Below are 52,262 nucleotides of genomic sequence, written 5' to 3' on the forward strand. Positions count from 1 at the left end.
TTTTAAAACAAGAATATTAGCAAAAATAGCAGCACTTACATTGGTTCAATATATTAACAAATTTATATTTGACAGACCAATTAATAATATTAAAAATCAAATAATTTAATTTCACCCAACGGGTTATATTAACTATGATTCTATATGTTACATATTTTTCGCATAACTATTGTATAACACAATCGATGTTTTTTTTGCGTGAGGGATAGAAGCTGGCTACCGAAGTAGCGCGTATAGCCCGACAGCAATAAAAAAAGGGGCGACTAAGCGATTGCATAGTCAGCCCCTTTTTTTATTGGTGGCACGCCCAGATTATTATTTACTAAATTATATAGGGCTTGTTTATTTTATGATTTCGGCAACGGAGCTCCAACTGCAATATCACAGCGATGTCCGGGTTTTCCGTGTGCAGGATTCATTCCGTCTGCGGTTGCGACTTCGGTGCTTAATAAAGCCGGAACTGCATTGTTTGCGGGTGGCGTTACGGTGAAGTTTTGAGTTGTGGTGCCGCTTTGCGCTGTATTTGTAGTGGCAACAGGTTGTGTTGGTGCCGCAGAATTTAAAGGTGCTCCAACGGGAATATCACATCTGTGTCCGGGTTGGCCGTGCGATGGATTCATTCCTTTCGCGACTTTTACGGGCGCTGCAACTGTAGTAGTTACAACTTGTTGCTGACCTGTATTTACTTGTACTGGCTGCGCAGTTTGAGTTGTTGTTTGTGCTTGTTGTGTTGGAGCGGAATTTAAAGGCGCGCCAACTGCAATATCACAACGATGTCCGGGTTGTCCATGCGCAGGATTTATGCCTTGCGTTGCTCCCATTACAGTATTAGGATTTCCAGCCGGAACCTGAACTACAGATTGCGTTTTTGTGGTGTCTTTTGCTAATCCTAATTTTACCAATTCAGATGTTGGTGTGCTTTCCTGCGGTTCTAGTTCTTTCTTGCAAGAAACAAATAGTAAGGAGGTAACAATTAGTGAACTTATGAGTATTTTTGGATTCATGATGTATTTATTTAGAGCCCTCAAATATACTGGTTTTTGTAAAGTTTTCCACCATATAAGTGATATAAGATAATTTAAGTTTTGCTTTGTAATAATCTCGCAAAGGCGCAGAGGCGCAAAGTTTTATTTTCTTTGAGACTTGGCTTAACTTAAATTTTAAGTTTTTTAAATTTTTGCTTTGAGAATTTCGCGCAAAGGCGCTAAGTTTTAAAATCGGCAAGGGAAAAAACTTTGCGACTCTGCGTCTTTGCGCGATTAAAACGAATCTCAATAAAAAACTCTGCACCTTTGAGCCTATGTACGTATATCCCTTTGCTCCTTTCAAAAGATTTTTTGCTAACTTTAAATCCAAAAGAAAACCTCTCATGAAAAAATCAATTCTACTATTATTATTCGTTGCTACTTTTGCCAACGCACAAAAATCTGAAAAAGACAAAGTAAATCAAACTCTCGATATGTGGCATAAGGCTGCCGGCGATGTGAAATTTGACGCCTATTTTGATTTAATTGCCGAAGATGGAATTTTTATAGGAACTGATGCAACCGAAAACTGGAATAAAAAAGACTTTAAAGTTTGGGCAAAACCATTTTTTGATAAAGGAAAAACCTGGAATTTTACGGCTCTTGAACGCCATATTTTTTTTGATAAATCCGGAAAAATTGCGTGGTTTGATGAATTGCTCAATACACAAATGAAAATTTGTCGTGGTTCTGGTGTTTTGCTGAAAGTTGGGAAGGAATGGAAAATTCAGCATTATGTTTTATCAATGACAATACCTAATGACGAGGTGGACGCTGTTACAAAATTAAAAGCTCCAATTGAAGATGTTTTGATTTCGAAGCTTCAGAAAAAATAAACAATTTTGAACTTTGTTTTTATAATCCTAACTTTTCTAGCGTTTTACAGCATGAGTTATCAAATTAATTATAATACAATCGACAATTTTACTCCTGTTTTAGAAGTTCAAAATAAGATAGTCTCAAAAAAAGAGATTGAATTTTACAAAATTGACTAAAATAAAAGCATAGCCTCTATTTTACCAGCCCTGAAAATCAAAATCTTTATTTTTTTTTAACTTTGACCCCAAAAAAAATAGGGTTCAATAAAGTATCTGAAAAATGAAAATAGAAAAACGCTGGGTCATTTCCTTTATTATTATAAGTATTGTTTGTGTCACCGGTGCATTTTGGCCTACGGTTACCACAAATAGTTATGTATTATCAGAATTTGGGACAATAGATCATATTGTTCCTGCGGATGTTGCATGGATGTTAACTTCTTGTTGTCTTGTTTTAATTATGACTCCCGGATTATCATTTTTCTACGGAGGAATGGTGGGCAGAAAAAATGTTATATCTACGATGCTGCAAAGTTTTATTTGTTTAGGTGTTGTAACGCTTTTATGGGTTGTGGTTGGTTTTAGTCTGGCTTTTGGTGATCCTGTCGGATTTGGTTCAGGGGAACACTTTTATAGTTTCTTTGGCAATCCAACAACTTTTGCCTTTATGGATTATGTAGGGGTTTTGCCTCATAAAAAATTAGCCAGTACGATTCCGTTTATGTTATTTGCTTTGTTCCAAATGAAATTTGCAATTATTGCTCCGGCAATTATTACAGGTTCATTTGCAGAACGCGTTCGCTTTATATCGTATTTACTTTTTATAAGCTTGTTTACCATTTTTATTTATGCGCCTTTGTGCCATTCGGTTTGGTATCCTACGGGAGTTTTAGGAAGTTATTTTGGCGTGAAAGATTTTGCCGGAGGAACTGTAGTACATATGAGTTCTGGATTTGCAGCGTTGGCAGGAGTTCTGGTTTTAGGAAAAAGAAAAAACAGCGATCATATCCCAACTAATATTCCGTTTGTATTATTAGGAACTGGAATGTTATGGTTTGGATGGTTTGGTTTCAACGCGGGTTCGGCCCTTGCTGCCAACGGAACTGCTGCAATGGCTTTTGCTACAACAACAACATCATCTGCCGCTGCAATGTTAACCTGGGTTTTCTTTGACCGAATGAACGGAAGAAAAGTTTCGGCTCTTGGTGCTTGTATCGGGGCTGTTGTAGGTTTGGTTGCCATAACACCAGCTGCGGGATTTGTATCGGTTCCTGAAAGTATGTTTTTCGGCTTTGTTACTGCTTTGGTTTCTAACTCGGTTGTCAATTGTCGTTTCTCTAAAAGATTTGATGATACGCTCGACGTTTTTGCCTGTCACGGCGTTGGTGGAATTATGGGAATGATCCTGACAGCAATCTTTGCTCATGGTGAAGATGCAAGTTTATTACACGGTGGATGGAATGTATTTGCACACCACATGATGGCGCTGGTTTTGGTTTCGATATTTACTTTCTTCGGAGCTTATTTCTTGTTTAAAGTAACGAACTTTATTATTCCGCTTCGTGTTTCTGAAGAAAATGAACATATTGGACTGGATTTATCACAACACGATGAAACTCTTGATCCAAAATTAAAAACAATAACTGAGCCGCATTACGGGTAAAAAAGTTTGCCACGAATTACACAAATTTTCACTAATTTTTTTGATTAATCGTAAATATGAATGTGTAGTCCCTACGGGACACCTCTGGCGTGGTAACTATTATTTTCTACCAATATTTAACTCCTAACGGAGTATATCTCGTAGAGATTAAATATTGGTAAAAAAACGACTGTAAGTTTGTCCTGTAGGGACTACACTAATTAGACAATTTTAATTAAAAAATCATTTTAATCTGTGAAATCTGTGGCAAAAAAAACAGCCAGGAATTTCGATATTTTGTCCACAATGCATACAAAAATGAATTCGCGAAAATTAGTGTAATTCGTGGCAAAAAAGAACATCCATCATTAAAATTCGTGGCAAAAAACTTTAAAACCCAATTGCGCTATTTTCATTCGTTTATATTCCTTAATTTTGCTGAAAATTTTTGTAAAAGTGGGAAGTAAAAATAAACTAAAAAGATTCAGAGAAAACGAAACATTTGAAAACGTTTTTCAACCAACCAGAGAAGAAGTTGTAGGCGATTTAATGCCTTTAAAAGGTAAATGGAACTCTGATTTCTTTAAAAACGATAATCCATTAGTTTTAGAATTAGGATGTGGAAAAGGTGAATATTCTGTTGGATTAGCAGAAAGATACCCTGACAAAAATTTTATTGGTATTGATATTAAAGGTGCTCGTTTCTGGAGAGGTGCTAAAACCGCTGTTGAAAACGGACTTCATAATGTTGCTTTTATTCGTACTCAAATCGAATTGATCGACCATATTTTTAATGAAAATGAAGTGGATGAAATCTGGATTACTTTTCCGGATCCGCAAATTAAATATAAAAGAACAAAGCACAGAATGACAAACTCTGAGTTTTTGAAATTGTATAAAAAAATCCTTAAAAAAGACGGCGTAGTAAACCTTAAAACCGATAGTGAATTCATGCACGGTTACACTCTTGGATTACTTCATGGTGAAGGACACGAGGTTTTATACGCCAACCATAATGTGTATACAAACGAAGGAAGTCCTGAGGAAGTTACTGCTTTTCAGACTTTTTACGAGAAACAATATTTAGAGATTAACAAGGCAATTACGTATATTCGCTTTAAAATTAAAGACTAATTTGTTTTAAGAACGATTTTCAAACCCATTAAATAACTGAATGGCATTACTTACCCCATTACTTTCAGGTTTTATTGCCGCTTTCATTGGGATTATTCCGCCTGGTTTAATCAATATGACAGCTGCGAAAGTGAATCTAAAAGAGGGAAAAAAGAACGCTCTTTGGTTTGTTGCCGGTGCTGTTGTAGTAATCTTTTTTCAGGTTTCTTTAGCGGTTTTATTCGCACAAGTAATTGATAATCGTCCTGATGTTGTCACTTTATTACGTGAAGTTGGTTTTGCTATTTTTTCGATTTTAACGATTTATTTTTTGTTTATCGCTAAAGAACCAAAAGCCAAAAAATCGAAGATTAAAAAGAGCAGTAAAAAAAGCCGTTTCTTTTTAGGAATGCTACTTTCTGGTTTGAACTTTTTCCCTATTCCGTATTATGTTGTTGTGAGCGTTACGCTTGCTTCTTATCATCTTTTTGCATTCGAAAACAATATTATTTTCACTTTTGTATTTGGATCTGTTTTGGGTTCATTTGCTGCTTTGTACAGTTATATTGGTTTCTTTGGAAGAATTGAAAAGAAAACCGATTACATCATGCGAAATATGAATACAATTATAGGAAGTATTACGGGTTTAATTGCTATTGCAACTCTTTTTAATATTCTGAATTACTACTTTGGGTAAATATTATGCCACAGATTAAAAAGATTTTTCTTTTGTCTTTAAGCTTCTCGCAGATTTCGCAGATCTAAAAGATTTTATTTTAATTTTAATCTGTAAAATCTGCGTGAAACCAATTTTAAGGAATCATTTTAATCCGTGAAATCTGTGGCAAAAAAAATCAATTCTATGGCTGAAGATAATTTTTTTGAACGTGTTTATGCGATCGCCAGACAAATTCCGTACGGAAAAGTAACTTCATATGGCGCAATTGCGAAAGCTCTAGGAACGGCCCGATCTGCACGAATGGTGGGTTGGGCAATGAATGCCTGTCATAATATGGAAGATGTTCCCGCCCACAGAGTTGTAAACAGAAAAGGTCTTTTGACCGGAAAACACCATTTTGACGGAACGAATTTAATGCAGCAACTTCTGGAAAGCGAAGGGATTGTGATAGAAAACAATCAAATTATAGATTTAGACAAACATTTTTGGACACCGGAAATTGAACTTTAATTTTTTTTTTACCATATAAGTTATATAAGTTCATTTAAAATATTGTCTTGATTTACTTTGTCATTTAATCGCGCAAAGTCGCTAAGTTTTTTAAGTTTTTCTTTGCGACTCTGCGACTTTGCGCGATTAATAAAAAAATAACTTTGCGAACTTTGCGAGAAATTTATGCGCAATGCTTGATATGAAATTATATCACTTATATGTTTCAAAAAAATTAAATCAGGCAAATTACAAAGCTCGTTTTATCTTCATCGGTTTGGTAGCTTAAATAACCGCCGTGTGCTTCGATGATGTTTTTAGAAAGCGTTAATCCAATTCCGGCGCCGTCTTTTCTGGTAGTGAAAAAGGGCAAAAATACTTTATCTCTAATCTCCTGATCGATTCCTTTTCCGTTGTCTGAAATGGTGATAAAAAAGCGATTATTTTCGGTATAACTGGATAAGAACATTTTCTTTTCAGCCTTTTCTTTTAAGGCATAAATACTATTTGTAATTAAGTTAATAATCACTTGTTCCATTTGGTTTTTGTCAATCAAAATAGATCTTGAACTATTAATTTCGTTTATTAATTCGATATTTTCTGCTTTTAAAATTGGACTCATGATTCGCATGCAGTCTTCAAAAAGTGCATTTATTGGTGTCATTTTTTTAGTTGGCGTTGGCAACATGGCTAATTTTCGGTAGTTTTCTACAAAAACCTGTAAATGGTCGCTCCTATTTATTATGGTCGAAATACTGCTTTTTATGTCCTCAAAATCATCTTCTTCTAATTGTTCCTGATCGACAATCTGAAGTAAATTCTGCGAAAGCGCACGAATTGGAGTTAACGAATTCATTAATTCATGCGAAATAATTTTCATCAAATTAATCCACGCTTCTTTTTCTTTTTTCTCAATAACGCGCTGAATACTATCTAATAAAATGATAAAATATTCTTTGTCATACGTTTTTGTATAAGATGTCTGCAACATAAAAGTCTGCAAATCCTGCTCTTCAATCTTTATCGAAATCGCCGATTTTAATTCGGCAAATCCAACATTCTCAATTTCATCGCAAAGTGATGGTAAATAATTTTTAAGGTAATTCCAATGACTTACTTTTGGGACTTTGAACAACTTTGAAAAACAATCGTTCATTAAAAAAATCTTCCAATCCTCATTTTCCTTTTCAAGAATTAAAGTTCCTGTATCAATATTATTTAGAATGGATTGATAAATAAGTTCTTTTGAAGTTTGTTCTTGTTGCTGAACTTTTAATTTGTTGTATAAAAGATATAAGGTTTTAAAATTTTCTTTTTTATGTTCTTCCGGAAAATTGGTTGAAAAGTCATTTTGTAAAATCGAAAGTAACGTTTTATCATAAAATAAAAGTTGGTTTCTAAAAAATAAATACATTTCAATCAACATTACAATTGCAAATAAACCAACTAAAATAGCATTGTAATAAAACGTTTTATATATCAGAATAATGCAAAATAAAAAGAGCAGCATGACAAACAGAACCCTTATAAATAAGGCATTATAGAATTTCCAATTTTTCATTATTTTATTTTTTTATTGCCACAGATTAAAATGATTAATGATTCTTAAAATTTGTTTCCCGCAGATTTTAAAAAGATTTAAGCAGATAAAATTAGATTAAAGTAAATCTATTTGATCTTGTAATTTTGGGCAAATTATTTCTTTTATTGCCACAGATTAAAAGAATTAAAATGATTCTTTACTTGGTGAGTTCTCTCGCAGATTATGCAGATTTGGCGGATTAATTAAAATCCATTTTATCTGCGAGATCTGCAAAATCTGCGAGAGACTATTTTTTTTAAATCATTTTAATCTTTTATCCCGATAGCTATCGGGAGTGGCAAAACTTATTTTTTAATTTTTTAAATCGTATTTCTCGATTCTTCTGTACAAAGCAGCTCTCGACAATCCTAATTCCTCAGCTGTTTTGCTAATGTTTCCATTATGTTTAAATAATGCTTTTTCGATGGCATTTTTTTCCATTTCCGATAAAGGATTTTCATCGTTTTCCTGAATATCTTCAAAATCCAGAATATCTAAATTGGTTACAGAAATTGTATTATTATCGGATAAAATTAAAGCGCGCTCAATTTTATTTTCGAGTTCACGAATGTTTCCTTTCCACGGATATTTTTCTAAATACGGTGCGACATTATCTTCAAAATGCCAATTTTCCTGATTGTATTTTTCGGCAATTTTTTCCAGAATAAAATGCGCCATTGGTACAATATCATCTTTTCGTTCGCGTAATGATGGCAAATGAATTTCCATTGTATTTATTCTGTACAATAAATCTTCACGGAACGTTTTGTTTTTAACCTCAGCTTTTATATCGCTATTTGTTGCCGCAATAATACGAACATTTAAAGGTCTTGCTTTACTTTCGCCCAAACGCGTAACTGTTTTAGTTTGCAAAACATGTAACAATTTCGATTGTAAATGAAGTGGAATATTCCCAATTTCGTCCAGAAAAATGGTTCCGTTTTGTGCCATTTCAAATCTTCCGGATGTATCTGTTTTGGCATCTGTAAAAGCACCTTTGGCATAACCAAAAAGTTCGCTTTCGAATAAATTATCACTTAACGAACCCAAATCAACATGAACAAAAGGTTGTTCTTTACGTGCTGAATTTTGATATATAAACTCTGCAAAAACATATTTACCGGTTCCGTTTTCGCCCAGAATCAAAACATTAGCATCTGTTTTAGCTACTTTTTCAGCCATTAAATAGGCTTGTTTTATTTTAAGGGAACTTCCAACAAAATAACTATTTTCTATTTTTTCGGTTACAACTTTTTTGCTATTCTTTCTGCTTTCGGCGACAGCCTTATCAATTGTTTCCAGTAATTTTTCGTTGTTCCAGGGTTTTAAAACATAATCAAAAGCACCAATTTTTATTCCTTCAACTGCGGTATCAATTTTACCAAAAGCGGTCATTAAAATCACAACCGTTTGCGGTGAAAGTGTTTTTATTTCTTTCAGCCAATGAATTCCTTCCCGCCCATCTTCAAAACCAATTCTATAATTCATGTCTAACAAAACCACATTTATTTCATTTTCATTTAAAATAGAAATAATTTTTTTAGGACTATTTGCCGTAAAAATGGTTTCAAAATGTTTTTTGAGAATCATTTTTGCCGAAAAAAGAATCTCTTCCTGATCGTCAACGATTAATATTTGGGCTTGTTTTCTTCGCATGTTTTATTTTTTTGTTCGATATCGAACGGTCAACTGTTCATTATCGAACAGTTCTTTTTGAACAGTTTTTAAAGCTTCTTTAAAATCAACCCTTTACAAATAATACTTTTTATGGCACAATATTTACCTATTGATTATCAGTAAATTATTAAAGAAATGGACAAAGTAATTCCTCGTAAAAATAGAAAATTTAGATATCTCACAATAACAATTGGAGTTTTTTTAGTTTTGGCAGCAATCGTTTTTTTCTCGTTTAACACTAAAAGAAGTTTAAATGTAAAAGGAGATGAACTAAGTATTCAAAAAATTGAAAAAGCCTTTTTTGAGGATTTTGTTGTTTTTCAGGCAAAAGTTGAACCTTTGAATGTAATTCTTGTAAATGTTACTGAAGGTGGATCTGTAAAAGAAATTTTTGTAGAAAATGGAGCAATGGTTACAAAAGGTCAATCTTTAGCACGTTTGTATAACCCGAATACTGAACTTAATTACCTGACTCAGGAAACGGCAATTATTGAACAAATTAATAATTTGAATACTGGAAAACTAAATATTAGAAATCAGGAATTAAGTCTGAACAAGGATTTGGTTTTGATCGAACATGATTATAATGATGCCAAAAGATTGTACGATATGAACGCGAGATTATTTGAGAAAGAGGTAATTTCTAAAAATGACTGGAATACGTTTAAGGAAAGTTTACGTTTTCAAGAAGAACGCAAAAGAACGATTCAGCAAAGTATTCAGAAGGAAAAACAAACAAATCAACTTCAGATTTTTCAAATTAATCGTTCGATTCAAACTATGGAAAAAAGTTTGGATATTTTAAGAAACAACAAAAAGAATTTCCTGATTACAGCTCCGGAATCCGGACGTTTAACTTCATTTCAACCTATTTTAGGAAAAACTTTTCAGGCGGGAGAAAGCATCGGGAAAATAGATTCTAAACAAGGTTATAAACTTACTGCCGAAGTGGATGAATTTTATCTGGAAAAAGTTAGAGAAGGCTTAAAAGGTCAGGTTGAATTTCAAGGAAAAAATCTTGAAGTTTTAGTTACAAAAGTAATTCCGGAAGTTAAAAGCGGGCATTTTATAGTAGAATTGGCTTTTGTATCTAAGGAAAACATTGTCTTGCAAGACGGACTTAGCTTTGGTGTGAAACTGATTTTATCGGAGAAAAACAAAACTCTTGTCATTCAAAAAGGAAGTTTTAATCAGGAAACAGCAGGAAAATGGATCTTTGTTGTAAAGGGAAATAAAGCTGAAAGAAGAAATATAAAATTAGGACGTGAAAACCCATCATATTATGAAGTTCTTGAAGGTTTAAAAAAAGGCGAATCTGTGATTATTTCTTCTTATTCTGATTATAAGGATGTTGAGGAATTGGCAATTAGTTATCAGTAACCGTTTTCAGTCGCAGTCGCACTTTACAGTTTGAAAAGTTCGCCACGAATTACACGAATTTTCACTAATTTTTTATTTGAGGAGCGTGAAAATTAAAAATTCAATTCGTGAAAATTCGTGTAATTCGTGGCAAAAAATAAAAGTTTCAATCATCAATCAAAAAATACAATCAATAATAAACTAAACATTTTAAAACTATGATAACAATTCAAAATTTAACCAAAGTTTTTAGAACCGAAGAAGTAGAAACTTCAGCTTTAAGCGGGATTTCTTTAGAAATTAAAAAAGGTGATTTCCTGACAATTATGGGACCTTCGGGTTGCGGGAAATCGACTTTGTTGAATATTATTGGTCTTTTGGACAGTGCCGATGGCGGAAGTTATAAATTACTAGATCAGGAAATGATTGTTTTAAAGGAGAAAGGAAGAGCGATTGTTCGTAAAGAAAACATTGGTTTTATATTCCAGAATTTTAACTTAATCGATGAGCTTTCGGTTTATGATAATATCGAATTGCCTTTGCTTTATAATAATGTAAAAGCATCGGACAGGAAACAGAAAATCGAAGCACTTGCCGAGAAACTTAACATCTCACATCGTTTGAAACATTATCCGCAACAGCTTTCAGGCGGACAACAACAAAGAGTTGCGGTTGCAAGAGCATTAGTAAATGATCCTAAAATTATTCTTGCTGATGAACCTACGGGGAATTTAGATAGTAAAAATGGTAATGAAGTAATGGAACTTTTAACTGATTTACATGCTAAAGGAGCTACTATTTTGATGGTTACACATTCTGATTATGACGCTTCGTTTTCGCAAAGAACGATTCATATGAAAGATGGTGTTATATTTTCTGAAAGATTAAATCAGAGAAATGTTGATGTTTTTATGGACGCTAAATAATTCAAAAATGATAAAATTTATTGTAACAGCAATTTTAATCCTGGCAGGATTTGTTTGCAAAATATTGGCAATTATCTAAAACTAAAAAGCAACCATAATAACTAAAAATATACAACATGATTTTTAACTGGTTTAAAATATTCATCTATCATTTAAAGCAAAACAAATTGTTTTCGTTTTTAAATGTTCTGGGATTAAGCATAGGAATTGCGGGCGTGATTTTCGCCATTTTATATTGGAATAACGAAAACTCGTACGATCAATGGAATCCTGAAAAAGAAAACGTTTATCAGATTTTAAATAAATTTGGAGACAATGCCGAAATATGGAACTCAAGTCCTGTACCTTTTGGCTTAACCTGCAAAGCAACTATTCCTGAAATTGAATCTATTACTTTTTACACTGGATGGTACAGTGAAGATGTAATAAAACATAAAAATCAAAAATGGATTGGCAAAAAAATCATAGTCGCAGATTTCGACTTTTTTGATTCTTTTCCGTTCCCAATTCTAAAAGGAGCCAAAAAAGACATCTTAAAAGAAAAAAACAGTGTTGCTATTTCTGATGAAACTGCAAAATTAATTTTTAAAAACGAAGATCCGATTGGTAAAATTATTACAAAGGACAATAAACCTTATGTCGTAAAATCGGTTTATAAAAACATGAGACCTTCTTCTGTAGAACCTGAGTATGTTTTTGGAGGTTTGATCAGCGAGGAAGACATTAAACAATGGGGCAACTTCAGTTACACCTTAATGATTAAAACAAAAAAAGGGGTCAATAAGGAGACGGTTTTAAAAAAGATGCAACACGTGAATTTTGTCAATAGAATTGTAAAGGAAGCTAAAAAGGAAGGAGTAACACCAGAACAATTTATCAAAGAAAATGGCAACATTATAGTTATTATGGACCAAATAGCTACAGCACGTTTACATGGCACAAAATCTCCTAATGGCGCAAATTTCCCTGAAGGAAGGGGTGATTTACAACTGCTTTATATTATGGTAGGCTTGTCTGTTTTGATTCTTATTTTGTCTTTAGTAAACTATATTAATCTCGCAACTGCTTCGGCAATAAAACGTGCCAAAGAAGTAGGCGTTCGCAAAATTGTTGGCGCTAGTAAAAAGCAAATCATCGCTCAGTTTATATTTGAAACTGCTATTATTGTTGTTCTTGCTATTTTATTTGCTTTGGCAATAGTAGAACTTTCTTTGCCTTACTACAATAACTTCCTAAAGAAATCTTTAACGATGAATGGTGGTGAGTTTTACCTGCAGCTCATTTTTATATTTGGATTAGTAATCATTTTTGCAGGTATTTTTCCGGCTATTTATATCTCAAATTTCGAAACCTTAAAAGTTTTAAAAGGCAATTTCTCAAGAAGCAAAAGCGGTATCTGGATTAGAAATTCTATGTTAATTTTTCAATTTGGTATTGCCGCTTTTTTTATCATTGGTGCTTTAATCGTAAACTCTCAGGTTTCTTATATGATGAATAAAGATCTTGGTTTTAGCGGAGATCAGGTAATTCGCGTTCCGTTTAGATATAGTGATCAATCTAAAAAAGGTAAAAAATACCTGACTGCAAAACAGGAGATTCTTAAATTTTCGGGCGTTCAAAATGTATCTACATTTGCTGGTTCATTTGGAAACGGCAGCACTTCGAGCTCAGGTCTTACATACAATGGCGTTTTTGTGCAGCCCAGAAATATCGAAATGGATTATGGCTTTCTGGATATGATGAAAATTAAGATTGTTAAAGGCCGTGACTTATCTCCAAAATATGCTTCGGACACCATCGATAACTGGCTAGTAAACGAAACTCTTGCTAAAAAGATAGGACTCAAAAACCCCATAAACACCGTACTAACCTCTGGGTGGGGAAATGAAAAAGGAATTATGAAATTTAAAATCGTTGGAGTTGTAAAAGACTTTCACATTACAGGACTTCAAAACGAAGTTCCTCCAATGATCTTTATAAGTATGAAAACTTTAAAATGGAATAATTTTGAGAACGTTTATATAAAAGTTTCACCTAACAATCTAACTGAAACTTTGGCAAAATTAAAAACCTATTGGGAGAAAAACATAAATCCTGATTATCCTTTTGATTATGAATTTGTAAACAAGGGATTTGCCAAAACTTATGAAGAACAGGTAAAACAGAAAGATTTATTTTTTATCCTGAATCTTGTAGTCATTATTATTGCAGTTTTTGGATTATTCGCTTTAGCATCCTTCTCAATGGAAAGAAGATTAAAAGAAATCGCGATCAGAAAAACATTGGGCGCAGAAACGGATATTTTACTTAAAGAATTATCAAAACAATATGTTGGTTTTTGCTTAATAGGATTTGTAATTGGTATTATTCCTGCATACATTTTATTGCAGAAATGGCTGGAAGATTTTGCCTTTAGAATCAATGTTTCTGTTATACCTTTTGGTATTGCGCTTGTTTCTTTATTGGTTTTAACCTTAATAATAGTTTTGGCAAAAGCCTATCAGGTAACCAAAATAGACATTCTAAAATATTTAAAATACGAATAAGCTTGTAGACCATTTTTTTAGTAAACCCGCCAGATTAATTTATTTGGCGGGTTTATTTTATTTAATATTTTAAAATACCAAACCCAACAGATTTTAAAAACCTGTCTGTTTTAATTCAAGATGTCTTTATTTCACAACTACTGAATCTGAATAAAGTAATTTATCTAATTGCGGATCTCTGTCATATACATCAAGATAAAAACCAATTTCTCCGTTTTCATTTACCCAGGCTGTAAAATAGCCAATATAGATTGGAATTTTATTTTTCAGCATGCAGGTCGTTTCTTTTTCTCCGCTCATCGCCTGATCTATTTTATCTGTTGACCAATCCGGATTGTCTTTTAAAATAGCAAGAGCCAAGCCTTTTGCTTCTTTTACATTAATACAGCCATGGCTAAAAATACGCTGTTCAAAATCAAACAAACTTTTTGCCGGTGTATCATGCAAGTAGATATCATTGGGATTAGGAAAAATAAATTTAACTAAACCTAAAGAGTTTTTAGGTCCCGGTTTTTGTCTGACATTTCCTCCGTTCCATTCCATATCGTGATCTGCGAGATAATTTTTATCTTCTGCCATTTTCAGTTTAAGCTCGTTTTTGATGATACTCTGCGGAACATACCAATACGGGCTAAAAACAATTCGGTCTATATTACCGCTAAAAATTACCGTTTCGGTCATTCTGGTGCCTACAAAAACATCAGATACAAGTTCATATTTCCCATTTTTAACATACGCCAGTTTAAATGATGGGATATTCACCATCACATATTCACTTGCTTGTGTCAGTTGAGTTGGTATCCATCTGCAACGTTCCATGTTTAGCATTATCGTTTTAATTCGATTGCTTATTGGCTCATTCATCTGGTCGATGTGTTCTTTTGTTAAAGTATAATTGAGCTTCAGACCATATCTGTTTTTATACTTTAAAATTCCAGCCATCATCTCCTCGTCATAGATATTATTTTTAGAGTCTTGTGCGAGATCTCCATCAATAAACAATCTTTCTCTAATTTGTTTTACGGCAACGCCACTATCAAAAGGTTTTAGTTCTTTATAATTTGCATCAATATCTATCTTTTTCCATTGATTATTTTTCTCAATAGTTCGATATTTTTTCAGCATTGATTTGAGTTTATAATATTGTCCGTATAAAAGATTTTCGTCTTTATTTAATCGGTCCGGATCCACCATTAGGGAATCTAATATTTTATCATACGAAATAGTTTTGGCAGGTAAAAACCAGCCAATTTTTTTTAAGGTTGCGGCATCAACGCCAGAATAAACGTTGCTCGCATAAAACACATACATATTAGACAATAGAAGTTCTGTGTCAATTTGAGGCAGATCGACAGATACATTTTCATTAAAAACATCATCGACTAAATCCATATAAGGCATAGTTGCCTTAACACCCTGATCATTGATTAAGCGTACTTTATGATATAAAAGTGATCCAAATTCGCTAACCCGTTTATCATCGTACCAAATCGAATTGTATTCCTTTTTTTTATAAAGATCTAAAACGTCGTTCTGGTATTTTTTTAGTTTAGGATATTTTTTATAAAATTCATCAATTGATTTTACATCAACCGTAACTTTAGAGACATCTATTTTAGAAGTAAAAATGTTCTCAGATTCTGTTATATTATTTTTTATTTTAATTTCTTTAGAAGAAGATTCAAAAGAAAACATCAAAAAACTAATAGCAATTATTACAGATAAAGAAGTGAAATTTCGCATATCTTTCAGATTTAAATTTTAGAAATAAGTTTGTTCTAAAAAATACCGAAAACCCATAATTCACCCAAAAACAAGCTTTCACGTATTTTTCAAAACATTAGAAATCATTTGATTTGGGTACTCAAATATAGCCAAGATTATTGATATTTTGGGTATGCTATTTTAAAATTTATATTAAAATTCGTATAATTTAACTCCAAATAAGTTTTTAAAGTATAATCAGAAATAAAATTGTGATTGTGATTTTAGAATCTGAAAGTAAAACCAGCCCATCAGAATCATTTTGACCAATTCCCATATCAATAAATACAATTTAAAAGGGTTTGAATCCGAACATAATCTGTTATCTTTGCAGTCTGAAATCAGTTTAAATAAACACAATGCTTAATTTGGTTTCTTTCAATAGAAAACAGTAGATTAAAATGAAATTAGATAGAAAAGAAATTCTTAAAGCTCTAGAGACAATTACTATAGCTGGCGAAGGAAAAAATATGGTTGAAAGTGGTGCCGTTGCCAATGTAATTACTTTTGGTGATGAAGTTGTTGTCGATTTACTTTTGCACACACCTGCAATGCACATTAAAAAAAGAGCCGAAGATGATATCAAAAAAACAATTCTTGAATTGGTATCGCCAGATGCAAAAATAAAAGTAAACATTAAGGTTGAAGCCAAAGAAAATCCAAACGAAATAAAAGGAAAGGCGATTCCCGGGATCAAAAATATTATTGCCGTTGCTTCTGGTAAAGGTGGAGTTGGAAAATCTACGGTTACTGCAAATCTTGCCGTAACGCTTGCAAAAATGGGTTTTAATGTTGGTGTTCTTGATGCAGATATTTACGGGCCTTCAATGCCTATTATGTTTGATGTTGAAAACGAAAAACCAATTTCGATTACCGTCGATGGAAAATCAAAAATGAAACCGGTTGAAAGTTATGATATTAAAATACTTTCTATTGGTTTTTTCACCGCACCTAGTCAGGCTGTAATCTGGAGAGGTCCAATGGCTGCAAAAGCGTTGAACCAAATGATTTTTGATGCAGATTGGGGTGAATTAGATTTTATGCTAATTGATTTACCTCCGGGAACTGGAGATATTCACCTATCGATCATGCAATCATTACCAATTACCGGAGCTGTTGTTGTAAGTACACCTCAGGCTGTGGCTCTTGCCGATGCTAAAAAAGGAGTTGCTATGTTTATGCAGGACAACATCAATGTTCCTGTTTTGGGAATTATAGAAAATATGGCGTACTTTACTCCAGAAGAATTACCTGATAATAAATACTATATCTTTGGACAAGAAGGTGCTAAAAACCTTGCCGAAGACTTAAATGTTCCGTTTTTAGGAGAAGTTCCTATTGTACAATCAATTCGTGAAGCTGGTGACTTTGGTCGTCCGGCAGCGATGCAGACTGCTTCAGCAATCGAGGCTGTTTTTGAAGAAATAACCCGAAACGTTGTTCAGGAAACCGTAAACAGAAACGATAATTTGCCTGCAACAGAAGCCATTAAAATTACAACTATGGCAGGTTGTTCAGCAGTAAAAAAATAATTACATAATTGAGATAATTAGATAATTAGATAATGCCGGCTTTTGAGAATTTAAAATTTTCTAATTCACACATTTTCTAATTATCTAATTCTTTAATTGACACATTAAATATTATGACAACAGAAGAATTAACAAACAATGTATTATTGGCTCTGGAAGAAATCAGACCTTTTTTAAATTCTGACGGTGGAGATATTACACTAATTTCTATAGACGATGACAAACATGTCAAAGTTCGTCTTGAAGGAGCGTGTATTAGCTGTAGTGTAAACCAGATGACTCTAAAAGCAGGGGTTGAAACAACAATAAAAAAATACGCTCCGCAAATTGAAACCGTAGTAAATATCATGTAACAAAACGATATTTTTTCTGCTTTTTAGTTTTTGCCAATTAACAGGAATAATATTTCTTTGAGTAGTTTAATTTCGGAATTAACAATAAAGCAGGAACAAAAATGCTGGTTATTGCGGATTTATCAAAAAATAACGTAAAGTTTTAAGAGTTATAGTTAAGTAATTGTTACATAATTAACTTAAATTTGTCACTTAACTTAATCTTAAATCTATGAAGAATTATTACGCTCTATTTTTATTGCTACTTTGCGTTTCTGTAAATTATGCACAACAAACTACCCAAACTCTAGTGGTTGATAAATCCTGGGTAAACGAGTCTGAAGAATGGTCTGATTTTCAACATGCAGGTCAAATCGTATTTTCAACCAATGCAAATGAAGCAGAGGGAAGTTTAAGAATTGGCAATTATGATTTCCTTTATGATTTATGCGATGGGAAAGCTAAATTTGCAAATAAAGCAACTTACAGTGCTGCTCAATTTACAAATCCAAGAAAAGTATCTGTTACAACAGATAAACAAGGAGTAATGAATTCAACTTATGAAGGCACTCTAATTTTTCAATCAGATAAAGATTATTATTCTGTAATTGCTTTAGTAACTATATTAGAGAAAAACGGAAATACTCTTGGTTTAAAAATGCGTCTTAAAGAAGGAAACAAGAAAGAATACGCTTTTACTATAAAAAATAGCTAATAAAATTAAGGATTTTTTCATGTTATAAAATCCTCACCATTAAAATTCCAATAATTAAAATGGACGTATTAATAAAGATTAAAGATCGAGAAGGAGTTATACACGAGTTACAAGCTCCAACTGATATGGCGATGAATATAATGGAGTTATGCAAAGCATACGAACTACCTGTTGAAGGAACCTGTGGCGGAATGGCCATGTGTGCTTCTTGCCAGTGTTATGTTCTTAATGATGTTGCATTACCTGAAATGGGAGATGAAGAAGAAGCCATGCTGTCGGAAGCATTTTATGTTAAATCAAATAGTCGTTTAGGCTGTCAGATTCCAATTACTACCGAGTTAGAAGGATTAGAATTAGAATTAGCACCTGAATATTAAAAAAATAATTACAATATTTTAAAATTCCAAATTCCAATAGTATCAAATATTCTATTGGAATTTGGAATTTTTATTTGCCTTTATTCGAGATCTGAAGGATCAAAAGGCTCAAATTCTCTTTCAGAAAATGCTTCGGTTAAAATTCCTGATGAACACAACCACGTTATAGTTTCTTCAAGTGTATTTCCTGTTTTATAAATCATTTCGCTATTTCTAGGCAAAATAAAATATTCATTTTTAAGAAGTATTATTTCATCTCCGTCGAAAGTATCTCCAATTCTGATTGAGTTTAAAACTTCCTCTTTTGTGAGAACATCTTTTCCTTCGTCCCAAAACCAATATTCGGCTATACGCTCTTTCCATTCCTGAAGAGTCAGAATTATTGTTTCAGGAAGAAATATGCGTACATAAGTCCCACCAAGTATTCCGCTTCCGTATTTTAAAACATATTCTTTATAATCCTGATCAAAAATAATATTTAAGGTTTTTTCGCAAGCTAGAATTTCTGCATTGTCCGCAACGAATAAATCGGTTTCATTCGTTTTGTAGTTTGGGATTATTTTATAATTATCGAAGTTCATGAGTTTTTTATTTATAAAGCTAAAATAGGATTTTTTATTTTCGAAATTAATTTATTACCACAAAAAAACCGCAATTACATTACTGCAATTACGGCTTTCTCTTTATAACAATTTTCTTTAATCTCTAATTATACCAAACCTGCCTGAATTAAATATTCAGCAATTTGAATGGTGTTTGTTGCAGCACCTTTTCTTAAATTATCAGCAACAATCCACATGTTTAATGTATTTTCCTGGCTTTCGTCACGACGAATTCTTCCAACAAAAACATCATTTTTACCTTCTGCATATAATGGCATCGGGTAAGTAAAAGTATCTAAATTATCCTGTACCACTACTCCATCAGTATTGTGCAAAATTTGACGAACTTCATTTACATCAAAATCATTTGTAAACTCAACATTTACTGCTTCGCTATGTCCGCCCACAACGGGAACACGAACTGCAGTTGCTGTAACTCTGATGGTATTGTCACCAAGAATTTTTTGAGTTTCACGAACTAATTTCATTTCTTCTTTAGTGTATCCGTTTTCTTCAAAACTATCACAATGTGGAATCGCGTTTCTATGAATTGGATATTTATATGCCATTTCTCCCTGAACTCCTGCGTATTCATTTTCTAATTGTCTCACCGCTTTTACACCAGTTCCTGTGATGGATTGGTATGTAGAAACAATGATTCTTTTTATGTTGTATTTTTTGTGCAATGGAGCCAAAGTCAGCACCATTTGAATCGTTGAGCAGTTAGGATTTGCTATAATTTTATCAGCACTTGTTAAAGTATCTGCATTGATTTCAGGAACAATTAATTTTTTTGTCGGGTCCATTCTCCAAGCCGAAGAATTATCAATAACAGTTGTTCCGGCAGCAGCAAATTTTGGTGCCCATTCTAGTGAAGTATCTCCTCCGGCAGAAAAAAGAGCAATATCTGCTTTCATATCAACAGCCGTTTGCAATCCTACAACTTTATATTTTTGACCTTTATATTCAATTTCTTTTCCTATTGATTTTTCAGAAGCAACAGGAATTAACTCAGTAACAGGAAAGTTTCTTTCTGCTAAAACTTTAAGCATTATTTCGCCAACCATACCAGTGGCACCTACAACGGCTATTCTCATTTTTATATTTTTAGTATGAATTAATCTTATTTACTCTGCAAAAGTATACATAATAAAAATCAAAACAAGACCCTTCACAAAAAATAACAAAATGTTATAAATCAAACAAAATGAAAAAACAGGGGTCAATTCTAAAACCTATAGTGAGAAAAAAAAATTACCACAGAGAACACTAAGTTATTTTACAGTTAGCTTTTATAAAAAGTAAAGTTCGTAAAGCTTTGTACTGATTTAGCCTTGATAAAAAAAAACCGTCCCAATTAAAGGAACGGTTAAGTTAGACTTAGTGTAGCGGTATATTTTTATTATTGTTTATTTTTTAATAGATCTCTAATTTGAATAAGAAGCTCTTCTTGAGTTGGTCCTACTGGTGCAGGTGGTGGCGGAACCTCTTTCTTTTTAGCATGGTTTATTCCTTTAATGATTAAAAATAAAACAAAAGCAACAATTAGAAAGTTAATTACTGCCGAAATAAACAAACCGTACTTGACACCTCCAAAAGCCGTCAGCTCTTCGATCGTAGATAAATGTGCTGCGTCTAATGCCGGTTTCAATATTAATGGTGTAATTACATTTTCAATTAATGAGCTCACAATTTTACCAAAAGCTGCTCCAATGATTACACCGACAGCCAAATCGACTACGTTGCCTTTCATTGCAAATTCCTTAAATTCTGAAAACATCCCCATAATTGTTTATTTTAGTTTATAATTAATTGATCATCGAAAATACGGAATTTTCTGCAAAGTTTCAAAAATCTATCTGAAAAAGACTCTTTTTACGCGTTGCGAAATACTGGTCATTATTTCATACGGAATTGTTTTTAGTGCCAAAGCCATCTCAATAACAGTTGGGTTTTCTCCAAAAATGATAACCGAATCTCCTTCTTTACAATCAATATGACTTACATCAACCATTAGCATATCCATGCAAACGCTTCCTAAAATGTATGCTTTTTGATTTTTAATGACTATATATCCAACCTGATTTCCCCACAATCTTGAAATCCCATCGGCGTAACCTATTGGAATTGTGGCAATTTTAGTTTCTTTTTCTGCCATGAACCTACGTCCGTAACCTACGCTGTCTCCGGCAGGAATGGTACGAACCTGAGAAATAATTGATTTTAATGTTCCTACGTTTTCCAGATATTTCTGTTCTGCCGGATCATTTGAAACTCCGTATAAACCAATTCCTAAACGCACCATATTATATTGTGCATCAGGAAAATTGCTAATTCCTGATGTATTCAGAATATGACGAATTGGGTCAATATTTAATGCCGAAATTAATTTTGATGATAATTTTTCGAATAAATTAATCTGAGAAATCACAAAATCATAATGTTTCATTTCGTCACTTGTTGCCAGATGCGATAAAACACTTTTTACTTTTACGGTTGAATTTCCTTTTAAAGTTTCAATTAATTCGTCAAGTGTATTTGCTTCAAAACCCAAGCGATGCATTCCTGTATCTAATTTTATATGAATTGGAAAATCTTTTAAATTTTTCTCCTTTGCAATTTTCAGAAAAGCTTTTAAACCTTTTACGCTGTAAATTTCAGGTTCCAGATTGTATTGAATGATTGACGGAAAACTTGTCGATTCCGGATTTAAAACCATTATTGGCAATTTTATTCCGCCGTTTTTAAGCGAGATTCCTTCATCGGCAAAAGCCACTCCTAAATAATCTACTTTATGATGTTCGAGTAATTTTGCAATTTCTAAACCTCCGTTTCCATAACCAAATGCTTTTACCATAACCATCAGCTTAACATTGCCGGCTAATTTCGACTTATAATAATTCAGGTTATGACTTATTGAATTCAGGTTGATTTCAAGAATGGTTTCATGTGTTTTTTCTTCTAATAAAGAAACGATTTCCTCGAACTGAAATGATCTTGCTCCTTTTATCAAAATAGTTTCATTTTCGAAATTTAAGCTTTCGATTTGAGCGATAAATTCGGCTGTATTTTGAAATGTGATAGAGTTTGGGAATTTTGCTGCAAAAGAGGAAATCACAGAGCCAATTCCTATTACACGATTTATTTCATTATCTGCAATTAACTGAGCTACTTTAGCATACAATTCTTCCTTAGAGAATCCGCTTTGAACGATATCTGATAAAATAATCGTTTTTGAAGCGTTTTTCTTTTTTTGACTTTCCTGAAAATCCAAAGCAATTTTAAGCGATTCAAAATCAGAACTGTAACTATCATCGATAATACTGCAGTTGTTGATTCCGTTTTTAACTTCAAGACGCATTTGAACCGGATATAAATTTTGAACGCGGTTTTGAATGGTTTCAGAATCGTATTTAAAATAAAGCAAAACCAACAAACATGAAATGGCATTTTCTATAGATGCCGAATCACTAAACGGAATTTCCAGATTAAAAACTTCTTCTTTATATTGGTATTTAATATGTGTTGAATCGGTTTTATTTTCCTTTTTCAGAATAAAAACATCCGAAGTAATATCGGTAAAACTCCATGAAAAAAGATTTCTGTCATTTAATGGATATTTAGCACGAAACGAATCCAGACATTGATCTACAAGCGAATTCTTTTGATAAATTATTACTTTAGAATCTTTAAATAATAATAATTTCTCATTGATTTTTTGCTGTAAATTTTCAAAACCTTCATCATGTGCAGAACCTATATTGGTTAAAACTCCAATTGTAGGTTTGATGATTTTTTCGATTTTAATCATTTCATTAACCGTTGAAATTCCGGCTTCAAAAATACCTAAATTGTGTTTCTCGTTAATTGAAATTACGGATAACGGAACTCCAACTTGCGAATTGTAACTTTTAGGACTTCTGACAATATTATAATCCGGGCTCAATAAAAAATTAAGCCATTCCTTTACTATCGTTTTACCATTACTTCCGGTCAATCCGATAATAGGGAAATTGAAAAGATTTCTATAATAACCTGCCAATTCCTGCAAAGCATTCAATGTGTTTTTAACTACTAGAAAATTCGCTTTTCCGGCACAATTTTCAGGAACATATTGAACAACAAAATTCTGAACGCCTTTTTCAATCAACTCCTTAATATACAAATGAGCATCATTATTAACACCTGACAGGGCAATAAACAAAGTTTCAGATCCGTTTTGTAATGAACGGCTGTCGATTGAAATATGATCTACTAAAATAGTAGTATCAGACCCAATCCATTTAGCATCAAGAACCGGGATAAGGCTTTTTAAGTTTATGCTCATTTAAAATTCTTTTTGTCAAATTTAAAAAAACGTTTGCCACGAATTTCACAAATTTTCAATAATTATTGCTTTTGCCACAGATTACACGGATTAAAATGATTTTTTATCTTTATGTTTTTTTTGCCACGAACTGCACAAATTCCTACTAATTATTTGCGATATTTTTTTCTACAGATTAAAAAGATTCTAGCAGATTAAAAAAAAATGCACTGAATTTTATTGATTTTCACTAATTAAATCCGTAGAATTTTTAGAGAAGAAATACACCGTGATTAGAAATTATTTTAATCCTTTAATCTGTGGCAAAAATGTTCTCTCATCAAAATTTGTGCTAATTTGTGTAATTCGTAGCAAAAAAACATTATTTGTTTATATTTGTTAAACGCCACTAAACACACAGTTTTGAAAAAAATCCTCCCTCTATTCTCTTATATATTACATCCGATTTTTATCTCGATGTATGCCGCATTATTTTATCTTTTTTGCAAAAATGTAGTTTTTACGAATGAGGAAAAATATTATGTTTTATTTCAAATCCTGATTATTACGATTCTGGTACCGGTATTGTTTTTCTTGCTGCTTCGTTCAACGGGACATGTAAAATCTGTAATGATTCATGAAACTAATCAACGCAAAATTCCGCTTATTTTACAGTGTTTTTTATATATTTTGTTGGTAAAAAGAAGCATTGTTATCACTCGTTATCCGGAGTTGCATTTCTTTTTTCTGGGTGCTTTGTTTAGTACAATATTGGCCTTAGTTTGCTCCTTGTTTAAAATAAAAGCGAGTTTGCATATGATGGCAATTAGCGGTTTTACGATTTTTGCAATTGGATTAAATATCCATCTTCAAATGCAAAATCCATATTGGTCCGCTTTTTTAATTTTAATGACTGGCGTTGTAGCGTCTTCACGATTAGAGATGGAAGCGCATTCACCAAACGAATTGGTAATTGGGACATTTATCGGAATATTTCCGCAACTGCTATTTTTGTATTTGTGGCTATAAAATATAGAAAATCACACCAATATTCATTGCATTAACGCCAATACTTTCGCCTGAAACGGTTTTAACCGATTTATCGAATAAACCATTTAAACCATAATAACAGTAAACATTCCAGGTATTATAACCTGCCGAAATATATACTCCGTATTGAAACTGGTTGATATCCTTATTATTGGAGATTTTATAAGTTGATTCTCCGTCTTTCAAAATTGATTTGTCTGAGAAAATATAACTCAGTTTTACACCACTGTAAATCCTCCAGAACTTATAACTTTCAAACGTTGAGTTCCTCCATCTAAATTCGACAGGAACATCAACAGAATATTGTTTGTATCTGTTTGAAACAAATTCACTGTAATTATTCACTCCATAAATTTGCTCTCCGTCCTGACTTTTTGAAATGGTCAAATTTTGATAAAAATTTTGGTAACTCAGTCCTAAACCTGCTGCTATTGCAATAGTCCTGGATTTATTGATGGGCATATCACGCAAAAAACCGGCAGAAAGTCCGGCAGAAAACTTATCTTGTTTTAAACCCGTTGGTCCCTGAACTAAAAGATTATAAGTAACCGAAAAATAAAACTGATCCTCACGATATAAGGAGTCAATTTTTACAATAGGCACTATCTCCGGCTTAGCTTCTTGTGCGAAAGAATTGAAAAACGATACTAAAAACAAACAACTAAAAAGTAATCGCATATCGTATTTTGGTTTTAAAGAGTTTTTCAAGTAAACGTTTTTTAGGGTAGATTTATTTTACTTACAAATATAATATAATGCTAGTTCAGGATGCAATTAGATCGTAATTATTCTGATTTTGATGACGAATAAAATCATTCATTGCACTTTTTTCAGGAAATAAGTAACAGAATTGAAAAAATGAATCTATTTTACTTTGATCTTTTATACCTTTGTCAGGATGAAAAGAAAACAGCTCATACTAAGTGTTTCTTTGGCTTTAACATTATTGTTCTCAATACTGTTTCAGTCCATACACAGTTATGAGCATATTGTAAAGCAACTTTCAGAAAAACAATGTCATCACAATTATAACGATCCAAGTGGTGAAATAACGCATCAACATCATGATTATGAGTTGTGTTATGTTTGTCATTTTGTGTTTGGAAGTTATATTGTACCTCAAGAATTTGCTTTTCAATTTCACAATTATACAATCGAAATTCCTTATTTTTTCTCTCTTTCAGAAAAAATATTTTCTCTTTCAGAAAGACCGTATTTATTACGAGGTCCGCCCGCAGCTATAGTTTCATAATTTCGAATATATTCGAAAAAACAAAATCTCTTTTTAAATCCAATTCAAAAAAATAACAATTTCCCCATCTTGAAACCTTCAGGATAGGCAAATTTTATTATTGTTTTAGTTTTTAGATTTATGGGACAAAATCAATTTAACTATAGCATCTTTTTCAAATGAAAAAATTAATAATTGCCTTAATTTTAGGCTTTTCGAGCATTCTTTCTGCTCAAAATACCGTTTCAGGAACGGTAACAAATCTTGAAAACCAACCATTGGCAAACGTATCTGTTTATGCAGCAGAATTGCATAAAGGAACAACAACTGATGAAAACGGAAAATATGAATTCAAGAATCTCCCTAACGGAAGTTTCCGACTTACTTTTACTATTGTTGGATTTACAACTCAAAGTAAATCAATTTCTAAACTATTAAAAGAAAACACTTTAGACATCACTTTAACTGAGTCTATTTTTGAAATGGATGAAGTTGTAGTTTCCACTCCTTTCAACAAATTGCAATCGCAAAATGTAATGAAGGTGGAGCATGAAAGCATTAAAACTTTACAGCAAAAAGGAACTTCGACTTTAATTGAAGGTTTGGCAACGATTCCCGGAGTTTCTCAGATTTCTACCGGAACTTCAATTGGGAAACCTGTAATTCGTGGATTGAGCGGAAATCGTGTTTTGGTTTACTCTCAAGGCGTTCGTATTGAAAACCAACAGTTTGGAGACGAGCATGGTTTAGGTTTAAATGATGCCGGAATCGAAAGTGTTGAAGTAATTAAAGGACCTGCTTCTTTATTATATGGTTCTGATGCTCTTGGTGGTGTTTTATATTTTAATCCTGAAAAATTTGCTGATGCGAACACTTTTAAGGCGAATTTCAGTCAAAAATATTTCACGAATACACAAGGAAGTAATTCTTCTATTGGCTTAAAAACGTCTACTGATAATTGGAAATTTTTGGCACGCGGAAGTTTCAACACGCATTCTGATTATAAAATTGCCGATGGCGATCGTGTAACTAATACTCGTTACAACGAAACTGATTTTAAAACTGGAATTGGATACAGCAACTCTAGTTTTTCAAGTGTTTTAAGATATAACTATAATAAACTTGATCTTGGAATGCCGGAAGATGGAATTGCAGAACAATCGTCAAGCAAAAATACATTATTTCCAAGACAGGGAATTTTCAATCATTTATTGAGTTTAAACAATGTTATCTTTTTTCAGAATTCGAAATTAGATGTTGATTTGGGATATATTGCCAACGATAGAAGTGAATTTGAAGACAGCAACGAAGCATCGCTTCACATGAAACTGAACACTTTTAATTATAATGCTAAATATCATTTTCCTAAATTAGGTAAAATTGAAACGATTTTGGGCGTACAGGGAATGCATCAAACGAACAAAAATTCCGGAGAAGAATATTTAATTCCGGATGCTACAACTAATGATTTTGGTGTTTTTGGAACAGCAAATTACGAATGGAATAATAGTGTTGTACAAGCGGGATTGCGTTTTGATAATAGAAATGTCACTTCACAAGCACACGGAACTGAAGGTGAAGAGGGCTATTTTCTGCCTCTTGACAAATCATTTGATAGTTTTAATGCTTCATTAGGATATAAAACGAAACTTGCAGAACCTTTAACGCTTCGATTGAATGTGGCAACTGGTTTTAGAGCTCCAAACTTAGCTGAATTAACTTCAAACGGGGTTCATGAAGGAACGAATCGCTACGAAATTGGAAATGCTGATTTGAAAACGGAACAAAACGTTCAGACTGATTTGAATTTAGAATATAAAAACACGCATTTTGAGTTTTTCATTAACGGATTTTACAATCATATCAACAATTATATTTACACTTCGCCAACTGGAGAAACTCGTGATGACAATGATGTTTTTGCTTATACTCAGGATAATGCAAAATTATATGGTGGTGAAGTTGGTTTTCACTTTCACCCGCATCCGCTTGATTGGCTGCATTTTGAAACCAGTTTTGAAACTGTAACGGGTAAAAAAGACAACAACGATTATTTGCCATTAATTCCTGCAAACAACTGGAACAATACTTTAAGAACTGAATTTAAAATCAAAAACTGGTTTGAAGAGGGATATGCGTCTTTAAACGTTTCATCAACTTTAAACCAAAATAATGTTAGCGGTTTTGAAACGGCTTCTAATGGTTATACTTTGGTAAACTTAGGTTTTGGAGGAACGGTAAAATTAGGCAAACATGCATTTGATGTAAACCTGAACGGAAACAATTTATTCGATAAAAAATATATTGCTCACCTTTCAAGATTAAAAACAGATGGTATTCCTAATATTGGAAGAAACATCGTTCTGGGAATTAATTTCAACTTATAATATTTTTTACACCATATAAGTTATATAAGCAAATTTAAGACATACCTAAACTAAAATGAACTTATATACTTATATGGTTTAAATTATTTTTCACAACATAATTTGTTATTTTTGTTACAACCGTTTAAACTTAAACAATGAAAAAAACATTTTTATTAATGGCAATCACAACTGCAGGAATTTCATTTGGACAAAATAAGATTCAATATCCACAAACCAAAAAAGGCGAAACAGTTGACGTCTATTTTGATACAAAAGTAAGTGATCCATATCGCTGGCTTGAAGACGACAAATCAGCTGAAACAGGAGCTTGGGTTAAGGCTCAAAACGAAGTTACTTATGGTTATTTAGATAAAATTCCTTTTCGTGATGAACTTAAAAAACGCATGGAAAAATTATGGAACTATGAAAAAATCAGCGCTCCTTCTGTAGAAGGAAAATTTACTTATTATTCTAAAAACAATGGACTTCAGAATCAATCGGTTATTTATAGAAAAGGAGCTGATGGTAAGGAAGAAGTTTTTTTAGATCCTAATACTTTCTCTAAAGACGGAACAACTTCTCTTGGAGGTTTGGATTTTTCTAAAGACGGAAACAAAGCTGCATATGCGATTTCTGAAGGCGGAAGCGACTGGAGAAAAGTAATCATTATTGATGCTTTGTCTAAAAAAGTCGTAGAAGATACATTGATTGACGTAAAGTTTAGTGGGATTGCATGGCACGGAAATGAAGGGTTTTACTATTCAAGCTATGAAAAACCAAAAGGAAGTGAACTTTCAGCTAAAACAGATGAACACAAACTGTATTTTCATAAACTTGGAACTTCTCAAAAAGAAGATAAAGTAATTTTTGGAGCAGATAAAAAACGCAGATATATTGGCGGTTATGTTACTGAAGATGATAAATATCTGGTAATTTCAGCAGCTAATTCTACTTACGGAAATGAATTATACATTAAAGATTTAACAAAACCCAATAGTCCTATTGTTACAATTGTAGACAATTTTAACAGCGACAATCAGGTGATTGAAAATGAAGGAGGAAAATTGTTTATCGAAACCGATTTAAACGCACCAAATAAACGTGTGGTTACAGTTGACGTAAGTAATCCAAAACCTGAAAACTGGAAAGACTTTATCAAGGAAACTAAAGATATTTTATCCCCTTCAACCGGTGGTGGATTCTTTTTTGCTAATTATACAAAAGATGCAGTTTCGTTTGTACAACAATACGATTACAGCGGAAAATTAATTCGTGAAATCAAACTTCCTGCAGTAGGAACTGCAACTGGATTTGGAGGAAAAAAACACGAAAAAACATTGTATTACAGCTTTACCAATTATACAACTCCGGGATCTATTTATTCATTGGAACCAAAATCAGGTAAATCTGAAGTGTATCAAAAACCTGTTGTTGATTTTAAAAGTGACGATTACGAATCAAAACAGGTATTCTATACTTCAAAAGACGGAACAAAAATCCCGATGATTATCACGTATAAAAAAGGAACAAAATTAGACGGTAAAAATCCAACAATACTTTATGGTTACGGCGGATTCAATATTAGTTTAACACCAAGTTTTAGTATTGCTAATGCTGTCTGGTTAGAAAATGGAGGAGTTTATGCTGTGGCCAATTTAAGAGGTGGTGGTGAATATGGTAAAAAATGGCATGATGCGGGAACGAAATTGCAAAAACAAAATGTATTTGATGATTTTATTGCCGCTGGTGAATATCTAATCGCTCAAAAATATACTTCATCTGATTTCTTAGCGATTCGCGGAGGTTCTAACGGAGGTTTATTAGTTGGTGCAACTATGACGCAACGTCCGGATTTAATGAAAGTAGCGTTACCAGCTGTTGGTGTAATGGATATGTTACGTTACCACACTTTTACTGCTGGTGCAGGTTGGGCTTTTGACTACGGAACTGCTCAGGATAATAAGGAAATGTTTGAATACCTGAAAGGATATTCTCCAGTACAAAACGTAAAAAAGGGTGTTAAATATCCTGCAACTATGGTTACAACGGGAGATCATGATGATCGTGTTGTTCCTGCTCATAGTTTTAAATTTGCTGCTGAACTACAAGAAAAACAAACGGGAGACAATCCGGTTTTAATTCGTATTGATGTAAAAGCGGGTCACGGAGCAGGAAAATCTGTTGCTGCAATGATTCAGGAAAGTGTAGACATTCAAGCGTTCACGCTTTACAATATGGGATTTAAAGCTTTGCCTAAAAAGTAAAATTTTAGTCTTTTAATTTATTAGCCACAAATTCACGAATTATTTTTGTGAGTTCGTGGCTTTTTTTTGCAATAGTTTTTTTGCCACAGATTAAAATAATTTTCTAAACTGTGTGTTTTTTTTCGCCACAAATTACACTAATTTTCACAAATTATTTTTTTTAAAAATCTACCTAATTATTTCACGCAGTTTTAACCGATTTATTTAATTTATAAAAAAAATCTGCGTTCATCTGCTTAAATCTTTTTAAATCTGCGTGAAAAGATAATTCATGAATTCGTGGCTGTTTTTAAAACAAGTTTAAAAGAAAATAATTTGTGAAAATTAGTGCAATTCGTGGCAAACCTTTTTTAAATTTGAAATAACTAAAAAACCAGAAAAATGAAAATTGTTAAATGGGGAATTATAGGTTGTGGGAATGTAACAGAAGTAAAAAGTGGTCCGGGTTTTCAGAAAACGCCTAACTCAGCATTGGTTGCGGTAATGCGCAGAGACGCTGCTCTTGCCGAAGATTATGCTAAACGTCATAATGTGCCGAAATGGTACTCAAACGCCATTGACTTAATTAACGATCCGGAAGTTGATGCTGTTTATATTGCCACTCCACCATCCTCTCATAAAGAATATACTATTTTATGTGCAAAAGCCGGAAAACCGGTGTATGTAGAGAAACCTATGGCTTTAAATTTTGAAGAATGTAACGAAATGATCAGCGTGTGCAAAGAAAACAATGTTCCATTATTCGTTGCCTATTACAGAAGAAGTTTACCAAGATTCTTAAAAATAAAAGAAATTATAGATCAAAATAAATTAGGCAAAATAAGACATGTAAATTGTGTTTTATATCATCCGTTTGAAGAACGTTATGATGACGATATTAATTTGCCGTGGACGGTTTTACCTCATATTTCCGGTGGCGGAATCTTTGTTGATCTGGCTTGTCATACTTTAGATTTTCTTGATTTTGTTTTTGGTCCGATTAAATCAGTTCGCGGTCATGCGAGTTCTCAACTTCTTGCTTACCCTGCTGAAGATTCCGTTTCAATGTCGTTTTTATTTGAAAACGGAATTCATGGAACCGGTTTATGGAACTTTGCCAGTTTTGAGCGTTATGACAATACCGATATTGTAGGCGACAAGGGAAAAATTTCTTTCTCTACTTTCGGAAATGATCCAATTGAAATTCAATATGCAAATGGAGAAAAAGAAACTATTACAATCGAAAATCCACTACATATTCAGCAGCCTTTTATAGCAACTGTGGTTGAAGAGCTTTTAGGCAAAGAAGGTTTTTCGCCATCAAAAGGAACCTCAGCCGCAAGAACAACCTGGGTTATTGATGAAGTTTTAAAAGAGTTTAGGGATTTAAAAAAATAATAATTCAACACATTTTGTCTTTTCAATAAAGAAATCACATTAATAGATCCAGCTTAATATGGCTCTGTGATTTCTCATTCTTCGAAATGACAAAATTGAACACAAAAAAAGAGGATATTCAAAATGAATATCCTCTTTTTATAAAGTGTAATTTCTTAAAATTATAGGCTGTATTTAAGACCTAAAGTCAAACCTAAACCTGAAATCCCAACGTAAGAACTTAACTCGTCCATTTTATCATTAGGTCTTGTTGTATCTTTTGTATCTGATGTTGCTGTATTTGGATTAAATAAAGGATTGTTTGAATTAACATCTAAACGATCAACATAATTGGTATATCTCTGAGCAGTTGTTCTTGTCGCTAAAGCATCATTACCATTAACTGTAAATTCTGTAGTTTCTTTAGATTTTCCGTGTACAGTAAAATTACGATATTCCAATTCACCAAAAACCGAAATATTTTTTCCTAATTTATAAGATGTTCCTAAAGCAGCAAGAAACCCAACTGTTGGATTTGGTTTTACTTTATCAACACTGTGGACATCTCCAAAAGCTACCGGAGCACCCGTTGTTGGATTAAAAGCAATTGGAGCGTAAGCATCAGAAGTGATTTCTAAATCTCCATGAATAGGAACTAAAATACCTACTTTAGTATATGGTTCAAAACCTTTATGCTCTCCTAAAAACAATACTAAAGCCGGAGCAAGATCAAAAGCAGTAATTTGACCAACTGATTTGAAACTATACACACCAGCTGGAGTGATAGGCACATCTGACTTAGTTTGTGCCATTGTCTTATCCTTGCTACTATAATAATTAACACCTAATTCAACTCCTAAACGAGTATTAAATCTATACCCAGCTGTTATTCCAGTTCTAAAACCTTCTCCAAAAGAACCTGTAACACTTTCTTCAGAAACTAATTTCCCTCCTACATAAGTTTTGTCTAAAGGAAGATTTCCCCCTACAGTTGGAAATTCAGTAGCAGCAGTTTGAATAAAATAAGATCCACCCAATTTAAAATACCATGACTCTGGTTTATCTGCTTTTTCTGTTTGCGCCATTGTGGCCATAGAGCAAACTAATAATCCTAGTAAAAATAGGTTCTTTTTCATAATTCTGTTTTTTAATTATTTTTTACAAACTTAGATTATTTTAACATATCCTTATAGTTTGCAATATTAGACTTGTAACGAAATCGTTGTAATTTTACACAATATTACTAAAAAAGTATTATGCATGCATATTTTTAACTTAAAAAAAATGCATTCTTTTAAATTTTAACTGTTAAATTTTAATTTAGCTTAAAATTTATCTGCATTTTCTCTAATTCCATCAATAACTCGGTTGAAATTTTAATTTTTAACCTGCGACTTGGCATCGCTAATTTCGTTACCACCTTAATTTCCTCCACTTCATTGACTTCCTGAATTTTAGTTTCTTCGACTGGAGCATCTTCATTTTCACTTTCATTTTCGTCTACAAAAACAGCGTCATCAGCTTCCTCAAAATCAGTAGCGGTTTCAACCTGAACGAGACGTTTTGTTTTTTCTAACTCCATAATTTCAAAAGTCACGGTGTTATCTCCTTTATTTGCATTAAACAATTGGCTCAGGTTATGAATAAACTCTGTCTGTAAATCTTCTATATTTAATAGTAAAACCAGTTTTTTAGCAAAAGCTTCCAGAATATCCTGCAATTGTCTTATTTCAACAAATTGCATTCTTGGATCTGACTTTTTACCTGTATCGTGATTTACCCAACCATCTTTTACAACTATCTTCAGGAACGCAAAATTATTTTGAATCAGAAAATGACGGAACTTTAAATATTCCTCACCAAAAATCTTAAACTCAAAGCTCTCATCATATCCTTCTAAATTAAATACCGCCCAACCTTTTCCGTTTTTGGCAACACGATGTTGTACATTATTAATAATTCCGGCAAAATTTAAATTTTTACCCACATATTCATTCATGCTTTTCAGGGCTTCTAATCGGGCATTACAGAAATATTTCATTTCAAATCTAAAATCGTCCAAAGGATGTCCTGAAATATAAATTCCAACTACTTCCTTCTCTTTAGCTAGTTTTTCCATCGTGCTCCAATCTTCGCACGGAGGCACAACCGGTTCATCAATCTGGACTTCACTTGATTCTCCAAACAAACTTACCTGTGATGAATTTTCGTTTTCCTGAAACTTCGATCCGTAACGAATTGCTTTTTCATAAAACGTAATTCCGTCGCCATCATCATGAAAATATTGTGCCCTTGTAGTTCCTTCAAAGGAATCAAAACCACCGGCAAGAGCCAGGTTTTCGATTGCTTTTTTATTGGCTGCACGCAAATCAATACGTTTAGCCAAATCAAAAATCGATTTGTATTTTCCGTCTTTTCTGCTTTCTACAATGGTTGCCACAGCTCCGGAACCCACTCCTTTAATAGCGCCCATCCCAAAACGTACTGCATATTCATCATTTACAGTAAATTTATAAAACGACTCGTTTACATCTGGTCCTAAAACCTGCAATCCCATTCGTTTGCATTCTTCCATAAAAAATGATACTTGTTTAATATCATTCATATTATTAGAAAGTACCGCTGCCATATATTCTGCAGGATAATGTGCTTTTAAGTAAGCGGTTTGATACGCAATCCAGGCATAACAAGTCGAGTGTGATTTGTTAAAGGCGTAACTCGCAAATGCTTCCCAGTCTTTCCAGATTTTCTCCAGAACTTTTGCATCATGACCTTTTTTTGCAGCTTGTTCAACAAATTTAGGCTTCATTTTATCCAGAACGTCCTTTTGTTTCTTACCCATCGCTTTACGCAAAACGTCGGCCTCACCTTTTGTAAAGTCAGCCAGCGATTGTGACAAAAGCATTACCTGTTCCTGATAAACCGTAATTCCGTAGGTTTCTCCTAAATATTCCTCACAGGCATCTAAATCGTATTTGATTTCCTCTTCGCCATTTTTTCTTCGAACGAAAGAAGGAATATATTCCAAAGGTCCCGGACGATACAAGGCGTTCATGGCAATTAAATCTCCAAAAACCGTTGGTTTCAGATCCTTCATGTATTTCTGCATTCCGGGTGACTCGTATTGGAAGATTCCAACTGTTTCTCCTCTTTGAAAGAGTGCATATGTTTCAACATCATCAATCGGGAAAGTATCCGGATCTAAATCAATTCCGTTTCTGTATTTTACAAGTTTAACGGTATCTTTTATCAAAGTAAGGGTCTTCAGACCCAAGAAGTCCATCTTCAGCAATCCTGCACTTTCTGCAACCGAGTTATCAAACTGCGTTACATATAAATCAGAATCTTTGGCTGTGGTTACGGGAACGAAATTCGTAATATCAGATGGCGTAATGATTACCCCACAGGCGTGAATTCCGGTATTTCGCATTGATCCTTCAAGGATTTTTGCCTGTTGAATGGTTTCTCCAGCCAAATCATCTTCATTGGCAATGGCGATCAATTCTTTTACATTATCAAATTCATCAGAACGAAGGGCTTTTTTAACCTCGTCTTCGTTTTCAGAAATAAAACGCGCCAAATTCCATTTTGATGGCATCATTGCCGGAATCAGTTTTGCAATTCTATCGGCTTCAAACAATGGTAAATCCAATACACGCGCCGTATCACGAATCGCTGATTTAGTTGCCATTTTACCGTAAGTGATAATTTGCGCAACCTGATTTTTTCCGTATTTGTTGATTACATAATCCATTACACGACCACGACCCTCATCATCAAAGTCGATATCAATATCGGGCATGGATACACGATCCGGATTCAGGAAACGCTCAAAAAGCAAATCGTACTTAATAGGGTCAATATTGGTAATTCCTAAACAATATGCAACGGCAGAACCCGCCGCAGATCCACGACCGGGACCAACAGAAACATCCATATTTCTGGCTTCGGCGATGAAATCCTGAACAATCAAAAAGTAACCCGGATATCCGGAATTCGAAATCGTTAATAACTCAAAATCTAAACGTTCCTGAATCGATTCTGTAATTACTCCATATCGCTTTTCTGCGCCCACCATTGTAAGGTGACGCAAATATTTATTCTCACCTCGAACGCCGCCATCAGCTTCGTCTTCAACCACTACAAACTCCTGCGGAATATCAAATTTAGGAAGTAATACATCTCGGTAAAGCGAGTAAATCTCGACCTTATCGACAATTTCCTGAATGTTGATAATCGCCTCAGGCAAATCAGCAAAGAGTTTTTTCATCTCTTCTGATGACTTATAATAGTATTCCTGATTGGGTAATCCGTAACGATATCCTCGACCACGACCAATTGGCGTAGCTTGTTTTTCACCATCTTTTACACACAATAAAATATCGTGAGCATTGGCATCTTCTTTATTTAAATAATAGGTGTTGTTTGTCGCAATTAATTTGACGTTGTGTTTTTGCGAAAATTCAATTAGGGTTTTATTAACACGATTTTCGTCTTCCTGATTGTGGCGCATAACCTCTAAATAAAAGTCATCACCAAATTGTTGTTTCCACCAAATCAAAGCTTCTTCTGCCTGGTTTTCACCAACGTTCAGGATTTTACTCTGGATTTCTCCGTATAAATTCCCGGACAAAACCATGATGTCTTCTTTATATTGTTCGACAATTTTTCGATCAATTCTCGGAACATAATAAAATCCTTCTGTAAAGGCAATCGACGACATTTTTGCCAGATTGTGATATCCTTTTTTATTCTTGGCCAATAAAACAACCTGATTTCCGTTGTCTTTTTTAGTTTTATCAAGGTGATTGTCGCAAACATTAAATTCGCAACCCACAATAGGTTTCATTTCGGTTTCTGTTGGCTCTTCGCCCGCTTCAACCAAAGCTTTGTTTTTTGCAGATGCCGCTTTATTGTGATTCATAACGGCGCTCACAAAGTGAAAAGCCCCCATCATATTTCCTGTATCCGTCATGGCAACGGCCGGCATTCCGTTTTTGGCTGTAGCCGCAACAATATTTGCAATTCCTATGGTTGATTGTAAAACTGAGAACTGTGTATGATTGTGTAAATGCGCGTATTTTGCAGATTTAAAATCTTCTCTGTCAGAATGCGAAACTGTTGTTTCTTTACCAACAGATTCTAACGCTTTTAACTGCTCTCTGATTTTATCAGAAGCCGCCTTTAAGTTGATGTGTTTTAAACCAATTAACGGAAATTCCTGTGGATTTCTATTTTGGAATTCCTTGAAGTAATCTTTTGGAACATCCAGTTCTTCTTTGGTAAAAACTTCTCTTCTTATTAATTCTAAGAAACAACGCGTAGTTGCCTCAACATCGGCAGTTGCGTTGTGCGCTTCTGCGAAAGGTTTATTAAAAAGATATTCGTGTAATTCGGTTAATGTTGGTAATTTGAATCTTCCTCCACGACCTCCCGGAAGTTTTAATAATGAAGCCGTAACCTCGGTACAAGTATCCAAAACCGGCATAGAACCCATTTGAGAATCAACTCCCATTCTATGGAATTCAGCTCCCATAATATTAACGTCGAAACCTAAATTCTGACCAACGATAAACTTGGTTTTGCTTAAAGCAATATTGAATTTTTCCAAAACTTCGGCCAACGTGATTCCATCGGCTTCAGCCAATTCAGTCGAAATTCCGTGAATACGTTCTGCATCATACGGAATATTAAATCCGTCAGGTTTAACCAAATAATCCTGATGTTCTATAAGCGTTCCCATTTCGTCATGCAATTGCCACGCGATCTGAATACAGCGAGGCCAGTTATCAGAATCGGTTATTGGAGCGTCCCAACGTTTTGGTAATCCGGTTGTTTCGGTATCGAATATTAAATACATAAGTTTTATGAAAAGACAATTTTATAAATTCCAAATTCCAATTCTCATCGTTGTAAATCCTTGATTATATGGATTATAAAAATTAACAAATAAAATATGGAGCAAGTCCAAATTTACGCTTTTTTTGGAGAAAGAAAATGGTAAAATTTCATAAAAATCATTCTTATCAACTAATCAATATTTATCTTAAAATTCATTAAATTTCATAAAAATCATCTACTTGGATGTCGTAGTATTTCAATTAAAAAAACGCATAAAATCTCCCTTTAAATCTTGTTCTAATATCTAAAAAAAGGGCTTTTTATCTATAATTTTAAAATCTGAAAAACAAATTCAAACATGACAATTATTACTATTATTGTTATTTTTGTTATATATTTTTTACTATAAACGCTTATTTTGTGATTATTTCGAAATAAATTTGCCAGCTATCAAAAATTAAAGCAACTAAATCAAAATTAACCTAAAAAGAAAAGTAAAATCAATTTATATTCATTCTACAATCAAATTCAATTACAAAAAAGCCATTCGCAATTTGTATTTTAGTTTGGGTATCGTATATAATGAAATATTGAAATTGACGACCTTATATCTTTTTCTAATTTTGTTTTTCTATTACAATGAGCAGGAAATTGCTGTGGTTAGAAATTACAATTAAAAAAAATAAAAATGAGTAAGACATTATTTGACAAAGTATGGGATTCACATGTAGTGCGTAAAATTGAAGATGGACCAGATGTGTTTTTTATTGACCGTCATTTCATTCATGAAGTTACGAGTCCTGTTGCTTTTCTAGGATTAAAAGCCAGAGACGTTAAGGTTTTATATCCTGAACGTACTTTTGCAACTGCAGATCACAATACACCAACTATAAACCAACATTTACCAGTTGAAGATGCTTTATCTGCCAATCAGCTTAAAGCGCTTGAAGATAATGCTGCCGAATACGGAATTTCGCACTGGGGATTAGGTCACATTAAAAATGGAATTGTACACGTAGTTGGTCCTGAAAACGGAATTACTTTGCCAGGTGCGACTATTGTTTGTGGAGATTCTCACACGTCTACTCACGGTGCCTTTGGAGCTATTGCTTTTGGTATTGGAACTTCTGAGGTTGAAATGGTACTTTCTACACAATGTATCATGCAGCCAAAACCAAAGAAAATGCGTATTAACGTAAACGGTGAATTGAGCAAAGGTGTGGGTCCAAAAGACGTTGCACTTTATATTATTGCTCAGTTAACTACTTCTGGAGGAACAGGTTATTTTGTTGAATACGCCGGAGATGTTTTTGAAAATATGTCTATGGAAGGTCGTATGACCGTTTGTAACCTAAGTATCGAAATGGGTGCTCGTGGTGGAATGATCGCGCCTGACCAAAAAACGTTTGATTTCCTTGAAGGTAGATTATACGCTCCAAAAGGCGAAGCTTGGGATAAAGCGGTTGCATATTGGAAAACTTTAAAAACGGATGATGATGCTGTTTTTGATGCTGAATTAAACATCAAAGCTGCTGACATTGAACCAATGATTACATATGGTACTAACCCGGGAATGGGAATTGGTATCTCAAAACATATTCCGAACGCCAATCAAGTTGAAGGTGGTGCGGAAACATATAAAAAATCTTTAGCCTATATGGGCTTTGAAGAAGACGATGTGATGATTGGAAAACCAATTGATTATGTTTTCTTAGGAAGTTGTACAAACGGGCGTATTGAAGATTTTAGAGCTTTTACAGAAATTGTAAAGGGAAGAAAAAAAGCAGATAATGTTACCGCTTGGTTAGTTCCGGGTTCTCACGTTGTTGAAGCTCAGATTAAAGAAGAAGGTTTATTGGATATTTTGACGGAAGCTGGTTTTGTATTACGTCAGCCGGGTTGTTCAGCTTGTTTAGCAATGAACGATGATAAAGTTCCAGCCGGAAAATATGCGGTAAGTACATCAAACCGAAACTTTGAAGGTCGTCAGGGTCCTGGTTCAAGAACTTTATTAGCAAGCCCAATTATGGCTGCCGCTGCTGCTGTAACAGGAAAACTAACAGACCCGAGGGAGCTGTTCTAGTCAATGACAATTGCAATAACAATTTCAAAAATTCAATAAAATTGCTTTTAGATTTAAACATCGATTCTCATTTTCAGAAAATCTAAAATCTAAAATCTAAAATCCAAAAATCTAAAATTAAAATGGCATACGATAAATTTAATACACTTACCAGTAGTGCTGTGCCACTACCAATTGAGAACGTAGATACAGATCAAATCATCCCTGCTCGTTTCCTGAAAGCTACAAAACGTGAGGGTTTTGGAGACAATCTTTTCAGAGACTGGAGATATAACGGAGATGATTCTCCAAAAGCTGATTTCGTTTTAAACGATTCAACTTATAGCGGAAAAATCCTTGTTGGAGGAAAAAACTTCGGTTCAGGATCTTCAAGAGAACATGCTGCGTGGGCAGTTTATGATTACGGTTTTAGAGCTGTAGTTTCAAGTTTCTTTGCAGATATCTTCAAAGGAAACTGTCTGAACATTGGCGTTTTACCAGTTCAGGTGAGTCCTGAATTTGCTGATATAATTTTCAAAGCAATCGAAGTAGATCCCAAAACAGAACTAGAAATCAACTTACCAAACCAAACGATTACTTTATTGGCAACTGGTCAACAAGAATCTTTTGCGATTAACGGATACAAAAAAAACAATATGGTTAATGGCTTTGATGACATTGATTATTTGCAAAATATTAAAGAAGATATTGTGGCTTTCGCCGATAAACTTCCTTACTAAAAAATCTTGTTCAATCTATTTAGACCCGACAGGTTTTTGAAACTTGTCGGGTTTTTCTAGATTAAATTAGAAAACATAGAACGCGGATAAAACGGATTTGCTACGCAAAAACGCGGATAAAAACAGATTGTATTTTTTAGCTAAGGTAAAATCCGCGATAATCCACGTCTTCGCATTGCGAATCAGTAAATCAGCGTCAAAATTAAATATGGATCAATAATACCCAGCCATTAGAAATTAGAATATCAATATGGAAAAAAGAAAAATTGAAATAATGGATACGACGCTTCGTGATGGTGAACAAACCTCCGGAGTATCTTTTTCTGCTGCAGAAAAACTGACCATTGCGCAATTATTGTTAGACGAATTAAATATTGATAGAATCGAAATTGCTTCTGCTCGTGTAAGCGAAGGAGAATTTCAAGCAGTAAAAGGCATTACATCCTGGGCAACCGAAAAAGGATATATTAATCGTATTGAAGTTCTATCGTTTGTAGATGGAGGAGTCTCAATTGATTGGATGATAAAAGCGGGCGCAAAAGTGCAGAATTTGTTGACAAAAGGCTCAATGAATCATTTAACGCATCAATTAAAGAAAACACCAGAACAACACTTTTCTGAAATTGCAAAAATTATCGCTTTAGCGAAAGAAAACAACATTGAAACCAATGTTTATCTGGAAGACTGGAGCAACGGAATGCGAAATTCTCCTGAATATGTTTTTCAGTTTTTGGATTTCTTAGCGACTCAGCCTATTAAAAGAATTTTACTTCCTGATACCTTAGGAATACTAATTCCATCTCTGACTTTTGAATTTCTTTCTAAAATTAGAGCAAAATACCCTCAGATTCATTTTGATTTTCACGCACATAACGATTACGATTTAAGTATTGCCAATGTTATGGAAGCTGTAAAAGCAGGTATAAACGGACTTCACGTTACCGTAAATGGTATGGGTGAACGTGCCGGGAATGCTCCGCTTGAAAGCACGGTTGCCGTAATAAATGATTATTTACCGGAGGTTAGCATCAATATCAAAGAAACATCTTTATATACCGTAAGTAAATTAGTGGAGACTTTTACCGGATATAGAATTCCAGCCAATAAACCAATTGTTGGCGATAACGTTTTCACACAAACTGCCGGAATCCACGCCGATGGTGACAATAAAAATAATTTGTATTTTAATGATTTACTTCCGGAACGCTTCGGGAGAAAACGAAAATATGCTTTAGGAAAAACTTCAGGCAAAGCCAATATCGAAAAAAACCTTCAGGAATTAGGCTTAAAACTAAATAATGAAGATTTGAAATTGGTTACCCAAAGAATCATCGAATTAGGCGACAAAAAAGAAACCGTTACTAAGGAAGATCTTCCATACATTATATCAGATGTTTTGGACAGTCATACTTATCAGGACAAAATTACAATCGAGTCCTATATATTAATTCACTCTAAAGGAACACGCCCATCAACAACATTAAGTTTAAACCTTGACGGAGAAATCATAGAAGAACATGCTCAGGGTGATGGACAATTTGACGCTTTCATGAATGCACTAACCAAAATCTACAAAAGCAAAAAATTGACTTTGCCAAAACTGATTGATTATGCCGTTCGAATCCCTCCGGGAAGTAGTTCAGATGCTTTATGCGAGACTATTATCACCTGGATCAATGACAGCGGAAAAGAATTTAAAACCAGAGGATTAGATTCAGATCAGACTGTTGCAGCGATTATTGCAACTCAAAAAATGTTGAATGTAATTCCTTAAAAATAGGGACAAAGGCTCAAAGGGACACAGGCACAAAGTTTTCCCTTTGCCACTTTGAACCTTTGCCACTTTGAACCTTAATAAATAATAAATACAAAAAAAATGAAATTTAACATAGCCCTTTTAGCAGGAGACGGAATTGGTCCTGAGGTAATTAATGAAGCAGTAAAAGTATCAGATGCTATTGCAAAGAAATTCAATCACGAAATAACATGGACACCCGCTCTTACCGGTGCTGCAGCAATTGATGCCGTTGGAGTTCCTTATCCTGATGAAACGCACGAAATTTGTATGAAAGCCGATGCTGTTTTATTTGGAGCAATTGGTCACCCAAAATATGATAACGATCCAAGCGCGCCAGTTCGTCCGGAGCAGGGATTATTATTAATGCGCAAAAAACTAGGCTTATTTGCAAACGTTCGTCCTACTTTTACTTTCCCATCTTTAATTGACAATTCTCCTTTAAAAAGAGAAAGAATTGAAGGAACTGACTTGGTTTTCTTAAGAGAATTAACTGGCGGAATTTATTTTGGAGAAAAAGGAAGAAGAGACGGCGGAGAAACTGCATTTGATAATTGTGTCTACACAAGAGTTGAAGTTCAGCGTTTGGCTAAAAAAGGTTTTGAACTTGCCATGACACGCAGCAAAAAATTATGTTGCGTTGATAAAGCAAACGTTTTGGAGACTTCACGCTTATGGAGAGAGACAGTTCAGGCAATGGAAAAAGATTATCCTGAAGTTACGGTTTCTTACGAATTTGTTGATGCTGTAGCCATGCGTTTGGTTCAATGGCCAAATTCTTACGATGTATTAATTACCGAAAATTTATTTGGAGATATTTTAACAGATGAAGCTTCTGTAATTTCAGGTTCAATGGGATTAATGCCTTCTGCTTCTGTTGGAGAGCACACTTCATTATACGAACCAATCCACGGATCTTACCCACAAGCAACAGGATTAAATATTGCTAATCCGTTAGCGACTATTTTATCAGCAGCAATGATGTTCGAAGATGCTTTTGGACTAAAAGACGAAGCCGAAGCGATCAGAGCAGTTGTAAACAAATCATTAGAAGAAGGAATTGTAACTGAAGATTTAGCTCCAAAAGGATCAAAAAAATACAAAACAAGCGAAGTTGGAGATTGGCTTGTGGCTAATCTATAGTTTATTTTGTTTCAGGTTTCACGTTTCAGGTTGTTGGAACGTTGAAACCTGAAACAAATAAAACCTGAAACAAAATTTATTGCATAAAAAAAGGGATCAACGAAAGTTGATCCCTTTTATATATTTAGAAAAAAATATTAATATCCTCCTCTGTTACCACCACGGTCATTTCCACCACGGCTGTTTCCTCCACCATAACCTCCGCGTGAATCTCCACCGCGACTGTTATTGTTGAAGCTTCTTCTTTCACCTTCAGGTTTCGGTTCAGATTTATTAACAACAATTGCACGACCTTGAACAGTAGCTCCGTTCAATTCATCAATTGCTTTTTGAGCTTCTGCATCGTTTGGCATCTCTACGAAACCAAAACCTTTGCTTCTTCCTGTAAATTTATCAGTAATGATTTTAACTGAATCTACTGCTCCGTAAGCCTCGAAAGACTCTCTTAAATCTGCTTCCTCAATACTGAATGGAAGACTTCCAACAAAAATGTTCATATGTACTTATTTATAATAATGTAGCAAATGTAGTCTTATTTTTTCTGTAATCTACTATATATTAGTTTATTTATGTTTTTATTTAGATTTAAAAAAATAAAAATGAATAAAATCGAACAATCTTAAATTCAAAACTTAATATTAATACTCTAAATTAGGATAAACCGGAATTTTATAAAAAACACCTTCTGTAAAATTCATTTCGGTTTTCGCAAGATCTGCTTCATCCAGATTTATTGCATTAAATTTAAATGTCCCTGAAATAGTTTGATTTTCAACGTTATATTCTGTAACTACTATTTGCCCATTTCCTCTATTTTCTCCAGTGGTAAATTCTGCTAATTGTTCAGGCTGTAAATTAGTGTAGGTTGCAGTTGTGCTATTATCAACCCCAAGAATATAAGTTTTTGAAGATGTTGAAGGCATTTTAAACGTTACTTTTTCAAAACCTAATGAACCTTCAATAATCAAATCTCCATTTGTTTCGATATGAGCTTTATAATTTTGAGCTCTCCAAAAAACATTATCTTTTAAGCTTTGAAATGCGGGATTATTAAATTTAACATCTTCTGTACATGACACAAGTAAAAAAGAAGCAATTAATAAGAATAAGTATTTTTTCATAAAGTAATGAATTTAAGGCAAAAGTACTGTGTTAGCGAATACCTTGAGACCGTAATAGGAGTTAAAAACAGCAAAAACCGACCTCGATAATTTTTAATATATTTTGAAACGGATAATTCATAAAAAAATTATATCTTTGCGCCCTTAATTAACAGAGGTCGAGTACCTCAAAATTTAATCATACGATTATGTCAGTAAAAATTAGATTACAAAGACACGGTAAAAAACAAAAACCTTTTTACTGGGTTGTAGCTGCGGATGCACGCTCAAAAAGAGATGGTAAATACTTGGAGAAAATCGGTACTTACAATCCAAACACAAACCCTGCAACTATCGAATTAAACATTGATAGTGCTGTAAAATGGTTGCACAATGGTGCACAACCAACTGATACAGCCAGAGCAATTCTTTCTTACAAAGGTGCTTTATTGAAACACCACCTTGATGGAGGTATTCGTAAAGGTGCTTTAACTCAAGAACAAGCTGATGCTAAATTATCTGCTTGGTTAGATGCTAAAGCTGGAAAAGTTGATGCTAAAAAAGAAGGTCTAACAAAAGCGCAAGCTGATGCTAAATCTAAATCTTTCAAAGCAGAACAAGAAGTTAATGCTAAACGTTTAGCTGCTGCAGCTCAAGCTGAAGCTGATGCTATCGCTGCTGCAAATCCTGCAGTTGAAGAAGAAGTTGCTGAAGTTGAAGAATCAACTGAAGAAGCTCCTGCTGCTGAAGAAAATAACGAAACAACTGAAGCATAATTATATTTAGCGAGAATGCGTAAAGAAGATTGTTTTTATTTAGGTAAGATCGCTAAAAAATTTAGTTTCAAAGGTGAAGTCCTGGCTTATTTAGACACGGATGAACCTGAGTTATACGAAAATCTGGAATCAGTGTTTGTTGAATGCAACAAACACCTGGTTCCTTTTTTTATTGAAAAAAGTTCTTTGCACAAAAACGATTTTCTTAGAATTCGTTTTGAAGATATGAATACCGAAGAAGATGCAGATGCCATTATGGGTAATGCAATTTATCTTCCTTTAAATATGTTGCCAAAACTTTCCGGTAACAAATTTTATTTCCATGAAGTAATTGGTTTTGAAATCGAAGACCAGCGTTTAGGCGTTTTTGGAAAAATTGCTGCTGTAAATGATACAACCGCACAACCACTTTTTGAAGTTTTAAATGGTGAAGTCGAAATGTTGATCCCTATGATTGATCATTTTCTTGTGAAAATTGACCGCGAGAATAAAAAAGTGATCATGAATTTACCTGAAGGGCTAGTTGAGATGTACTTGTAAAAAAGTTGATTTGTTTAATTGATTATTTGTTTAATCGAAACAAAAACCTTTATATCTGTCATTAAAAAAAATCAGCATTCATTAATACTAAACCTCTAATCTGATGTTTCAATTTAAACAATTTTCAGTTGCACAAGATCGATGCGCTATGAAAGTAGGAACTGATGGCGTTTTATTAGGTGCTTGGGCTCCTATTTATCATAATCCGTTTAGTGTATTGGATATTGGTGCGGGAACCGGCATTATCGCTTTAATGCTTGCTCAGCGAACTCATGCTGAACAAATTGACACTCTTGAAATTGACGAAGAAGCTTATGAACAAGCGGTTGATAATTTTGAAAATTCTCCGTGGGGCGATCGATTATTTTGTTTTCACGCAGGATTAGATGAATTTATCGAAGAGCCGGAAGATGAATACGATCTAATTGTTTCAAATCCTCCTTTTTATTCTGAAGATTATAAGACTGAAAATGAACAACGTGATTTAGCGCGTTTTCAAGACGCAATGCCTTTTGAAGAATTAGTTGAAGCGGCAGATTTATTACTTTCAGAAAACGGAATATTTGCCGTGATACTTCCGTTCAAAGAAGAAGCAAATTTTATCAGATTAGCAAAAGAATCAGAATTATATCCTTTGAAAATTACTCGAGTAAAAGGAACTCCAACTTCTTCTGTAAAACGCAGTTTGTTGGCTTTTAGCCGAAATGAAACTTCAGACATTGAAATCGATGAATTAACAATCGAAATTGACAGACACGTTTATACGCCTGAATACATTGAGCTGACTAAAGAATTTTATTTAAAAATGTAAAAGCATCTTTGCCAAAGTTAGAACTCTGACAAAGATTATAGTTTACCTATTTTTCATTTTTCGCAAAAAGAACAGCCCGATCTAAAACCTCATCTTTTCCTTGCTGAATACCTAAAATTGTTGGTTTTACTTCAATATCAGGAACAATCCCAATACGTTGAACTTCTTTTTTATTAGGATAAAAAACCCCATAACAAGTAAATGAAGAAGAAAATCCTTTTATGATCGAAAATTTATAATTTCCTCCATCTGCACCTCCGGTTTGGCTTCCTATTACAGTTGTAGTTGAAATCATTTGCAAAGCCATAGCCGCGTGTTCAGCATGACTTATAGCATTTTCATCTACTAAAACAATTACATTCCCTTTATAATTATCAGGATTAACTTTGCCAAAATTTTCATTTCCTGATCTCCAAATATATCTTCCCGGAAAAGTAATGTCCGGATCAATATATTTTGCATATTCTGTCGGTTTCGGATTAAGCCAATCTGCAAGCGCATACATTACATTATTTGGTTTTTTTCTGTCATCAAAAATAATGGCTTTTGTATTTTTAAGCTGATCTATTAAATTGGGCACATCCTCAATACCTAAGGCATCAAAATTAACATACCCAATATTCCCTTCTAAAATTTTCCACTTTTCTTTCTTCGGATATTCAATTTTTAAATCTTGATATTTATATCGATTAATTGATTTTACAGCTGTCTTACCATCTCTAATAAGTCGTTGCAGCTAATTTTTCAATTTCAGTTATTGGTTTCGAAAATGAAATTTGAACTAATAAAACAAAAACAATAAGTAACGTTTTTTTCATTATAAAAAAAATGGTTTTGGTTAATTTAAATGGTTTTTGGTTAATTCTAAACTTGCTCAAAAATACTTTTGAACTGATATAAAATGCGTTCGATTAATCGTAAATCTTCGGTTACTATTTCAGCACTTCCTTTCATTTCCTGCTGAAATACGATTTGTTTTTTATAAGAAGTCATTAATCCGTTTGGAAGGGCGACATCCAGTAATAAATTTCCATCCTTATCCGGAACTAGAGAAATATTTCGAATTTTACCTTTTAACACTCCAAACTCACGATCAGGAAAATTCGCTAATCTGATATTTACTGTTTGTCCCACTTTTATTTTTCCGGAATTCAACGCCGGCGCTTTTACTTTTCCCACAAACCCATTTTTAGTATCGGGAATTATAGAAAAAACATTATCACCTACATTTATGGTTTGATTCTCAGTCCAGACCTGCAAAAAAGTAACTACTCCGCTAACCGATGATTTTAAAGCATAAGCCAATTCCCAATCTTTTATTACTTTTTTAAGCTGATAAAAAGATTGTGCCATGTTTCTGCCTAACGTAACTTCTTCCTTAGTGCCGCTTATTTGCGAATTCTGACTTAGTTTTGAATTATCAATCAAAGACGACCTTAATTGAGAAATTGACGTTAAGAGGCTTTTATAACTCTTTTGAGCCTGAAGATATCCTAATTTTTTAGCTTCCATTTCCTGAGCCGAAATAATGCCTTTATTGAATAACGTTTCAAAACGGGCAATTTCATTTTTTTGAAGCTGTAATTCGCTTTCGTTAATTACTTTTTGCTGTTGCAGAATTTCCAGTCTTTCCTTGATTTGAATTTTTTCAGAAACCTGCGCTCTGTTTTCTACTTCAAAAGGCTGAAGATTTTTATTCAATTGTTCTGCCTGATAATCTTTTTGAAAAACAGCAAAGGCACTTTCGATTTCACCCAATTGTGCATTTTTCAGTAAAGCAAATGGGAAAGCTTTCTTGGGATTATTAATATTATATTCGTCAACTATTTTTTTTAATAAAAAAACATCTTTGTAATTGGCAGTATTTTCGATAATAGCAAGTGTGCTATTTTTTGACACGATCGATTTATCTTTTACCAAAATAGCTTCGATACGGCCGGAAGATTTTGACACTATTTTCTCTGGCGGAATATTGGTTGTAATTACAATTTCAGTATTTACAACATCTGGATATTTGATAAACCACGAAACGAAAAACAGCATAAAAATAATTACGAATATTAAAACTGTTCCCCAACGGATCATCCAATGTGGTACTTTGGTGAGAATGTCCTGAACTTCTTCACTTCTGAGTTCGAATGTAGTATCTTCAGCCATGATTTAATTTCCTAATTGTAATTGATTTTTAACCAGCTCAAAATAATTCCCTTTTTGCTCCACTAAAGCCGAATGATTTCCTATTTCGATGATTTTCCCTTTGTCTAAAACCACGATTTGATCCGCATTCATTACTGTGCTTAATCGATGTGCAATGACAATAACTGTTTTATTTTTAAAGAAAAGATCCAGTTTCTGCATAATTTCTTTTTCATTATTAGCATCCAAAGCAGATGTTGCTTCATCAAAAAATAATATTTCAGGGTTTTTATAAACTGCTCTTGCGATTAATAAACGCTGTTTTTGTCCTGTACTCATTCCTGTTCCTTCGGCACCAATCTTAGTATTATAACCAAGTGGCAATCCACTGATGTATTCTTTTATGTTGGCAACATCAGCGGCGTAAACCAATCGTCCTTTATCGACTTTATCAACACCAATGGCAATATTATTAGCAATAGTATCACTAAAAATAAAACCTTCCTGCATTACTGCTCCTATATTTGATCTCCAGGCTTTTTGTGAAATATTTTTTAGTTGCGTATTACCAATGTTAATTTCTCCTTTTTCAGGTTCATAAAATTTAAGCAGCAACTTCATTAAAGTGGTTTTACCGCTTCCGCTGACACCTACTATTGCGGTTACTTTATTGGCAGGGATATTCAGGCTTAAATTATCTAAAACGGGAATATCAGATCCCAAATATCGGTAGGAAAGATTTTTTATGTCAATATCACAATCATATGGCACATCGCTTGTTTGATGTTCTTCCTGCTGGGTTTCATCTTCTTTTTCATGAATCTCAGATAATCTTGCCAATGAAATCTTAGCATCCTGAAGTTCTCTCACAAACTCTATAAGTTGCGTTATTGGTCCGTTTAAACTTCCTACTATTGAACTTATCGCTAACATCATTCCCAACGTTATAGAACCATCAATTACCAATTTTGCGGAAAGAAATATGATGAAAATATTTTTTAACTCATTGATTACAGAGGAACCAATAGTTTGGGTTTGTTCTAAAACCAATCCTTTTATGGAAACCCTAAACAATCTTGCCTGAACATATTCCCAACCCCAACGTTTTTGTTTTTCGGCATTATGGAGTTTAATTTCCTGCATTCCGTTAATCAGTTCCATTACTTTGCTTTGTTCCTGCGAAATCTCAGCAAAACGTTTGTAATCCAGCACTTCTCTTCTTTTCAGAAATAAAGTAATCCATCCGAAGTAAAGTATGCTTCCTGCAAAAAACACAAAAAATATCTGCAAGTTAAAATAGGCTAAAACTCCTCCCATAACAAACATATTAATTACAGAAAACAGCACATTTAATGATGATGTTGTCAGGATTTTTTCGATCCTGCGATGATCATTTATACGCTGCATGATATCTCCTGTCATTCTCACATCAAAAAATGAAATGGGCAGATTCATTAATTTAATGAAAAAATCAGAAATGAGCGAAATATTTATTCTTGTCGAAAGATGCAATAATATCCAGCTTCTTATGAGTTCTAAGCCTATTCTTCCGGCAAAGAGAAATAACTGCGCAAAAAGAATGAGATAAATAAAATGAATGTTTTGGTTTTGTATTCCAACATCAACAATACTTTGGGTTAAAAACGGAAAAATTAGCTGAATCAAACTACTCGCTAATAAACCAATACTAAGTTGTGTTAAAAATGATTTGTATCGCAATACATATTGCGATAACAATTTAAAGCCTAATCCTTTATTTTCTTCTTTGTCAAATTCAGACTGAAAAAACTTTGGAGAAGCTTCCATCAATAAGGCGATTCCTTCCTGAGTAGCATCATCGGCGTTATTGCCTATCCAGAATTTAAGAAAATCCTGTTTATTATATTCAATTAAACCAAAAGCAGGGTCAGATATATAATAAGTGCCTCTTTTAATTTTATAAAGCACTACATAATGATTTTTATTCCAATGTAAAATACAAGGTAACGGCGCTTCGTTTAATCTTTCAAGATTTAATTTCACTCCTAAAGTCCTGAAACCAATTTTCTCTGCAGCATCGCTTAAAAAAAGCAAATTACTTCCTTCACGAGTTGTTTCACTTATGTCTCGCAACTCCTGAATCTGGATTGTTTTACCGTAATGCCTGGCAATTATTTTTAAACATGTTGGCCCACAATCTTTATGATCTGCCTGTTTGTAATTGATGAATTTTTTCAATTTATTATGTTTATTCTAGCGCAATTTAACATTATAATTCTGATACCGTCAAAAAAAATAAAAAAAAACACAGACTAAAAATATTCTCTATGTAAATATTTAGCAATAAAATCAAAATTACAAAAATTGGTCACTAACTAAAAATTAGTGAAGTCAATATTTCATTTATAAATTATAATTATTCTTTTACTTAATTTTTTAAAAGCCAATTTTGTATATCTTTAAAAACACTATCCCAATGATAAGTATCCTCAAGTTTGTTACCATTTTTATCTACTTCTTTTTTATTATAATTATGATCCAAATCTGGATAAACAAACATTTGTAAGTTGTTTTTTCTCAATAAAAAAGGAAGTAAGTCATTATTTAACGAACCAATATCCTCTGTACCATAAGTAACAAGAATAGGATTTTTAAATTGTAACAAACTTTCAAAGGAAAGTACACTATTGTAACTCATCTTATTATATACTTCATAGTCATTTTTATATTCTTCAATATTTTGAGGAATACTTTTAAAACTACGAATATCTTGTTCAATTTCTTTTTGAAGTAAACTATCCGAAGATATCGATAAGGTTTCTATCCGGGATTTTAAAACGTATTCAGCTATTCTATTAAACGGATTTGCTGACATACAAACCAACTTAGCTATTTTTCTATTATTTTCAGAAAGTTTAGCCGCTACTCTATATCCTTCTGAATGACCAATAACAAATATCGAATTTTTTTGTACCCATTTCTGTTTATAAAGGTAGTTAAGAACAGATTTGGCTTGAAATGTCCTATATTTTAAATTGTCATTTTTAATAAATTCAATAGGAATCTCACCTTTTTTATTATAAAAACCTTCACTATCTTTTTCATATGAACCTACTAATGGAATTCCATGTCTGGCAATAATAATGAAATTAAATTTCTTTAAATATTCTTCAATTTCAAAAGGAAATGCTGTAACGCTTGCTCCAGTTGAATCATGAAAAATTATGGGTTTTGCTAATGATCCTTGTAAAAATAGAATTGTTGGTTTTTTTGTCTTTTTATCCGTATTTGTAGTCAGAAAAGAGATTGTATCTTTTTTTGATATAATATTTATTTTGTAAAAACCATTTTGATCAATATATTTATTCTCTTCACTTTGAGAAAATAAATTAAGATGGATTAAAAAGAATAGACTAGATAGTAATTTTATTTTAAAAAGCATATTGTTCTAATTCATTTCATTAATGTCCGATAAAAAATAAAACCAAAAGAATTTATTTCTTATATGTCTCATTGTCAGTGTTTTAATTTTTTATTATTGTATTTTTTTAAAAACAGGTTATAAAATAAATGATAGTTGTTCTG

42 protein-coding genes and 1 pseudogene are annotated in these 52,262 nt (G+C 33.3%); 25 read left to right on the forward strand and 18 right to left on the reverse strand.

The features are described 5' to 3' along the window. A pseudogene (locus KHA90_RS21330) lies at positions 1 to 109 on the forward strand (IS982 family transposase); the annotation flags it as partial. A gap of 238 nt (positions 110 to 347) precedes the next feature. Here the strand turns inward: KHA90_RS21330 and KHA90_RS21335 are convergent. Next, the gene (locus tag KHA90_RS21335; RefSeq protein WP_213306315.1) at positions 348 to 1,004 is read right to left on the reverse strand and encodes a hypothetical protein; all 657 of its coding nucleotides are present in this window, start codon (positions 1,002 to 1,004) and stop codon (positions 348 to 350) included. Between the two features lie 7 nt (positions 1,005 to 1,011). After that, complete coding sequence (locus tag KHA90_RS21340) at positions 1,012 to 1,371, reverse strand: hypothetical protein (RefSeq protein WP_213306318.1); 360 nt, start codon at positions 1,369 to 1,371, stop codon at positions 1,012 to 1,014. On the opposite strand from KHA90_RS21340, the gene KHA90_RS21345 reads away from it, so the two are divergent. From KHA90_RS21345 to KHA90_RS21365, 5 genes are all read left to right on the forward strand, one after another. Continuing rightward, positions 1,370 to 1,861, forward strand: a complete 492-nt coding sequence (locus KHA90_RS21345) for a nuclear transport factor 2 family protein (RefSeq protein ID WP_213306320.1) — start codon at positions 1,370 to 1,372, stop codon at positions 1,859 to 1,861. The genes KHA90_RS21340 and KHA90_RS21345 overlap by 2 nt on opposite strands. A 262-nt stretch (positions 1,862 to 2,123) precedes the next feature. Then, on the forward strand, positions 2,124 to 3,506 hold the full coding sequence (locus KHA90_RS21350) for an ammonium transporter (protein WP_213306322.1): 1,383 nt from the start codon (positions 2,124 to 2,126) through the stop codon (positions 3,504 to 3,506). Positions 3,507 to 3,941: 435 nt separating this feature from the next. Beyond that, positions 3,942 to 4,619 (forward strand): tRNA (guanosine(46)-N7)-methyltransferase TrmB, encoded by a 678-nt coding sequence (trmB, locus tag KHA90_RS21355; protein ID WP_213306424.1) that lies wholly within the window; start codon positions 3,942 to 3,944, stop codon positions 4,617 to 4,619. A 40-nt stretch (positions 4,620 to 4,659) separates the two neighbouring features. Beyond that, positions 4,660 to 5,295 (forward strand): LysE family transporter, encoded by a 636-nt coding sequence (locus tag KHA90_RS21360; RefSeq protein ID WP_213306325.1) that lies wholly within the window; start codon positions 4,660 to 4,662, stop codon positions 5,293 to 5,295. Between the two features lie 165 nt (positions 5,296 to 5,460). Beyond that, the gene (locus KHA90_RS21365) at positions 5,461 to 5,787 is read left to right on the forward strand and encodes an MGMT family protein (protein ID WP_213306327.1); all 327 of its coding nucleotides are present in this window, start codon (positions 5,461 to 5,463) and stop codon (positions 5,785 to 5,787) included. A gap of 214 nt (positions 5,788 to 6,001) precedes the next feature. Here the strand turns inward: KHA90_RS21365 and KHA90_RS21370 are convergent, their stop codons facing one another. Beyond that, a complete protein-coding gene (locus KHA90_RS21370) occupies positions 6,002 to 7,327 on the reverse strand; it encodes a sensor histidine kinase (RefSeq protein ID WP_213306330.1) in 1,326 nt (441 codons plus the stop codon). Between the two features lie 333 nt (positions 7,328 to 7,660). Then, positions 7,661 to 9,004, reverse strand: coding sequence for a sigma-54-dependent transcriptional regulator (locus KHA90_RS21375; protein ID WP_213306333.1), 1,344 nt, complete (start codon positions 9,002 to 9,004; stop codon positions 7,661 to 7,663). Between the two features lie 156 nt (positions 9,005 to 9,160). Between KHA90_RS21375 and KHA90_RS21380 the strand changes: the two genes are divergently transcribed. From KHA90_RS21380 to KHA90_RS21390, 3 genes are all read left to right on the forward strand, one after another. Continuing rightward, positions 9,161 to 10,405, forward strand: a complete 1,245-nt coding sequence (locus tag KHA90_RS21380; protein ID WP_213306336.1) for an efflux RND transporter periplasmic adaptor subunit — start codon at positions 9,161 to 9,163, stop codon at positions 10,403 to 10,405. Between the two features lie 197 nt (positions 10,406 to 10,602). After that, positions 10,603 to 11,310, forward strand: a complete 708-nt coding sequence (locus KHA90_RS21385; RefSeq protein WP_213306339.1) for an ABC transporter ATP-binding protein — start codon at positions 10,603 to 10,605, stop codon at positions 11,308 to 11,310. Positions 11,311 to 11,426: 116 nt separating this feature from the next. Beyond that, positions 11,427 to 13,856, forward strand: coding sequence for an ABC transporter permease (locus KHA90_RS21390; RefSeq protein ID WP_213306342.1), 2,430 nt, complete (start codon positions 11,427 to 11,429; stop codon positions 13,854 to 13,856). 126 nt (positions 13,857 to 13,982) lie between these two features. Here the strand turns inward: KHA90_RS21390 and KHA90_RS21395 are convergent, their stop codons facing one another. Beyond that, a complete protein-coding gene (locus KHA90_RS21395; RefSeq protein WP_213306345.1) occupies positions 13,983 to 15,599 on the reverse strand; it encodes a L,D-transpeptidase family protein in 1,617 nt (538 codons plus the stop codon). A gap of 422 nt (positions 15,600 to 16,021) precedes the next feature. Here KHA90_RS21395 and KHA90_RS21400 point away from each other — a divergent pair, with 422 nt between their 5' ends. The 4 genes from KHA90_RS21400 (at position 16,022) to KHA90_RS21415 (ending at position 18,576) form a co-directional block, all read left to right on the forward strand. Next, entirely contained in the window at positions 16,022 to 17,152 is a 1,131-nt protein-coding gene (locus KHA90_RS21400; RefSeq protein WP_213306347.1) for an Mrp/NBP35 family ATP-binding protein, read from the forward strand. A gap of 113 nt (positions 17,153 to 17,265) precedes the next feature. Further along, complete coding sequence (locus KHA90_RS21405) at positions 17,266 to 17,505, forward strand: NifU family protein (protein WP_213306350.1); 240 nt, start codon at positions 17,266 to 17,268, stop codon at positions 17,503 to 17,505. Positions 17,506 to 17,716: 211 nt separating this feature from the next. Beyond that, entirely contained in the window at positions 17,717 to 18,199 is a 483-nt protein-coding gene (locus KHA90_RS21410; protein ID WP_213306353.1) for a hypothetical protein, read from the forward strand. Between the two features lie 59 nt (positions 18,200 to 18,258). After that, a complete protein-coding gene (locus KHA90_RS21415) occupies positions 18,259 to 18,576 on the forward strand; it encodes a 2Fe-2S iron-sulfur cluster-binding family protein (protein ID WP_026982672.1) in 318 nt (105 codons plus the stop codon). Positions 18,577 to 18,656: 80 nt separating this feature from the next. Here KHA90_RS21415 and KHA90_RS21420 read toward each other — a convergent pair whose 3' ends face one another. From KHA90_RS21420 to KHA90_RS21435, 4 genes are all read right to left on the reverse strand, one after another. After that, on the reverse strand, positions 18,657 to 19,157 hold the full coding sequence (locus KHA90_RS21420) for an SMI1/KNR4 family protein (RefSeq protein ID WP_213306355.1): 501 nt from the start codon (positions 19,155 to 19,157) through the stop codon (positions 18,657 to 18,659). Between the two features lie 128 nt (positions 19,158 to 19,285). Then, positions 19,286 to 20,275 carry an aspartate-semialdehyde dehydrogenase gene (locus KHA90_RS21425; RefSeq protein ID WP_213306363.1) on the reverse strand — a complete coding sequence of 330 codons (990 nt, stop codon included), beginning with the start codon at positions 20,273 to 20,275 and terminating at the stop codon, positions 19,286 to 19,288. Positions 20,276 to 20,580: 305 nt separating this feature from the next. Continuing rightward, a complete protein-coding gene (gene mscL / locus KHA90_RS21430) occupies positions 20,581 to 20,964 on the reverse strand; it encodes a large conductance mechanosensitive channel protein MscL (protein WP_213306366.1) in 384 nt (127 codons plus the stop codon). Positions 20,965 to 21,033: 69 nt separating this feature from the next. Then, positions 21,034 to 23,505: a bifunctional UDP-N-acetylmuramoyl-tripeptide:D-alanyl-D-alanine ligase/alanine racemase gene (locus KHA90_RS21435; RefSeq protein ID WP_213306369.1), complete on the reverse strand. Its 2,472-nt coding sequence runs from the start codon at positions 23,503 to 23,505 to the stop codon at positions 21,034 to 21,036. Between the two features lie 402 nt (positions 23,506 to 23,907). Between KHA90_RS21435 and KHA90_RS21440 the strand changes: the two genes are divergently transcribed. Continuing rightward, a complete protein-coding gene (locus KHA90_RS21440; RefSeq protein ID WP_244860503.1) occupies positions 23,908 to 24,513 on the forward strand; it encodes a hypothetical protein in 606 nt (201 codons plus the stop codon). Here the strand turns inward: KHA90_RS21440 and KHA90_RS21445 are convergent. After that, a complete protein-coding gene (locus tag KHA90_RS21445; protein WP_317197411.1) occupies positions 24,508 to 25,242 on the reverse strand; it encodes a porin family protein in 735 nt (244 codons plus the stop codon). The two genes, KHA90_RS21440 and KHA90_RS21445, sit on opposite strands and share 6 nt — an antisense overlap. Before the next feature lie 190 nt (positions 25,243 to 25,432). On the opposite strand from KHA90_RS21445, the gene KHA90_RS21450 reads away from it, so the two are divergent. From KHA90_RS21450 to KHA90_RS21465, 4 genes are all read left to right on the forward strand, one after another. Then, the gene (locus KHA90_RS21450) at positions 25,433 to 25,786 is read left to right on the forward strand and encodes a hypothetical protein (RefSeq protein ID WP_213306372.1); all 354 of its coding nucleotides are present in this window, start codon (positions 25,433 to 25,435) and stop codon (positions 25,784 to 25,786) included. Positions 25,787 to 25,944: 158 nt separating this feature from the next. Beyond that, a complete protein-coding gene (locus KHA90_RS21455; RefSeq protein WP_213306375.1) occupies positions 25,945 to 28,152 on the forward strand; it encodes a TonB-dependent receptor in 2,208 nt (735 codons plus the stop codon). Positions 28,153 to 28,289: 137 nt separating this feature from the next. Next, a complete protein-coding gene (locus KHA90_RS21460) occupies positions 28,290 to 30,398 on the forward strand; it encodes a prolyl oligopeptidase family serine peptidase (RefSeq protein WP_213306379.1) in 2,109 nt (702 codons plus the stop codon). A gap of 381 nt (positions 30,399 to 30,779) precedes the next feature. Continuing rightward, on the forward strand, positions 30,780 to 31,775 hold the full coding sequence (locus KHA90_RS21465) for a Gfo/Idh/MocA family protein (protein WP_213306382.1): 996 nt from the start codon (positions 30,780 to 30,782) through the stop codon (positions 31,773 to 31,775). A gap of 161 nt (positions 31,776 to 31,936) precedes the next feature. On the opposite strand, the gene KHA90_RS21470 is transcribed toward KHA90_RS21465, so the two are convergent. Together KHA90_RS21470 and dnaE are read right to left on the reverse strand one after the other, a co-directional pair. Next, positions 31,937 to 32,890 (reverse strand): outer membrane beta-barrel protein, encoded by a 954-nt coding sequence (locus tag KHA90_RS21470; RefSeq protein WP_213306385.1) that lies wholly within the window; start codon positions 32,888 to 32,890, stop codon positions 31,937 to 31,939. Between the two features lie 179 nt (positions 32,891 to 33,069). Beyond that, positions 33,070 to 37,614 (reverse strand): DNA polymerase III subunit alpha, encoded by a 4,545-nt coding sequence (gene dnaE, locus KHA90_RS21475; protein WP_213306388.1) that lies wholly within the window; start codon positions 37,612 to 37,614, stop codon positions 33,070 to 33,072. Between the two features lie 669 nt (positions 37,615 to 38,283). Here dnaE and leuC point away from each other — a divergent pair. The 4 genes from leuC (at position 38,284) to leuB (ending at position 43,335) form a co-directional block, all read left to right on the forward strand. Beyond that, complete coding sequence (gene leuC, locus KHA90_RS21480; RefSeq protein ID WP_213306391.1) at positions 38,284 to 39,678, forward strand: 3-isopropylmalate dehydratase large subunit; 1,395 nt, start codon at positions 38,284 to 38,286, stop codon at positions 39,676 to 39,678. 122 nt (positions 39,679 to 39,800) lie between these two features. Beyond that, positions 39,801 to 40,397, forward strand: a complete 597-nt coding sequence (gene leuD, locus KHA90_RS21485) for a 3-isopropylmalate dehydratase small subunit (protein WP_213306394.1) — start codon at positions 39,801 to 39,803, stop codon at positions 40,395 to 40,397. Positions 40,398 to 40,647: 250 nt separating this feature from the next. Then, a complete protein-coding gene (locus tag KHA90_RS21490) occupies positions 40,648 to 42,171 on the forward strand; it encodes an alpha-isopropylmalate synthase regulatory domain-containing protein (RefSeq protein ID WP_213306397.1) in 1,524 nt (507 codons plus the stop codon). 102 nt (positions 42,172 to 42,273) lie between these two features. Continuing rightward, positions 42,274 to 43,335: a 3-isopropylmalate dehydrogenase gene (gene leuB, locus KHA90_RS21495; protein WP_213306400.1), complete on the forward strand. Its 1,062-nt coding sequence runs from the start codon at positions 42,274 to 42,276 to the stop codon at positions 43,333 to 43,335. Between the two features lie 137 nt (positions 43,336 to 43,472). Here the strand turns inward: leuB and KHA90_RS21500 are convergent, their stop codons facing one another. Both KHA90_RS21500 and KHA90_RS21505 read right to left on the reverse strand, forming a co-directional pair. Further along, positions 43,473 to 43,832, reverse strand: coding sequence for an RNA recognition motif domain-containing protein (locus KHA90_RS21500; RefSeq protein WP_026982652.1), 360 nt, complete (start codon positions 43,830 to 43,832; stop codon positions 43,473 to 43,475). 141 nt (positions 43,833 to 43,973) lie between these two features. Then, positions 43,974 to 44,456, reverse strand: coding sequence for a DUF6252 family protein (locus KHA90_RS21505; RefSeq protein WP_213306403.1), 483 nt, complete (start codon positions 44,454 to 44,456; stop codon positions 43,974 to 43,976). A 188-nt stretch (positions 44,457 to 44,644) separates the two neighbouring features. On the opposite strand from KHA90_RS21505, the gene KHA90_RS21510 reads away from it, so the two are divergent. From KHA90_RS21510 to KHA90_RS21520, 3 genes are all read left to right on the forward strand, one after another. Next, a complete protein-coding gene (locus KHA90_RS21510) occupies positions 44,645 to 45,211 on the forward strand; it encodes a 30S ribosomal protein S16 (protein WP_213306406.1) in 567 nt (188 codons plus the stop codon). Between the two features lie 15 nt (positions 45,212 to 45,226). Further along, positions 45,227 to 45,751 (forward strand): ribosome maturation factor RimM, encoded by a 525-nt coding sequence (gene rimM / locus KHA90_RS21515; RefSeq protein ID WP_089477692.1) that lies wholly within the window; start codon positions 45,227 to 45,229, stop codon positions 45,749 to 45,751. 103 nt (positions 45,752 to 45,854) lie between these two features. After that, positions 45,855 to 46,562: a tRNA1(Val) (adenine(37)-N6)-methyltransferase gene (locus tag KHA90_RS21520; RefSeq protein WP_213306409.1), complete on the forward strand. Its 708-nt coding sequence runs from the start codon at positions 45,855 to 45,857 to the stop codon at positions 46,560 to 46,562. 46 nt (positions 46,563 to 46,608) lie between these two features. On the opposite strand, the gene KHA90_RS21525 is transcribed toward KHA90_RS21520, so the two are convergent. The 4 genes from KHA90_RS21525 to KHA90_RS21540 form a co-directional block, all read right to left on the reverse strand. Further along, positions 46,609 to 47,142, reverse strand: a complete 534-nt coding sequence (locus tag KHA90_RS21525) for a S41 family peptidase (protein ID WP_213306412.1) — start codon at positions 47,140 to 47,142, stop codon at positions 46,609 to 46,611. Between the two features lie 284 nt (positions 47,143 to 47,426). Continuing rightward, on the reverse strand, positions 47,427 to 48,719 hold the full coding sequence (locus KHA90_RS21530; RefSeq protein WP_213306415.1) for an HlyD family secretion protein: 1,293 nt from the start codon (positions 48,717 to 48,719) through the stop codon (positions 47,427 to 47,429). Between the two features lie 3 nt (positions 48,720 to 48,722). Continuing rightward, complete coding sequence (locus tag KHA90_RS21535; protein WP_213306418.1) at positions 48,723 to 50,915, reverse strand: peptidase domain-containing ABC transporter; 2,193 nt, start codon at positions 50,913 to 50,915, stop codon at positions 48,723 to 48,725. A 190-nt stretch (positions 50,916 to 51,105) separates the two neighbouring features. Beyond that, positions 51,106 to 52,119, reverse strand: a complete 1,014-nt coding sequence (locus KHA90_RS21540) for an acyl-CoA thioester hydrolase/BAAT C-terminal domain-containing protein (protein WP_213306421.1) — start codon at positions 52,117 to 52,119, stop codon at positions 51,106 to 51,108. Between the last annotated feature and the right edge of the window lie 143 nt (positions 52,120 to 52,262).

Origin of the sequence: Flavobacterium psychroterrae (assembly GCF_018380615.1) — a bacterium.
In the GTDB taxonomy this organism is placed as follows: Bacteria; Bacteroidota; Bacteroidia; order Flavobacteriales; family Flavobacteriaceae; genus Flavobacterium; species Flavobacterium psychroterrae.

Excerpts from the sequence above, each read along its gene's own strand:
- KHA90_RS21540 (WP_213306421.1), bottom strand. The coding sequence starts at position 52,119 with ATGCTTTTTAAAATAAAATTACTATCTAGTCTATTCTTTTTAATCCAT.
- KHA90_RS21335 (WP_213306315.1), bottom strand. The coding sequence starts at position 1,004 with ATGAATCCAAAAATACTCATAAGTTCACTAATTGTTACCTCCTTACTA.
- leuC (WP_213306391.1), top strand. The coding sequence starts at position 38,284 with ATGAGTAAGACATTATTTGACAAAGTATGGGATTCACATGTAGTGCGT.
- KHA90_RS21435 (WP_213306369.1), bottom strand. The coding sequence starts at position 23,505 with ATGAGCATAAACTTAAAAAGCCTTATCCCGGTTCTTGATGCTAAATGG.
- rimM (WP_089477692.1), top strand. The coding sequence starts at position 45,227 with ATGCGTAAAGAAGATTGTTTTTATTTAGGTAAGATCGCTAAAAAATTT.
- KHA90_RS21490 (WP_213306397.1), top strand. The coding sequence starts at position 40,648 with ATGGAAAAAAGAAAAATTGAAATAATGGATACGACGCTTCGTGATGGT.
- KHA90_RS21415 (WP_026982672.1), top strand. The coding sequence starts at position 18,259 with ATGGACGTATTAATAAAGATTAAAGATCGAGAAGGAGTTATACACGAG.
- KHA90_RS21450 (WP_213306372.1), top strand. The coding sequence starts at position 25,433 with ATGAAAAGAAAACAGCTCATACTAAGTGTTTCTTTGGCTTTAACATTA.
- KHA90_RS21395 (WP_213306345.1), bottom strand. The coding sequence starts at position 15,599 with ATGCGAAATTTCACTTCTTTATCTGTAATAATTGCTATTAGTTTTTTG.
- KHA90_RS21370 (WP_213306330.1), bottom strand. The coding sequence starts at position 7,327 with ATGAAAAATTGGAAATTCTATAATGCCTTATTTATAAGGGTTCTGTTT.
- KHA90_RS21380 (WP_213306336.1), top strand. The coding sequence starts at position 9,161 with ATGGACAAAGTAATTCCTCGTAAAAATAGAAAATTTAGATATCTCACA.
- dnaE (WP_213306388.1), bottom strand. The coding sequence starts at position 37,614 with ATGTATTTAATATTCGATACCGAAACAACCGGATTACCAAAACGTTGG.
- KHA90_RS21455 (WP_213306375.1), top strand. The coding sequence starts at position 25,945 with ATGAAAAAATTAATAATTGCCTTAATTTTAGGCTTTTCGAGCATTCTT.
- KHA90_RS21390 (WP_213306342.1), top strand. The coding sequence starts at position 11,427 with ATGATTTTTAACTGGTTTAAAATATTCATCTATCATTTAAAGCAAAAC.
- KHA90_RS21520 (WP_213306409.1), top strand. The coding sequence starts at position 45,855 with ATGTTTCAATTTAAACAATTTTCAGTTGCACAAGATCGATGCGCTATG.
- KHA90_RS21425 (WP_213306363.1), bottom strand. The coding sequence starts at position 20,275 with ATGAGAATAGCCGTTGTAGGTGCCACTGGTATGGTTGGCGAAATAATG.
- KHA90_RS21500 (WP_026982652.1), bottom strand. The coding sequence starts at position 43,832 with ATGAACATTTTTGTTGGAAGTCTTCCATTCAGTATTGAGGAAGCAGAT.
- KHA90_RS21465 (WP_213306382.1), top strand. The coding sequence starts at position 30,780 with ATGAAAATTGTTAAATGGGGAATTATAGGTTGTGGGAATGTAACAGAA.
- KHA90_RS21505 (WP_213306403.1), bottom strand. The coding sequence starts at position 44,456 with ATGAAAAAATACTTATTCTTATTAATTGCTTCTTTTTTACTTGTGTCA.
- mscL (WP_213306366.1), bottom strand. The coding sequence starts at position 20,964 with ATGGGGATGTTTTCAGAATTTAAGGAATTTGCAATGAAAGGCAACGTA.
- KHA90_RS21345 (WP_213306320.1), top strand. The coding sequence starts at position 1,370 with ATGAAAAAATCAATTCTACTATTATTATTCGTTGCTACTTTTGCCAAC.
- KHA90_RS21365 (WP_213306327.1), top strand. The coding sequence starts at position 5,461 with ATGGCTGAAGATAATTTTTTTGAACGTGTTTATGCGATCGCCAGACAA.
- leuB (WP_213306400.1), top strand. The coding sequence starts at position 42,274 with ATGAAATTTAACATAGCCCTTTTAGCAGGAGACGGAATTGGTCCTGAG.
- KHA90_RS21400 (WP_213306347.1), top strand. The coding sequence starts at position 16,022 with ATGAAATTAGATAGAAAAGAAATTCTTAAAGCTCTAGAGACAATTACT.
- KHA90_RS21350 (WP_213306322.1), top strand. The coding sequence starts at position 2,124 with ATGAAAATAGAAAAACGCTGGGTCATTTCCTTTATTATTATAAGTATT.
- KHA90_RS21360 (WP_213306325.1), top strand. The coding sequence starts at position 4,660 with ATGGCATTACTTACCCCATTACTTTCAGGTTTTATTGCCGCTTTCATT.
- KHA90_RS21340 (WP_213306318.1), bottom strand. The coding sequence starts at position 1,371 with ATGAGAGGTTTTCTTTTGGATTTAAAGTTAGCAAAAAATCTTTTGAAA.
- KHA90_RS21385 (WP_213306339.1), top strand. The coding sequence starts at position 10,603 with ATGATAACAATTCAAAATTTAACCAAAGTTTTTAGAACCGAAGAAGTA.
- KHA90_RS21420 (WP_213306355.1), bottom strand. The coding sequence starts at position 19,157 with ATGAACTTCGATAATTATAAAATAATCCCAAACTACAAAACGAATGAA.
- KHA90_RS21510 (WP_213306406.1), top strand. The coding sequence starts at position 44,645 with ATGTCAGTAAAAATTAGATTACAAAGACACGGTAAAAAACAAAAACCT.
- KHA90_RS21405 (WP_213306350.1), top strand. The coding sequence starts at position 17,266 with ATGACAACAGAAGAATTAACAAACAATGTATTATTGGCTCTGGAAGAA.
- KHA90_RS21375 (WP_213306333.1), bottom strand. The coding sequence starts at position 9,004 with ATGCGAAGAAAACAAGCCCAAATATTAATCGTTGACGATCAGGAAGAG.
- KHA90_RS21410 (WP_213306353.1), top strand. The coding sequence starts at position 17,717 with ATGAAGAATTATTACGCTCTATTTTTATTGCTACTTTGCGTTTCTGTA.
- KHA90_RS21530 (WP_213306415.1), bottom strand. The coding sequence starts at position 48,719 with ATGGCTGAAGATACTACATTCGAACTCAGAAGTGAAGAAGTTCAGGAC.
- leuD (WP_213306394.1), top strand. The coding sequence starts at position 39,801 with ATGGCATACGATAAATTTAATACACTTACCAGTAGTGCTGTGCCACTA.
- KHA90_RS21470 (WP_213306385.1), bottom strand. The coding sequence starts at position 32,890 with ATGAAAAAGAACCTATTTTTACTAGGATTATTAGTTTGCTCTATGGCC.
- KHA90_RS21460 (WP_213306379.1), top strand. The coding sequence starts at position 28,290 with ATGAAAAAAACATTTTTATTAATGGCAATCACAACTGCAGGAATTTCA.